48 protein-coding genes (1 of these 48 running past the window's edge) are annotated in these 57,671 nt (G+C 63.9%); 19 read left to right on the plus strand and 29 right to left on the minus strand.

The window, feature by feature from the left end:
- Positions 1 to 1,030 (plus strand): DUF2793 domain-containing protein (locus ACT6VE_RS09540; protein WP_444798376.1); only part of this gene is annotated, 1,030 nt, incomplete at its 5' end.
- A 30-nt stretch (positions 1,031 to 1,060) separates the two neighbouring features.
- On the opposite strand, the gene ACT6VE_RS09545 is transcribed toward ACT6VE_RS09540, so the two are convergent.
- On the minus strand, positions 1,061 to 1,465 hold the full coding sequence (locus ACT6VE_RS09545; RefSeq protein ID WP_444798377.1) for a MerR family transcriptional regulator: 405 nt from the start codon (positions 1,463 to 1,465) through the stop codon (positions 1,061 to 1,063).
- Between the two features lie 51 nt (positions 1,466 to 1,516).
- On the opposite strand from ACT6VE_RS09545, the gene ACT6VE_RS09550 reads away from it, so the two are divergent.
- The 6 genes from ACT6VE_RS09550 to nadE all read left to right on the plus strand — a co-directional run bounded on the left by ACT6VE_RS09550 (position 1,517) and on the right by nadE (position 8,343).
- A complete protein-coding gene (locus ACT6VE_RS09550) occupies positions 1,517 to 2,302 on the plus strand; it encodes a MauE/DoxX family redox-associated membrane protein (RefSeq protein WP_444798378.1) in 786 nt (261 codons plus the stop codon).
- Between the two features lie 193 nt (positions 2,303 to 2,495).
- On the plus strand, positions 2,496 to 3,602 hold the full coding sequence (locus ACT6VE_RS09555) for a hypothetical protein (RefSeq protein ID WP_444798379.1): 1,107 nt from the start codon (positions 2,496 to 2,498) through the stop codon (positions 3,600 to 3,602).
- Between the two features lie 7 nt (positions 3,603 to 3,609).
- Complete coding sequence (gene asnB, locus ACT6VE_RS09560; RefSeq protein ID WP_444798380.1) at positions 3,610 to 5,571, plus strand: asparagine synthase (glutamine-hydrolyzing); 1,962 nt, start codon at positions 3,610 to 3,612, stop codon at positions 5,569 to 5,571.
- Positions 5,568 to 5,822: an acyl carrier protein gene (locus ACT6VE_RS09565; RefSeq protein WP_069062915.1), complete on the plus strand. Its 255-nt coding sequence runs from the start codon at positions 5,568 to 5,570 to the stop codon at positions 5,820 to 5,822. The genes asnB and ACT6VE_RS09565 overlap by 4 nt, the downstream gene beginning before the upstream one ends.
- A 14-nt stretch (positions 5,823 to 5,836) precedes the next feature.
- Entirely contained in the window at positions 5,837 to 7,357 is a 1,521-nt protein-coding gene (locus tag ACT6VE_RS09570; protein WP_444798381.1) for a class I adenylate-forming enzyme family protein, read from the plus strand.
- Positions 7,354 to 8,343 carry an NAD(+) synthase gene (gene nadE / locus ACT6VE_RS09575; RefSeq protein WP_444798382.1) on the plus strand — a complete coding sequence of 330 codons (990 nt, stop codon included), beginning with the start codon at positions 7,354 to 7,356 and terminating at the stop codon, positions 8,341 to 8,343. The genes ACT6VE_RS09570 and nadE overlap by 4 nt, the downstream gene beginning before the upstream one ends.
- Positions 8,344 to 8,365: 22 nt before the next feature.
- Here the strand turns inward: nadE and ACT6VE_RS09580 are convergent, their stop codons facing one another.
- Positions 8,366 to 9,061: a GntR family transcriptional regulator gene (locus tag ACT6VE_RS09580; protein ID WP_444798383.1), complete on the minus strand. Its 696-nt coding sequence runs from the start codon at positions 9,059 to 9,061 to the stop codon at positions 8,366 to 8,368.
- Positions 9,062 to 9,292: 231 nt separating this feature from the next.
- Here ACT6VE_RS09580 and ACT6VE_RS09585 point away from each other — a divergent pair, with 231 nt between their 5' ends.
- From ACT6VE_RS09585 to ACT6VE_RS09615, 7 genes are all read left to right on the plus strand, one after another.
- Entirely contained in the window at positions 9,293 to 10,480 is a 1,188-nt protein-coding gene (locus tag ACT6VE_RS09585) for an ABC transporter substrate-binding protein (protein WP_069062910.1), read from the plus strand.
- 94 nt (positions 10,481 to 10,574) lie between these two features.
- Positions 10,575 to 11,444, plus strand: coding sequence for a branched-chain amino acid ABC transporter permease (locus ACT6VE_RS09590; protein WP_444798384.1), 870 nt, complete (start codon positions 10,575 to 10,577; stop codon positions 11,442 to 11,444).
- Positions 11,445 to 11,448: 4 nt separating this feature from the next.
- Positions 11,449 to 12,420 (plus strand): branched-chain amino acid ABC transporter permease, encoded by a 972-nt coding sequence (locus ACT6VE_RS09595; protein WP_444798385.1) that lies wholly within the window; start codon positions 11,449 to 11,451, stop codon positions 12,418 to 12,420.
- Positions 12,417 to 13,199, plus strand: a complete 783-nt coding sequence (locus ACT6VE_RS09600; protein ID WP_444798386.1) for an ABC transporter ATP-binding protein — start codon at positions 12,417 to 12,419, stop codon at positions 13,197 to 13,199. Before ACT6VE_RS09595 ends, ACT6VE_RS09600 begins: the two co-directional genes overlap by 4 nt.
- A 3-nt stretch (positions 13,200 to 13,202) precedes the next feature.
- Positions 13,203 to 13,925, plus strand: a complete 723-nt coding sequence (locus tag ACT6VE_RS09605) for an ABC transporter ATP-binding protein (RefSeq protein WP_444798387.1) — start codon at positions 13,203 to 13,205, stop codon at positions 13,923 to 13,925.
- Between the two features lies 1 nt (position 13,926).
- Positions 13,927 to 14,649: an aspartate/glutamate racemase family protein gene (locus tag ACT6VE_RS09610; protein ID WP_444798388.1), complete on the plus strand. Its 723-nt coding sequence runs from the start codon at positions 13,927 to 13,929 to the stop codon at positions 14,647 to 14,649.
- Between the two features lie 466 nt (positions 14,650 to 15,115).
- Positions 15,116 to 21,832, plus strand: coding sequence for a beta strand repeat-containing protein (locus ACT6VE_RS09615; RefSeq protein ID WP_444798389.1), 6,717 nt, complete (start codon positions 15,116 to 15,118; stop codon positions 21,830 to 21,832).
- 59 nt (positions 21,833 to 21,891) lie between these two features.
- On the opposite strand, the gene ACT6VE_RS09620 is transcribed toward ACT6VE_RS09615, so the two are convergent.
- The 8 genes from ACT6VE_RS09620 to ACT6VE_RS09655 all read right to left on the minus strand — a co-directional run bounded on the left by ACT6VE_RS09620 (position 21,892) and on the right by ACT6VE_RS09655 (position 29,944).
- Positions 21,892 to 22,929 (minus strand): ABC transporter permease, encoded by a 1,038-nt coding sequence (locus ACT6VE_RS09620; RefSeq protein WP_444798390.1) that lies wholly within the window; start codon positions 22,927 to 22,929, stop codon positions 21,892 to 21,894.
- Positions 22,926 to 24,443 carry a sugar ABC transporter ATP-binding protein gene (locus ACT6VE_RS09625; protein ID WP_444798391.1) on the minus strand — a complete coding sequence of 506 codons (1,518 nt, stop codon included), beginning with the start codon at positions 24,441 to 24,443 and terminating at the stop codon, positions 22,926 to 22,928. The genes ACT6VE_RS09620 and ACT6VE_RS09625 overlap by 4 nt, the downstream gene beginning before the upstream one ends.
- A 65-nt stretch (positions 24,444 to 24,508) precedes the next feature.
- Positions 24,509 to 25,582: a TMAO reductase system periplasmic protein TorT gene (gene torT, locus ACT6VE_RS09630; protein ID WP_444798392.1), complete on the minus strand. Its 1,074-nt coding sequence runs from the start codon at positions 25,580 to 25,582 to the stop codon at positions 24,509 to 24,511.
- 39 nt (positions 25,583 to 25,621) lie between these two features.
- Positions 25,622 to 26,593 (minus strand): biotin-dependent carboxyltransferase family protein, encoded by a 972-nt coding sequence (locus ACT6VE_RS09635; RefSeq protein WP_444798393.1) that lies wholly within the window; start codon positions 26,591 to 26,593, stop codon positions 25,622 to 25,624.
- The gene (locus tag ACT6VE_RS09640; RefSeq protein ID WP_444798394.1) at positions 26,583 to 27,458 is read right to left on the minus strand and encodes a 5-oxoprolinase subunit B family protein; all 876 of its coding nucleotides are present in this window, start codon (positions 27,456 to 27,458) and stop codon (positions 26,583 to 26,585) included. Before ACT6VE_RS09640 ends, ACT6VE_RS09635 begins: the two co-directional genes overlap by 11 nt.
- Complete coding sequence (locus tag ACT6VE_RS09645; protein ID WP_444798395.1) at positions 27,458 to 28,843, minus strand: acetyl-CoA carboxylase biotin carboxylase subunit; 1,386 nt, start codon at positions 28,841 to 28,843, stop codon at positions 27,458 to 27,460. The genes ACT6VE_RS09640 and ACT6VE_RS09645 overlap by 1 nt, the downstream gene beginning before the upstream one ends.
- Positions 28,840 to 29,082 (minus strand): acetyl-CoA carboxylase, encoded by a 243-nt coding sequence (locus ACT6VE_RS09650; RefSeq protein WP_444798396.1) that lies wholly within the window; start codon positions 29,080 to 29,082, stop codon positions 28,840 to 28,842. The genes ACT6VE_RS09645 and ACT6VE_RS09650 overlap by 4 nt, the downstream gene beginning before the upstream one ends.
- An 85-nt stretch (positions 29,083 to 29,167) precedes the next feature.
- The gene (locus tag ACT6VE_RS09655; protein ID WP_444798397.1) at positions 29,168 to 29,944 is read right to left on the minus strand and encodes a 5-oxoprolinase subunit PxpA; all 777 of its coding nucleotides are present in this window, start codon (positions 29,942 to 29,944) and stop codon (positions 29,168 to 29,170) included.
- 255 nt (positions 29,945 to 30,199) lie between these two features.
- Between ACT6VE_RS09655 and ACT6VE_RS09660 the strand changes: the two genes are divergently transcribed.
- The 3 genes from ACT6VE_RS09660 (at position 30,200) to ACT6VE_RS09670 (ending at position 33,073) form a co-directional block, all read left to right on the plus strand.
- Positions 30,200 to 31,102, plus strand: a complete 903-nt coding sequence (locus tag ACT6VE_RS09660) for a LysR family transcriptional regulator (protein ID WP_444798398.1) — start codon at positions 30,200 to 30,202, stop codon at positions 31,100 to 31,102.
- Positions 31,103 to 31,207: 105 nt separating this feature from the next.
- A complete protein-coding gene (locus ACT6VE_RS09665; protein ID WP_444798399.1) occupies positions 31,208 to 31,879 on the plus strand; it encodes a helix-turn-helix domain-containing protein in 672 nt (223 codons plus the stop codon).
- A gap of 90 nt (positions 31,880 to 31,969) precedes the next feature.
- A complete protein-coding gene (locus ACT6VE_RS09670) occupies positions 31,970 to 33,073 on the plus strand; it encodes a M24 family metallopeptidase (RefSeq protein ID WP_444798400.1) in 1,104 nt (367 codons plus the stop codon).
- A gap of 42 nt (positions 33,074 to 33,115) precedes the next feature.
- Here ACT6VE_RS09670 and hisN read toward each other — a convergent pair whose 3' ends face one another.
- From hisN to ACT6VE_RS09720, 10 genes are all read right to left on the minus strand, one after another.
- A complete protein-coding gene (hisN, locus tag ACT6VE_RS09675; protein ID WP_444798401.1) occupies positions 33,116 to 33,892 on the minus strand; it encodes a histidinol-phosphatase in 777 nt (258 codons plus the stop codon).
- Between the two features lie 19 nt (positions 33,893 to 33,911).
- Positions 33,912 to 34,850: a phosphotransferase gene (locus tag ACT6VE_RS09680; RefSeq protein WP_444798402.1), complete on the minus strand. Its 939-nt coding sequence runs from the start codon at positions 34,848 to 34,850 to the stop codon at positions 33,912 to 33,914.
- Between the two features lie 11 nt (positions 34,851 to 34,861).
- Positions 34,862 to 35,791 carry a phosphotransferase gene (locus tag ACT6VE_RS09685; protein ID WP_444798403.1) on the minus strand — a complete coding sequence of 310 codons (930 nt, stop codon included), beginning with the start codon at positions 35,789 to 35,791 and terminating at the stop codon, positions 34,862 to 34,864.
- A complete protein-coding gene (locus ACT6VE_RS09690) occupies positions 35,781 to 37,046 on the minus strand; it encodes a Zn-dependent hydrolase (RefSeq protein ID WP_444798404.1) in 1,266 nt (421 codons plus the stop codon). The genes ACT6VE_RS09685 and ACT6VE_RS09690 overlap by 11 nt, the downstream gene beginning before the upstream one ends.
- Positions 37,039 to 37,797 carry a DeoR/GlpR family DNA-binding transcription regulator gene (locus tag ACT6VE_RS09695; RefSeq protein ID WP_444798405.1) on the minus strand — a complete coding sequence of 253 codons (759 nt, stop codon included), beginning with the start codon at positions 37,795 to 37,797 and terminating at the stop codon, positions 37,039 to 37,041. Before ACT6VE_RS09695 ends, ACT6VE_RS09690 begins: the two co-directional genes overlap by 8 nt.
- Positions 37,787 to 39,610 carry a dipeptide ABC transporter ATP-binding protein gene (locus ACT6VE_RS09700; RefSeq protein ID WP_444798406.1) on the minus strand — a complete coding sequence of 608 codons (1,824 nt, stop codon included), beginning with the start codon at positions 39,608 to 39,610 and terminating at the stop codon, positions 37,787 to 37,789. Before ACT6VE_RS09700 ends, ACT6VE_RS09695 begins: the two co-directional genes overlap by 11 nt.
- A complete protein-coding gene (locus tag ACT6VE_RS09705; protein WP_444798626.1) occupies positions 39,610 to 40,518 on the minus strand; it encodes an ABC transporter permease in 909 nt (302 codons plus the stop codon). The genes ACT6VE_RS09700 and ACT6VE_RS09705 overlap by 1 nt, the downstream gene beginning before the upstream one ends.
- A 10-nt stretch (positions 40,519 to 40,528) precedes the next feature.
- Positions 40,529 to 41,509, minus strand: a complete 981-nt coding sequence (locus ACT6VE_RS09710) for an ABC transporter permease (RefSeq protein WP_444798407.1) — start codon at positions 41,507 to 41,509, stop codon at positions 40,529 to 40,531.
- 64 nt (positions 41,510 to 41,573) lie between these two features.
- Entirely contained in the window at positions 41,574 to 43,139 is a 1,566-nt protein-coding gene (locus ACT6VE_RS09715; RefSeq protein WP_444798408.1) for an ABC transporter substrate-binding protein, read from the minus strand.
- Positions 43,112 to 44,581 carry an amidase gene (locus ACT6VE_RS09720; RefSeq protein WP_444798409.1) on the minus strand — a complete coding sequence of 490 codons (1,470 nt, stop codon included), beginning with the start codon at positions 44,579 to 44,581 and terminating at the stop codon, positions 43,112 to 43,114. The genes ACT6VE_RS09715 and ACT6VE_RS09720 overlap by 28 nt, the downstream gene beginning before the upstream one ends.
- 263 nt (positions 44,582 to 44,844) lie before the next feature.
- On the opposite strand from ACT6VE_RS09720, the gene ACT6VE_RS09725 reads away from it, so the two are divergent.
- Positions 44,845 to 45,606, plus strand: coding sequence for a helix-turn-helix transcriptional regulator (locus tag ACT6VE_RS09725; protein ID WP_444798410.1), 762 nt, complete (start codon positions 44,845 to 44,847; stop codon positions 45,604 to 45,606).
- On the opposite strand, the gene ACT6VE_RS09730 is transcribed toward ACT6VE_RS09725, so the two are convergent.
- The 7 genes from ACT6VE_RS09730 to ACT6VE_RS09760 all read right to left on the minus strand — a co-directional run bounded on the left by ACT6VE_RS09730 (position 45,595) and on the right by ACT6VE_RS09760 (position 54,087).
- Positions 45,595 to 46,689, minus strand: coding sequence for a polyamine ABC transporter substrate-binding protein (locus ACT6VE_RS09730; RefSeq protein ID WP_444798411.1), 1,095 nt, complete (start codon positions 46,687 to 46,689; stop codon positions 45,595 to 45,597). The two genes, ACT6VE_RS09725 and ACT6VE_RS09730, sit on opposite strands and share 12 nt — an antisense overlap.
- An 11-nt stretch (positions 46,690 to 46,700) precedes the next feature.
- The gene (gene aguA / locus ACT6VE_RS09735) at positions 46,701 to 47,813 is read right to left on the minus strand and encodes an agmatine deiminase (protein ID WP_444798412.1); all 1,113 of its coding nucleotides are present in this window, start codon (positions 47,811 to 47,813) and stop codon (positions 46,701 to 46,703) included.
- A gap of 87 nt (positions 47,814 to 47,900) precedes the next feature.
- Positions 47,901 to 49,625, minus strand: coding sequence for an acetyl/propionyl/methylcrotonyl-CoA carboxylase subunit alpha (locus ACT6VE_RS09740; protein WP_444798413.1), 1,725 nt, complete (start codon positions 49,623 to 49,625; stop codon positions 47,901 to 47,903).
- A gap of 10 nt (positions 49,626 to 49,635) precedes the next feature.
- Entirely contained in the window at positions 49,636 to 51,228 is a 1,593-nt protein-coding gene (locus tag ACT6VE_RS09745; protein ID WP_444798414.1) for a 5-oxoprolinase/urea amidolyase family protein, read from the minus strand.
- 7 nt (positions 51,229 to 51,235) lie between these two features.
- The gene (locus ACT6VE_RS09750) at positions 51,236 to 52,042 is read right to left on the minus strand and encodes a putative hydro-lyase (RefSeq protein WP_444798415.1); all 807 of its coding nucleotides are present in this window, start codon (positions 52,040 to 52,042) and stop codon (positions 51,236 to 51,238) included.
- Positions 52,043 to 52,050: 8 nt separating this feature from the next.
- Entirely contained in the window at positions 52,051 to 52,818 is a 768-nt protein-coding gene (locus tag ACT6VE_RS09755) for a LamB/YcsF family protein (RefSeq protein WP_444798416.1), read from the minus strand.
- Positions 52,819 to 52,830: 12 nt separating this feature from the next.
- Positions 52,831 to 54,087, minus strand: coding sequence for an NRAMP family divalent metal transporter (locus ACT6VE_RS09760; RefSeq protein WP_444798417.1), 1,257 nt, complete (start codon positions 54,085 to 54,087; stop codon positions 52,831 to 52,833).
- Positions 54,088 to 54,329: 242 nt separating this feature from the next.
- Between ACT6VE_RS09760 and ACT6VE_RS09765 the strand changes: the two genes are divergently transcribed.
- Positions 54,330 to 54,992 carry a GntR family transcriptional regulator gene (locus ACT6VE_RS09765; protein ID WP_444798418.1) on the plus strand — a complete coding sequence of 221 codons (663 nt, stop codon included), beginning with the start codon at positions 54,330 to 54,332 and terminating at the stop codon, positions 54,990 to 54,992.
- A gap of 34 nt (positions 54,993 to 55,026) precedes the next feature.
- Here ACT6VE_RS09765 and ACT6VE_RS09770 read toward each other — a convergent pair whose 3' ends face one another.
- Together ACT6VE_RS09770 and ACT6VE_RS09775 are read right to left on the minus strand one after the other, a co-directional pair.
- Entirely contained in the window at positions 55,027 to 57,036 is a 2,010-nt protein-coding gene (locus ACT6VE_RS09770) for a putative bifunctional diguanylate cyclase/phosphodiesterase (protein ID WP_444798419.1), read from the minus strand.
- Between the two features lie 259 nt (positions 57,037 to 57,295).
- Positions 57,296 to 57,671: the 3' portion of a polysaccharide deacetylase family protein gene (locus ACT6VE_RS09775; protein ID WP_444798420.1), read on the minus strand. Its footprint extends 362 nt past the window's final position; the window shows 376 of its 738 coding nt (coding positions 363-738); its start codon lies beyond the right edge, outside the window — the gene reads right to left on this strand; the stop codon is at positions 57,296 to 57,298.

Here is a 57,671-nt window from a genome sequence, read left to right on the forward strand (position 1 = left end):
CGTCACCCACAACGAGGCCCTGAGCATCCTCGATGCGGTGCTCCACATTCGCGTGAATGGGGTTGGCAGCAATACGCCACCCGGTGCGCCGGTGGACGGCGAGCGCCATGTGGTCGGCAGCGCGCCGACCGGCGTTTTCGCCTCCAATACCAACAAGATCGCTGCCTTTCGGGATGGCGTCTGGGAGTTTTTTCCACCGCAACCGGGCTGGACGCTGTGGGACGCCACCGGCGAGGCCATCTATGTCTTCCACGACAGCAACTGGATCAAGGCAGCGCCGCCACCGGAGCGACTCACCCTGCTCGGCATCGAAACGGATGCCGACACCGTCAACCGCCTTGCCGTTGCCGCAGCCGCAAGCCTGTTTACCCATGCCGGTGCGGGTCACCAGATCAAGGTCAACAAGGCGGCAGCCGCAAACACGGCCTCCCTGTTGTTCCAGACCAACTGGTCCGGCCGGGCGGAAATGGGCCTCGCCGGCAATGACGATTTCTCGGTAAAGGTCTCCGCCGACGGCAGCGCCTGGAAAACCCCGCTATACCTGAAGGCGTCCGATGGTTTTTTCGGTGTCAACGCGACGGACATCCGCTACCTCCTGACCGTCGGCCAGCCCGGCGCGACCGACAGCCTTCTCAACTACGACAAGACGATCGGCGTGGCCGGTGCGGGTGCCGCCTATTTCCGAGGGCAGGACACGACGAACAACGTCCGCTTCGTGATGGGCACCTTCACGAACAATGTGATGCTGGCGTCGAAGAGCAACCATCCGCTGGTCTTCAAGGTCAATGATACGGTCGAATCCTTCCGCATCGCGACGACTGGCCAGATCGGTATCGGCATCACCGCACCGAACGCATCCGCATTGGTCGACATGACCAGCACGACCCGTGGCTTCCTCCCGCCCCGCATGACGACGACGCAACGCAACGCGATCGCCTCACCTGCGGAAGGACTGGTCGTCTACAACATGACCCTGCACCAGCTGCAATTCTGGAATGGCACGGCCTGGATGAGCATCGCGGGGGTTTGACGTTCCGCCCCGCGCGCGAGCTTCCATCCTCTACGAAGCAAAGGACTTCAAGATCGGACACGGCCCGGTCTTGCCGACCGCACATTCCGAAACAAGCGTTTGGAGCGAAGCCCGGGCCCTCTCAAGCTCTTTCATCCGGGCATCCAGCTCGGCAAGGCGCTTGTTCGCCATGTCGCGCACGGCGGCGCGGTCTTCACCGGAATCGAGCGTCAGCAGCTGCCGGATTTCTTCCAGCGTGAAACCGGCCGTCTGGGCTTGCCGGATGAAGCGGAGACGACTGACATCCGCCTCGCCGTAATGACGGATACCGTCCGGCCGCTTCGGCGTCGAAAGCAGGCCGCGACGCTGGTAAAACCGCACCGTCTCGACGCCGACATTGGCGGCCGCCGCAAGTTTTCCGATCGTGAGGTCTTGAGGGTGTTGACTCCGTACCATGGTACGGAACTTATAGTCCTGCCAATGATTTCACAAGACAGGAGACGTGAGATGTTGGACAGGACCAATCCGGATGCAGACCGCAAGGCCATCCTCTACCGCATGGTGATGCCAGGCCACACCTGCCCCTATGGCCTCAAGGCGAAGGATCTTCTGCACCGCTCGGGCTATGTGGTCGACGACCGTCACCTGACGACGCGCGAAGAGACCGACGCCTTCAAGGCCAAGCATGAGGTGGCGACCACCCCGCAGGTCTTTATCGATGGCGAACGTATTGGCGGCTACGACGATCTTCGCCGTTTCCTCGGCAAACCCGTCGCCGACCCGAAGGCGACCAGCTATCGGCCGGTGATCGTGCTCTTCACGCTGACGGCGTTGATCGCCATGGCGGCGAGTTTTGCAGTGAGCGGCACGCCCTTCACGCTGAAGGCGGCGGAGTGGTTCATCGCCTTCTCGATGGTCGTGCTTGCCATGCTGAAGCTGCAGAATGTCGAGAGCTTCGCGACCATGTTCCTGAACTACGACCTGCTCGCGAAACGCTGGGTGCCCTACAGCTACATCTACCCCTATGCCGAGGGCCTGGCCGGGGTGCTGATGGTGGCCGGCGCCCTCAACTGGCTGTCGATCCCCACCGCCCTCTTTATCGGCACCATCGGGGCCGTCTCGGTGTTCAAGGCGGTCTATATCGACCGGCGCGAGCTGAAATGCGCCTGCGTGGGCGGATCGAGCAATGTTCCCCTCGGCTTCATCTCGCTGACGGAAAACCTGATGATGATCGCCATGGCGGTTTGGATGGCTGCGGCGGCGCTGGGATACACGGCACCCCACGCAATGTAGCGTACCAGGCGGCGCTCGGCACGAAAATGCTACGCGCCGCCTGCAGCGTTGCGGTTTTCCATCAAAACGCGAAACGCGCTCCACCCGGCAAACCCATTTCTTGACCTTTTTTTCATGGTCGTCGCGTAAGCAAGTCTGGGCGGCTGTGGTTCGCCGGAGAACCGCAATGGGGACAGGGTCCGAGTAGGTCGCGATGCCGAGCGTACGTTCATTTGAGGTCGGGGATGTCGATGCGGTCGCGGATCTCTTCCAGCGGCTTCTGCGCAAAAGCGCGCAGCCGGCGGGCGACGACCTGAAAACCTATCTGCGCGCGCTGTTCCTGGATTTCACCGATCGCGACCCCGACATACGCTCGCGCGTCCATATGCGCGATGACGGCAGCGTTTCCGGCTTTCTCGGTGTCCTGCCGGTGCGGATGGAATTTGAAGGCCGCCCCGTTCGGGCGGCAAACTGCGGCACCTTCGCCTGCGACGATCGCGAGAGCGACCCCTTTGCCGGTGCGCGCCTGCTGCGCGACGTGCTCTCCGGGCCGCAGGATTTTTCCTTTACCGAAACGTCGAACGATGTTTCGACCGACATGTGGCGCAGCATGCGCGCCACTGTCCTTGGCCCCTACAGCCTCGAATGGCTGCGTGTCCTGCGACCGGCCGCCTTCGCGCTGGAAGCCGCGGCCGGACGAATGTCCGCTCTCAGGTTGCTCTCGCCAGTGGCGAAAGCGGCTGACGCGCTGGTCAGGCGTCGCGGAAAATCAGCATGGATCTCCTATACGCCACTTGCCGGCAAGGCTGACGCATTCGCAGACGTTCCGGTCGACGACGAGGAGTTTGCGGCCCTCTGCCAGAGCTTCGTGACGCAATTTCCCCTCCATCCTGTCTGGGACCAGCCGACGCTGACGGCGATGCTGCAACACGCCAAGCGCAAGGCCTTGCATGGCGAGCGCGTCCAGCATGCCGTCAAATCCCGGTCCGGCAAGGCGATCGGCCTCTATCTCTACTACGGCAATCCCGGCGGCATCGGCCGCACGGTGCAGATCCTGGCCGCGCCCGGGCAGGAATCGGTTGTCATCGACTGCCTGTTGCGCAATGCCCATGAACGTGGACTCGTCGCCATGCGCGGCCGCACGCAGCCGATCCTGCTGAATGCCATGATCGGCAAGAAATGCACCTTCCTGCACGCGTCCTCGACTGTCGTGCATTCCCGAAACCCTGATCTCCTTGCCGCCATGACGAACGGGCATGCCTTCCTCAACGGCCTTGCCGGCGAAGGTTGGACCCGCCTCATCGGCGACCGGTTCGGATAGGCTCATCATGTGTGGGATAGCGGGCTACCATGGGGGAAACATCGCGCCGGACCGGGCGGCTGAGTACCTTCGTCTTATGGTCGCGGCGCTGCGGCATCGCGGCCCGGATGGTGAAGGCATCCTCATCCACGGCGATACCGGCCTTGCCCATACCCGCCTCTCCATCGTCGGCCTAGCCGACGGCGCCCAGCCGATGGCGACTGAGGACGATGCGCTCGCGGTCTCCTTCAACGGCGAAATCTTCAACTATGTCGAACTGCGCGACGACCTGAAAAGCCGTGGCCACCGGTTCCGCACGACCTCGGATACCGAGGTGCTGCTCGCCGCCTACGAGCGGAAGGGCCTCGACTGCCTTGAGGATTTCAACGGCGATTTCGCCTTTGCCATCCACGATGCGCGACAGCGGACGCTTGTGCTCGCCCGCGACCGTATGGGGGTGCGTCCGCTCTTCTACACCGAGTATGAGGGCGCGCTGTTCTTCGCCTCGGAGATCAAGGCGCTGCTGGCCCTGCCCGGCTTCGCCGCCGAAATCGACCCGCTGGCGCTCGACCAGATCTTTACGCTCTGGTGCCCGATCCCGCCGCGCACGGCCTTCCGCGGCATCCACGAACTTCCGCCCGGCCATATGATGACCCTGCGAGACGGCCAGAAGACAATCCGCCCCTGGTGGCAGCTCTCCTTCCCGGACCGCGGCGACGCAGCACCGTCCGGCCCGCCGGAGGCGCAGGCAGAAGAACTGCGTGCGCTCCTGACGGACGCAACTCGCATCCGTCTGCGCGCCGACGTCCCCGTTGGCGCCTATCTCTCCGGTGGCCTCGACTCTTCGCTGATCTCGGCGCTTGCAGCCCGCACCGTCACCCGGGGGCTCAGGACATTTTCGCTGACGTTCCGAAGCGAAGAACATGATGAAAGCACCTGGCAGCGCCAAATGGCGGCGACACTCGGGACCGCTTCAGACAGCGTCGAATGCTCCACCGAGGCAATCGTGGAGCGTTTGCCGGAGGTGATGCGCCATATCGAACGCCCGATCCTGCGTACCGCGCCGGTCCCGCTGCACCTGCTCGCCGGGCGCGTGCGCGATCAGGGCATGAAGGTCGTGCTGACCGGCGAAGGCGCGGACGAGATTTTCGCTGGCTATGACCTGTTCCGTGAGGCGCGGGTCCGGCGCTTCTGCGGCCGCCAGCCGGACTCCAACCGGCGCCCGCGCCTCTTCCAGCGGCTTTACCCCTATCTGCCCGGCCTCAAGCAGCAGTCACCGGATTATCTCGCGCGTTTCTTTTCCTTCGGGTCCGAGGCGCTGGACGATCCGCTCTATTCGCACCGCCCGCGCTTCCGCTCGACATCGGCCGCCAAACTCTTCTTTTCCGCCGACCTCAAGCAGGCGATCGGCGATTACGATGCAGCGGCAGATCTAGCAGCCCAGCTGCCGGCCGATTTTGACCGCTGGCACCCGCTGCATCAGGCGCAATATCTCGAAACGGCCTTCCTGCTGCCCGGCTACATCCTCTCCAGCCAGGGCGACCGGGTGATGATGGCGAATGCCGTGGAAGGGCGTTTTCCTTTCCTCGATCACCGCGTTGTCGGCTTTGCCGCAAGCCTCTCCCCTGAGACGAAGCTGCTCGGCCTGAAGGAAAAGCACATCCTCAAGCAAGCCGCCCGCGGTCTCGTGCCGGCCGAGATCATCGATCGCCCGAAACAGCCCTATCGCGCGCCCGACAGCGAAATTTTTGCCGCGCCACACGCGCCGGCCTATCTCGACACCGTGCTGTCGCCGGCGCGTCTGGCGCAAAGCGGGCTGTTCAATGTTGCGGCAGTGGGCAAACTCAAGGAAAAAGTCCTCAAGGGACACGTCACCGGATTTCGCGACAACGCGGCCTTTATCGGCGTGCTGTCGACCGAACTGCTGCGCGGTCTGGACGCTGCGCAATCATCACAAACCGCACCGAGGATCGGGATACACCAAGAATGACCGACGAAACCAGAACCGCCATCCGCGCCTTCGTGGTGGAGAATTTTCTTTTCGGAGACGACAGCCATCCGCTGCCGGCAGACCTGTCGCTGATCGACAATGACCTGATCGATTCGACGGGCATTCTCGAACTCGTCGGCTTCCTCGAAGAGCGTTTTGCCATTCGGGTGGCCGACGCCGATATCGTTCCGGCCAACCTCGATACGATCGACCGGATTGCCGGCTTCATCGCCCGCAAGCAGGCAGCCTGACGGCGGAAACGATCATGCGGATCGAGCGGTATCTTCAAGACAGCGCAGCCCGCGATGGCGCCAGGACGGCGGTCGTCGCGGGGGAGACGCGGCTGAGCTACGCACGTTTTCTCGATCTCTCCACCCGCATGGCCGCGACACTCCGCGCGAACGGCATCGGTCCCGGCGACCGCGTCCTCATCCTGCTCGACAATGGCTGGCAGGCGGCTGTCACGATTTTCGCCACATGGATCGCCGGCGCAGCGATCTGCCCCGTCAATCCTGCCAGCAAAGCTGCCCGTCTCGCGCAGATTGCACGGGACTGCCGTCCTGCAGTGCTGATCGTTGAAGGACGGTTGGAGCCCATTATCCAGGGAGTGCCGGAACTCGCAGACATACCGCGCCTCGTCACAGGCGATGGGGGCAGTTTCGATGCCGGGCTTGAAGCGGATCCGCTCGGCCCCGAAACACACCCGGACACGGACCTCGCCGCGCTGATATACACGTCGGGATCGACGGGCGAGCCCAAGGGCGTGATGCTTGCCCATGAGAACATGGACGCGGCCGCCCGGTCGATCACCACCTATCTCGGAAACACCGCCTCCGACGTCATCCTCGTCGTGCTTCCCCTGTCCTTCGGCTACGGGCTCACCCAACTCGTGACCGCGATGCGCGTCGGCGCGACGCTGGTCATCGAAAAGTCGTTCGCCTTCCCGCAATCAATCTTCGAGAAAATCCGCGACGAGCGGGTAACCGGCTTCCCGCTGGTGCCGACCATGGCCGCGATGATGCTGCAGGCCCGGGAACTCGACCCGTCCCATTTTGCCAGCCTGCGCTACATGACGAGCGCGGCCGCGCCGCTGCCGCTCGCCCATGTCGACGGATTGCGCACCCTCCTGCCGCAGGCCCGCCTCTACATCATGTACGGCCAGACCGAATGCACCCGCGTCAGTTGGCTGCCGCCGGAAGAGATCGACACCCGACGCGGTTCCGTCGGCATCGCCATTCCGGGAACCCGTGCCGAAGTCATCGACGAGGCGGGCAACCCGCTGCCCCCCGGGGAGGTTGGCGAGTTGGTGGTCAGCGGACCGCATGTCATGCGCGGCTACTGGCAAAACGACGCTGCGACGCGTCAAACGCTGCGGCCGGATCCGCGCACCGGCGCCTTGCGGCTACACACCGGCGACCTCTTCACATCGGATGCGGATGGCTATCTCACCTTCGTCGCCCGGATGGACGACATCATCAAATCGCGCGGCGAGAAGGTTGCGCCGAAGGCCGTCGAGGACGTGCTCTGCCGCATGCCGGGCATAGCGGAAGCGCTTGTCGTCGGTGTGCCGCATGATGTGCTCGGGCAGGTCGTGAAAGCCGTCGTCGTCGCCACCGACCCCGCGCTGACCGAGCGGGATGTCATGCGCTTCTGTGCCCGAAACCTCGAAGACCACATGGTCCCGAAACTCGTCGAGTTCCGGGACGCTTTGCCCAAGACCGATTCCGGCAAGGCCATCCGTCGCCTCGCCGCCGCACCCGCCAACACCATAGGATCAACCGCATGACCACGCCGAAGACCCACACGCCAGCCTTCGCCCCGCTCGTGCTCGACGCTGCCGCGGAAGTAGAGCGTATTACTCGCTGGATGCGCGAGGAATTGCGCACCGGCCTGCGTAAGCGCGGTCTGGTCCTCGGCATTTCCGGCGGCATCGATTCCAGCCTCTGCGCGGCGCTCGCCGTGCGGGCGCTCGGTGCTAAAAACGTGTTTGCCTTGTTCATGCCGGAGAATGATTCCGACCCGGAAAGCCTGCGTCTCGGGCGAAGCGTCGCCGAAACCTTTGGCATCGAGAGCGTCGTCGAGGATATCGGCCCGTCGCTCGCCGCCATGGGCTGCTATGAGCGCCGCGACGCCTTCATCCGCGAGGCCGTGCCGGAGTTCGGCCCGGGCTGGGGCTCCAAAATCGTCTTCGACAACCCGATGACGACCGGCGGATACAACATCTCCTCGCTCGTCGTGCGCACCCCGGACGGCGAGATGCGCAAGGTGCGGCTGTCCGCGAACGCCTATCTCGGCATCGTCGCGGCAACGAACATGAAGCAGCGCACCCGCAAGCAGCTTGAATATTACCACGCCGACCGGCTGAACTTTGCCGTCATCGGCACGCCGAACCGGCTGGAATACGACCAGGGCTTCTTCGTGAAGAACGGCGATGGTGCCGCCGACATCAAGCCGATCGCCCATCTCTACAAGTCACAGGTTTACCAGCTCGCCGCCCATCTCGGCGTGCCGGCCGAGATCCTCTCCCGCCCGCCGACCACCGACACCTATTCACTGCCGCAGACGCAGGAAGAATTCTACTTCGCCCTGCCCTACGCCAAGATGGACATCTGCCTCTACGGGCTTGAACAAGGGCTGCCGGCGGCAACGATTGCGGCCGCGACCGGGCTCAAGGATGGCGATGTCGAATTGGTCTGGGCCGATATCACGGCCAAGCGCAAGGTCGCCCGTTACCTGCATTGCCCGCCGCTCGTCATGGCTGGGAGGTCATAGTCGACCGGAGAGATAAGCCGTTTCACGGCTTACGGAAAAGCTCCATGAGGTCCACGGAATCCGTGGGCTTCGCGCCGAGTTCGAGGTGATCCTGAATGTGCCGCAGGTGCAGCGTCATCATCCAGGCGGCCTTTTCTGCGTCGCGCGTGTGAAAGGCCCCGACGATCGCCGCATGGTCGTCGTCGCGACAGTTGCTGACGCCGGCGCCGAAAAGGCCGATGATCAGCGAGGTGCGTGTGACAAGTTCCTTCATCGTGCGGATAAGGATGGCGTTGCCGGCGACCTGCGCGAGCAGGGTGTGGAACTGGCCGGAAAGGCGGATCGCGTCGTGTCTGTGGCGCTCCTTGTGCGCCACATATTCCATTTCCAGATGACGGGTCAGCGCCGTTATGTCCTCGTCCGAGGCGCGCTGGACGGCAAGGCGCGCGATGTTCGGCTCGAGCGCCAGGCGCGCCTCGAAGACCTCGCGGGCCTGCTCGGGCGTCGGTGACGCGACGAAGGCGCCACGGTTGGCGTGCAGTTCCACGACTTCGCGGCTGGCGAGCAGCAGCAGACTGCGGCGGATGCGCATGCGTCCAACCCCGAAGGCGTCGCACAGGGCCGACTCGGAAAGTTTCGTGCCCGGCGGCAATCTCTGTTCGATGACGGCATCGAAAATGCGCTCGACGATGTCGCTCTCGTCGACTTCGTCCGCCTCCACCACGTTACCTCTGCTCAAATCAACCACCGCATCTCCTCACATGCGCATTCTATTGCACTGCCACTAAATATGTCTGATTTGGTTGACCAACAAGCGCATATTTCGTCGACGAAAATCACAATGCCTTGTTCACGAGCTATTGACAAGATTGTTAACAATGCATTCAATGCCCTGGCCAAGGCCGAACGTGCCGCCCTCGCGACCCGCTCGCCCATAGAAAATAGATCAATGGCCCAGAGGAAGAACATCATGCACAAGCGCACATTCCTGAAATTTTCCGCCCTCGCCGCAGCCACCGTGCTGTCCATGCCGCTTATGGCGTACGCACAGAACCCGACTCTGAAAGTCGGCTTCGTCGGCGTCACCTCCGGCCCGGCTGCGTCCTGGGGCGTCTCGAACCAGCGTTCGATGGAAGCCCGTGCGGCCTGGCTGAACGAGCTGGGCGGCGTCAAGATCGGCGACAAGACCTACACGATCGAGATCGTACCCTTCGACGACCAAAAGGACCCCAAGCGGGCCATCGCCGGCATGGAGAAGATGTCGCAGGACGGCGTGCACTACGTCGTCGGCCCGAACGTCGATGACGGTGCTGCCGCCGTGCGCCCGGTCGCCGAGCAGAACGGCATCATGTATTTCCCCTATGCCTTCCCCAAGGAACTCTTCACGGCGCCGGCATCGAACGCGATCCTCGGCATGGTTGCGAACTATCAGTCGGGTCCGGCCATCTACAAGTACCTGAAGGAGACCAAGGGCGTGAAGAAGGTGGCCTTCGTCGCCGCCAACGAATCCGACCCGCTGAGCCAGCGTGAATCCGGCATTGCCGCCGCCGAGGCACTTGGGCTGGAAGTCGTCTCCGGCAACGTGACCTACCAGGTGGACACGACCGACTTCACCCCGGTGCTGCTGCCCGTCATCCAGGCTTCGCCCGACCTTCTCGTGCTCTCCGGCGTCTCGCCGGCCAGTGCTCCGCAGCTCATCCGCTCGGCGCGTGAACTCGGCTATACCGGCCTCATCTCGACGGAAACCGGGCAGGATGCGAGCGTTCTGCAGGAAGGTGCCGGCGAACTCGCGGACGGGTTCATCTCCGTCGGTGGCGCGTCCACACCGGAGCTTGCCAGCGACACGATGACGGAATTCGTCACGCGCTACACGAAGATGTTCGGCGAATACAATGACGAGTCGAACACCAAGGTCTATGCACTCGAATACATCCTCGAAACGCTGAAGGCGAACCCCGCCGCCATCGACAATGTCGATGAATTCAAGAAGACGATGGACACGTTTGAGGCCGCCAACCCCTTCATGAAGGGCGACGCCAAGCTGAAATATGTCGGCATGACGTCCTTCGGCCAGAAGCGGCAGATCTCCGTCCCGCTCGTCGTGAACGAGTACAAGGGCGGCAAGTTCGAGACACTGTTCGTCGGCCAGGTCGACTGATCAGAGCCTAACTCTACAAAGAAACGGGATCCGGACCGCGCGTGCAGTTCCGGCCGGGTCCCTCTTTGCCTGAACCTTCCATTGGAGGCTCACGATGGAACAGATAATCGCCAACGGTCTCTACCTCGGCGCGCAATATGCGTTGATCGCCCTCGGGCTGACGCTGATCTTCTCGCTGATGAACGTGCTGAACTTCGCTCACGGGCAGATGTATGTCTTCGGCGGCTTCGTCACCTATACGGTCGTCGTCCAGCTCGGCCTGCCCTTCATCGTCGGTCTCTTCGCCTCGGCGGCGGTCCTGGCGGTCATGGGCGCGGCCATCGAAAAATTCCTCTTCGCGCCGGTCGTGCGCCGCTCGAAACGCGATGAATCGACCATGCTGCTTGCGGCGGGCGTCGCCTTCTTCCTCGATGCCGTCATCCTGCTTGCCTTCGGCGAAAAGCAGCGCGGCGTGCCGAAGATCGTCAACGGCGTGTTCAACTGGGACATGCGGATCATCATGCCCTATGACCGCATCCTGATCGGCGTTCTCGCCATCCTGCTGATCGTCGCCTTCATCGGCTTCATGAACTACTCCAAGACGGGGCGCGCCATGCGCGCACTCGCCCAGGACAAGATGGCCGCCCAGTTGATGGGTGTGAATGTCTCCCGCTACTCGATGATCGGCTTCGCGCTCGGCGCGATGCTCGCCGGCCTCGTCGGGGGCCTGCTTGTCACCATCACCGGCGTCAATCTCGGCATGGGCGGCCCGACCTCGGTCAAGGCCTTCCTGATGATCATGATCGGCGGCGCGGGTGTGATTTCGGGCGCGATTGCCGGGGGCTTCATCCTCGGCATGATGGAGAGCGTGGGTCTCACCGTGCTTTCAGCCTATGGCGACATTACCTACCTCGTCATCTTCGCCTCGTTGATGGTGTTCCTGGCCGTCCGCCCGCAGGGGCTGATGGGCAAGCCGTGGGGTTGAGATCATGAACACGAAAAAACTTCTCGGCTTTGCCGCCTTCCTGATCGCCGTCTTCGTGCTCGTGCCGCTGTTCATCAGCGCGACCGGACGCTGGGACTTCTTCTACACCCTGACCTCGGTCGCGCTGCTCTCCGTGGGTGCTGCCGGCGTCTGGCTCACCTTCTACATCGGCCGCATCAATATCGGCCAGGGTGCCTATGCGCTGGTCGGCGGCTACGTCTCGACCATCCTTGTCACCCAGGCAGGCATCTCCTTCTGGTTGACGCTGCCGCTGGCGGGCCTGTTCTGCGCCTTCGTCTCCGTGCTGATCGGCTTTCCGATCCTTCGTCTCCGCGGCGTCTATTTCGCCATGGTGACGCTGGTATTGACCGAGGTGGCACGCCTCACCGCCCTTGCCTTGCCGATCACCAACGGGGCGAAGGGCATAACCTCCATCCCGCTGCCGGGCGAATTGTCGATCTTCGGCCTGACGATCATCCCGGCCTTCGGGTCGCTCGCCAATCCGCGCTTCGGCTTCTACGTCATGGCCGTTCTGCTGATGGTGATCACGTACCTGGTGCTCTGGCGCATCGTGAACTCGCGGCTCGGGCATCTCTGCCGCAGCCTCCAGCAGAACGAGGAGCTTTCGGCCTCGATCGGCGTCAATACCGCCTATCTCCGGCTGCTCGCCTATGCGATTTCCTCGTTCTTCGGCGGCATCGCGGGCGCCATGTTCGCCGCCATCGCACAGTCGATCTACCCGTCCTCCTTCGTGGTCGCAGACAGCGTGAACTTCATGCTCTACTGCTTCCTCGGCGGCCTCGGTTACGTCTTCGGCCCGATGCTCGGCACATTCCTGCTCTATTTCGGCTGGGACCTGCTGTCGTTCGCTCGGGAATATCAGCTCCTCATCTACTCCGGCGTCATGATCCTGCTCATGCTGGTCCTGCCGAACGGGGTTCTGAGCCTTCTCGACAAGAAGGAGGGCCGCGCATGACCCCCATCCTGCAGATCAAGAACATCACCAAGCGCTACGGCGGCCTGACGGCGGTGAACGACGTCTCCTTCGATGTCAAACAGGGCGAGATCCTCTCGGTGATCGGCCCGAACGGCGCCGGCAAGTCGACGCTGTTCAAGCTGATCTCCTCCTTCGTGCCGGCAACGAGCGGGGAAGTGCTCTTCAACGGTGGGCGCATCTCCAGCCTCGCACCACACAAGGTGGCCCGCATGGGCGTCGTGCGGACCTTCCAGGAAACGACGATCTTCCGCTCCATGACGGTGCGCGAAAACATCATCGTCTCCCATCACCTGCGCTCCAAGGCGAGCCTCTTCGGCTTCTTCCTCGGCAGCAAGCAGGCCAGGGAGGACGAGGCAGCATTTGCGGCCTCGGCCGATGACATCGTCGATTTCCTCGGGCTCCAGGCGATCCGCAACGACCTCGCCTCCAACCTGCCGCAGGGACATCTGCGTGCGCTGGGCATGGCCATCGGCCTTGCCACCGATCCCAAGGTCATCCTGCTCGACGAACCCTTCGCCGGCATGAACCACGACGAGACGATGAAGATGGTGGGCCTTGTCCGCCGGCTTCGCGACGAGCGCGGCGTCACCGTGTTGCTCGTGGAACACGACATGCCCGCGGTGATGAAGATCAGCGACCGCATCGTGTGCATCAACTTCGGCCAGAAGCTCGCCGAGGGCACACCCCAGGAAATCCGCGAGAACGAGAAGGTCATCGAAGCCTATCTCGGCTCCGAAGATGCTGCGATCGGGATGTAAGCCATGACAAAAATATTGAGCGTTGAAAATGTCGAGCTCTACTACGATCACATCTATGCGCTGAAGGGCGTCTCGATCGATGTGGCGGAAGGCGAAACCGTCGCGCTGATCGGCGCGAACGGGGCGGGCAAGTCCTCGATTCTGCGGGCGATCACCGGGCTTCGGCCCATCAAGTCCGGCCAGATCCACTATGAGGGCCAGCGGCTCGACGGCACATCCGCCGACGACGTCGTGCGCAAGGGTATCTCCATGGTGCCGGAGGGGCGCCGCGCCTTCCCGCTGATGTCGGTGAAGGACAATCTCCTGATGGGAGCCTTCACACGCGGCGACAAGGCGGAAATCGAAAAGACGCTGGAAAACGTGCTGACGCGCTTTCCGCGCCTACGCGAGCGCTATCACCAGCAAGCAAACACCATGTCCGGTGGCGAACAGCAGATGATGGTGATCGGCCGTGCCCTCATGGCCCGGCCGAAGCTTCTGCTTCTGGACGAGCCGTCTCTCGGCATCGCGCCAAAACTGGTGCAGGACATTGCCCGCGCCATCGTCGCCATCAGCCGCGACGAGAAGGTTTCAATCCTCCTCGTTGAGCAGAACAGCCGCATGGCGCTCTCCATCTCCAACCGCGCTTACGCGCTTTCCACCGGGTCGATCGCGCTGTCAGGTAACTCAAAAGACCTGATGAACGACGACCGCATTAAAGCTGCCTACCTCGGAGGCGAACTCTGACATGAAAATCCTCGTCATCAACCCCAACACCACCGCATCGATGACGGAACACATCGGCAAGGCGGCGCGCGCCGCCGCCTCTCGCGGAACCGAAATCACGGCCATCAACCCCGTGCACGGGCCGGTCTCCATAGAAGGCTACTTCGACGAGGCGATGAGCCTCGCCGGACTGCTCGACACCATCCGCAGCAACCCGGATTGCGACGCCGTCGTCATCGCCTGTTTCGACGATACCGGCCTCGACGCCGCCCGCTGCCTCACCGACAAGCCGGTGATCGGCATCGGCGAGGCCGCCTATCACTTCGCCTCGATGATCTCGAACAAGTTTTCCGTGGTGACCACGCTTGCTCGCTCGGTTCCGGCGCTGGAGCATAACCTCTCCCGGTACGGCCTCGACACCCGCTGCGCCCGCGTGCGTTCCTCGGAAGTGGCGGTGCTGGAACTGGAACAACCGGGCTCTAACGCCCGCCAGAAGATCAGCGCCGAGATCGGCCTTGCCGTTACGGAGGACCGGGCGGAGGCGATCGTGCTCGGTTGCGCCGGCATGGCGAGCCTCGCCGCCGACCTTTCCGCAGAACACGGCCTGCCCGTGCTCGACGGTGTTTCCTGTGCGGTGAAGCTGGCCGAAGCCATGGCCGGCCTCAGCATCCGCACCTCCCGCCTCGGCGGCTATGCGCCGCCACCGGCCAGCAAAATCGACGGTGCCTTCCGCTCCGCGGATTAAGGATCCGCCCCGAAACGACAAGGCAAGCGACCAGCGCCCGCGGGCGTCTGGTCGCGCCTCTTCGGCGGCCACTGGCCACAACACGCCCCAATTGCCGCGACACCTGGCTTCCATCGACAGCATGACAGGCGGGCCGATCACAATCCGCTGCGCGCGTTTCGCATCTGGATTTGTCGATTCGGCGCGTGTCACCGATTCTGTTTGGAACACGTTTGGGGGCGTGCTGTCCCACTGAGGCAGAGTCTGGGACGACCTATAGCCCGCGACACAGAAAACTCTGAAAAACCGGGGTTTCGAGGTCGCCCGCCAACCTCTTCGCGCGCCAAACTTCAGCTTCAGGCAAGCCCCCTTTCGTATCGATGGATTGCTGGATTGTGCAAATATCCGGCCAGTGCCCCGCGCACGGCTGCCGAACGCAGCCGGATTTTGCGGAAAGCATTGCGATCTTTCATTAGGGATTTTCCATATGACATCTGTCGTTTCCTCCTTGAGCATCAGCCAGATCAAGCAGCTTTCCACGGCGGCGATCGCAGGCTGGACGACGAAAGATGTCGCCGCCCTATCCACGGGCCAGCTCGCTGCCTTCTCCTCCAAGCAGGTCGCCGCACTCGAGGTGGAGGATATAGAGACCCTCAGCACGAAGCAGCTGAGCGCCATTTCGCAGAATGCCATCATCGGCTTGTCGCTCGACCAGCTCGGCGCCCTCGACAAGTTCGCCATCGAAAGCCTGACCCAGAACCAGGTGGGCGCCCTCACGACCGGGCAGATCGGTGCCTTGAATGAAGAGCAGGTGGAGGCATTCACCTCTTCCCAGGTCAAGGTTTTGAGTGCCGCCCAGCTTGCCGCCATTTCTCCGGACGAGCTGGCAACGTTTTCGACCGAGGATATGGCCGCTATCAGCTACAAGGCCGTGCAGGCTCTGAGCACGGCGGCCATCAAGGCGCTGTCACCCGACCAGATCGGTGCACTGAACAGCCTCGCCATTGCCGGCTTCACGCTGCCGCAAGCCACCTCGCTGACGCCCGAGCAGATTGCCGGCATGACGACGGCGCAGGTCGCAATGCTCAAGCCGGCACAGATCGCCGCGCTCAGCACGGACGCCATCGCCGCCTTCACCACGGCGCAAATTCCAGCACTCAGCACCAGCGCGATCACCGGCCTGACGGCGACCCAGATCAGTGCTATGAGCAGCGACCAGATCGAAGCGCTGTCGCCCAACCAGGTCAAGGTTGTCACCGCGCAGCAGCTCGCGGCCATGGGAGCCGACGACATCGCCACCTTCTCGACGGGCGACATCGCTGCGATTAGTGGCAAGGCCCTGCCGGGTCTCGGGACTGCGGCAATCGCGGCCCTTTCGGCCGAACAGATCACCGCCCTCAGCCCAAAGACCATCGCCGCACTGACGACCGCCCAGATCACGGCCTTCGGTCCGGGACAGATCGAGGGGCTGACGACCGCGCAGATCCGCGCGATGACCGCAGCGCAATTCGCCGTCATGGACTCGCGGGACATCGCAGCATTCTCCGAGGAAAATATCGCCGCCATCACCGCCAAGGCACTCAAGGGCTTTGGCACCGGCGCGATGGCGGCACTGTTGCCCGATCAGATCGAGGCGCTGAGCAGCAGCCAGATCAACGCGCTGGAGCCATGGCAGGTCGCTGCCCTTGGTACGGCTGGCATCAGCTCGCTGTCGACCAAGCAGGTCGCGGCCCTCAGCAGCGCCGCTGTTGCAGGCCTGACAACGGCGCAGATCAGCGCCATGAGCATGGATCAGGTAGAGGCGTTCTTGCCTTCGCAGGTCAAGGTTCTGAGTGGTGCGCAACTTGCGGTCCTCGACGGCGACACCATCTCGACATTCTCTACGCTGGATATCGCCGCGCTCAGCGCCAGCGCTGTCGCCGGCCTCAGCACCAGCGCCATTGCCGGGCTCACGCCCGCCCAGATCACGGCACTCAACGCCAGGGCAATTCCCGGCCTGACGGCCAGCCAGGTCAGCGTCCTCAATGCCGACCAGGTCGAGGCCTTCACGATCACGCAGATCAAGGCGTTCAGCGAAACCCAGGTTGCCGCCTTCGATCGCTATGCATTCGAAGCCTTTTCCGGCGACGAGATCGCCGCAATTCCGGTCAACGCCATTTCGGGGCTGAACTCCGCGGCCATCGCCGCTTTCACCACCGAGCAGATCGCGGCCCTGACACCCAACCAGATCGGTGTGCTCAAGCCCTGGCATATCGCCGCCCTCAGCGTCGAACAGGTCGAGGCGCTTACGCCGGCGCAGATCCGCTACATGACCATCTCGCAGCTTTCCGCCATCGAGCCGGACAGTCTTGCCACGTTCTCCACCGCAGACATTGCGGCACTCAGCAACAGAGCGGTTGCAGGCCTCAGCACGAGCGCCATCGCAGCGCTGTCCGCCGATCAGGTCGCCGCATTCAGCACCACCGCCATTGCAAGCCTCACCATTACGCAGATGGCCGTCTTCGATGCCGACCAGATCGAAGCGTTCACGCCGATGCAGATCCGCGTCATGAGCGCGGCCCAGATTTCGTCGCTGGACGAGCAGGGCCTCGCCGCGCTGACGCCGACACAGATCGCCGCGATCGACGGCAAAGCACTAGGGGCTCTCGGCACCGCAGCTATCGCCGCATTGTCCACCGACCAGATCGCGGCACTGAGCACCGGCGCCATTGCGAGCCTCACGACCAAGCAGTTCGCCGCGCTCGACGCAGACCAGATCGAGGCGCTGACGCCTGCGCAGGTGAAGGTCTTGAGTTCCGCTCAGCTCGGCGCGATTGGGGTGGCGGGCCTCGCCACCTTCTCCACCGCGGATATCGCAGCCATCAGTCACAAGGCCATTCCGGGTCTGAGCAGCGATGCCTTCGCATCCCTGACGAGCGGGCAGATCGCTGCACTCTCGGCGTTGCAGATCGGCGCCCTGCAGTCCAGGCAGCTGGCGAGCATGGACCCTGACTTCTTTGCCTCCCTCACCACCGACCAGATCGCGGCCCTCAGCAGCGGTGCGATCGCCGGACTGACCCCCGACCAGATCGATGCGTTGAGCACAGCGCAGATCGAGGCCCTGACGCCGGCTCAGGTCAAGGCGCTCAGCTCGACGCAACTTGCGGCATTCGACGCAAACGACATTGCCACCTTCTCGACCGCGGATATCGCCGCAATCACCAACAAGGCGATTGCCGGCCTCGACGAGGCGGTCGTATCACGGCTCTCCACAGACCAGGCCGCCGCGCTCAGCCGCAATGCGCTCGCCAGCATGACCGCCGTCCAGATCGAGGCCCTGTCGACCGCGCAGATTGCCGCCTTGACGACCGCCCAGGTCGGTGCGCTCACGGCCACGCAGGTTGCAGCACTGGAGCCGGGCGACATTGCTGCGCTCTCTTCCGCCCAGATCGCAGCGCTCACCAACAGGGCAATTGCCGGGCTTGGGCTTGATACCGTAACCTCGCTGTCGTCGGCGCAGCTCGCCGCAATCAGCAGCACCGCGCTTTCCGGCTTCACGACAGCACAGATCGAGGCGCTGAGCTCCGCTCAGGTCAGCCAGCTTTCCACCACCCAGCTGAAGGCGCTGAAGCCGACACAGATCGCGGCGCTGGAGGACGATATCCAGGCGCTCTCCACCGCCCAGATCGCCAGCCTCAGCTCCGCCACCATCGGGGGCCTCAGCACCGGACAGGTTCGGGCACTCTCCGCCGAGCAGATTTCGGCCCTTACGACGGCGCAGCTCGGCGCGCTGGGTTCCGGTCAGGTCGCGGCTCTCAGCGAAAGTGACCTCGCGTCGTTCTCCACGACGCAGATCGCCGCCCTCAGTGCATCCGGCATTTCCGGCTTGACCGACGACCAGATCGAAGCGCTTGGCCTCAACCAGATCGGCGCGCTCACCAGCCGGCAGATGTCGGCCCTCACCTCGGCGCAGATCGAAGCCTTCGGAACGGACAAGATCGCCGCGCTTTCCACCGCGCAGATTGCGGCACTTAATGCAGCCAGCATCGCCGGCCTCACCTCACAGCAGTTGGCGGTGCTCAGCACCAGCCAGGCGGAAGCGCTCACCAGCGCCCAGGTCGGCGCTCTCACCTCCGAACAGCTCCACGAATTGGGTACGGACGACATTGCGACCTTCTCCACGAAGGATATCGCGATGATCAGCTCCAGCGCGATCGCCGGCCTTTCGACGGCGACCATCGCCTCGCTCTCAACCATTCAGATCGCTGCCCTCAGCGGATCCGCGATCGCCGCCATGATAGCCCGGCAATTGCAGGCCTTGAGCACCGCGCAGGCCGAAGCCCTGACCTCCAACCAGGTCGCCGCCCTCAGTTCGACGCAGCTCGCAGCCCTCAGCCCGGAGGACATCGCGACCTTCTCCACAAAGGACCTCGCGGCTATTACTTCCGATGCGATCGGCGGCCTGTCCACCAGCACGATCGCCGCGCTCTCGGCAACGCAGATCACTGCTCTCAGCACCGGCGGCATCAGCGGGCTTACCACCAGGCAAATCGCAGCTCTTGGCACCGCGCAGGCCGAAGCACTGACCAGCGGCCAGATCGCCGCCCTCAATTCCGAGCAGCTGGCGGCCTTCGGCGCAGATGACATCGCGACGTTCTCGACCAGAGAAATCGCATCCATCAACGCCGGCGCGATTGCGGGCCTCTCCACGGCGGCCGTCGCGTCGCTTTCCAGCGCACAGGTGGCCGCGCTGAGCACATCCGCGATCGGCGCGCTCGAAACAAAGCAGATCAAGGCCCTCACCAGTGACCAGCTCGACGCGCTGACGCCGGCGCAGGTCCGTGCGCTCGATGCCCGGCAGATCGCCATTCTTGGGCCGTCCTATATCGCCTCGCTCACGACCGCGCAGATTGCCGCCCTCAGCACGGCCGCTATTTCCGGCCTGACGACGGACCAGATCATCGCGCTCAGCACCGCGCAGGCCGAAGCCCTCACCAGCAGCCAGATCGCCGCCCTCAGCTCCCGGCAGATCTCGGCACTCAATTCGGACCAGATCGACACCTTCTCGGTTTCGGATATGGGCGCCATCAGCGCCAGCGCCATGGCCGGCCTGTCCACGGCCACCCTCGCCTCCCTCACCACGAGCCAGATCGCGGCGATCGGCCCAGCCGGCCTTTCCGGCATGACGAGCAACCAGATCGTGGCACTCACCACCGATCAGGTCTCGGCCCTGACGACGGCGCAGATCGCAGCGCTCGGCTCCCGGCAGATCGCAGCGCTCGGGACGGAGGACATTGCAGCGCTTTCGCCGAACCAGATCGCCGCCATGAGCGCGTCCGGCGTCGCCGGCCTCACCTCCAGTCAGATCACCGTCCTCTCGCTTTCGCAGGCGGAGGCACTGACCAGCACGCAGGTTGCGGCCCTGAATTCGGCGCAGATTTCCGCCTTCAGCGTTGCCAATCTGGAAACCTTCACCGCCCGTGAAATGGGCGCCATCACGTCGGGCTCAGTCGCTGGTCTTTCGACGGCAACCATCGCCTCGCTTACCACGGCGCAGATCGCCGCAATCAATGTCGCCGGCCTGACGAGCGCACAGGTCGATGCTCTCAGCTCCACACAGCTGGAAGCGTTGACGACGGCCCAGCTCGCCGCCTTCGGCTCCACGCAGATTGGCGCGCTCAGCACGGCCGACATCGCCGCCCTCTCGCTCGCCCAGATCGCGGCCCTGAGTTCGGGCGGCATCGCGGCCCTCAGCACGGACCAGATCGCAGCACTCAGCCCTGACCAGGCGGAAGCCCTGACCAGCACGCAGGTCGGCGCCCTGGGTTCGCGGCAGATTGCTGCCTTCGGCGTGGATGATCTTGAGCGGTTCTCGATCGCCGACCTCGCGGCGATCAGTTCCCGCGGCATTGCGGGCCTGTCGGCTGCGACGATCGCCACGTTGACGACAGCCCAGATTGCGGCGCTCAGCGCCGACGGCGTATCGGGGCTTTCGAGCACTCAGATCGCTGCGCTCAATGCAGATCAGGTCGAGGCTCTGACCAGTACGCAGATCGGTTCGATGAGTGCCAAGCAGCTGGCGGCGCTGACGGCGGAAGGTTTCGCGCTCTTCTCGCTGCCCGAACTCTCGGCGATCAGCTCGCTTGCGATCTCCGGCCTTTCCGTCTCGGTCATTGCCGGGCTTTCGGCCGATCAGATCTCGGCGTTCAGCAGCAGCGGCATCGCAGGCCTTACGACAGCACAGGTCGCGGCCCTGAGCTCGCAGCAGGTGGCGGCACTCTCCACCGCCCAGATCAGTGCGCTCAGCTCCCGGCAGGTTTCGGCTCTGGATGCGCAGGACGTCGCCGCTCTCACGCCCCAGCAGATCGCGGCCCTGAGCGCGAGCGCCGTCTCCGGCCTCACCAGCAGCCAGGTCTCGGGCCTCAATCTCGAGCAGGTCGAGGCTCTCTCGGCCGCACAGATCGGCGCCCTGAGTTCCTCCGCGCTTGCCGGTCTCTCGACGCAGGCCCTCGACACGTTCACGTTCGAAAAACTGGCAGCCATCAGCTCCAGCGCCATCCGCGGCCTGCCGGCCAGCTATCTTGCGACCCTGTCGGAAGCCGAAATCGGCGCGCTCGGCACCGGCGGCATCGCAGGCCTGAGCAGCAACCAGGTTGCAGCACTCACCGTCGAGCAGCTGGAAGCTTTCAGCACCGATCAGATCGCGGCGCTCAGCCCGTCCGGCATCTCGGGATTGACGGCAGCACATATGGGGACCATTTCGATCGAGGAACTCGGCGCCATCAGCTCCTCGGCAATCAAGGGGCTTTCATCGACGGCCATCGGCACGCTCTCGTCCGACGCGATCGCCGCGCTGTCGACGGGCCAGGTCGCGTCCCTCACTTACGGCCAGATGTCAGCCCTTGGCTCATCGCAAATCGCAGCGCTCTCGCCAACACAGGTTGGCGCGCTCACGGCAACCCAGGCTGCGGCGCTTGGCCCCGACGATCTCGCGAGCTTCTCGGTGGAAGATCTCATCTCGCTGACATCGGGCGCGATCTCGGGCCTCAGCACGGCAGCCCTTGCAGGCCTCAGCCCCGAGCAGGCCCAGGCCTTCACGCCCGGCCAACTGGCCTCCATGACATCGTCGCAGGTCAATGCATTGCCCGGCGCGGGCGGCGCATCCGCCATGGCCTATATGGGAGATGACGACCTTTCGGATCTCCTCTCCTCGCTGACGGTGTAATCCGAACAGATAACCCCGCCGGAGCAATTCCGGCGGGGTTTTACAGTTAAATTTACGCCTTAGCGATTGCCGACAAGCATCCGATAACGCAGCTGATCTATGACGACCGCGAGCACGAGCAGGCTGCCGAGCAGGACCATCTGCATGTAGGAGCCGATCTGCATGATGTTCATGCCGTTCTGCACCAGCACGATGAAGAAGGCGCCGAGCACGACGCTTTCCACCCGGCCGATGCCACCGCGCAGCGACACGCCGGCGATGACGCAGGCCGCGATCGATTCCAGCGCGATAGTGCCGCCAAGATTGGTTTCGCCGCTTTCGACGCGGGCCGTCAGCAGGATGCCGGCAAGCGAGGCGAGCAGTGCGCAGACGACATAGGCGATTAACAGCGTGCGCCGCGTGTTGATGCCGGAAAGATGCGCAGCCTTGATGTTGCCGCCGACGGCATAGATCTGCGCGCCGGTTCGGGTGCGGTTCATCAGGATCCACATGGCGGCGATCGCCAACAGGGCGACGAGCACCGGCACGGGCACGCCGAAGATGCGGCCGAAGCCGAAGAATTCGCCGAATTCATAGGGTAGGCCCGAGACCGGCACGCCGCCGGTGATGAACAGCGCGATGCCAGCACCGACCGACTGCACGCCGAGCGTCATGATGAAGGGCGAGACGCTGAAGCCGGCAATGCCGATGCTGTTCAGTGTTCCGATCAGGAGTGCCGCCCCGAAGCCGGCAGCAAGCCCCAGCGCAATGACCAGCCAGACGGCATCCGGGAACATGCCGGATGCCGCAACCATCGCTGTCGCCGAAACGACCGAGGTCAGTGCGATCGCCGTGCCGACGGACAGGTCGAAGCCGCCGGTAATCAGCACAAGCATCTGCCCGAGCGACACGAGGATGAGGTAGACCGACTGACGCGCGACATTCGTGAGGTTCTGTACCGACAGGAACTGCGTCGAGGCGAGCGTGAAGATGATGAGGGCGGCGACGAGGAAGAACGGCAGGACGCCGGCGCGCACGAAGACGGTGCGCAGGAAGGCGAGGATCGGAGAGCCGGCCGAAGCCTGTGTCTCCGCCACCGGTTGGGCGCTGGTGTTCATGCGACTGGCCTTTCATGGGAGAAGAAGTAGGCGAGGATGGTCTCCTCGTTGATTGCGTCGCCCTCAAGCTCCGCCGAAATGCGGCCGGCCGAGAAGACGACGAGGCGGTGGGCGAGGTTCATGGCTTCGGGCAGATCGGACGAAATGACCACGACAGCCTTGCCGGCCTCCGCCAATTCCTTGATCAGCCGGTAGAGGGCCGCGCGCGTGCCCATGTCGACGCCGACGGTCGGTTCGTCGAAAATATAGATATCGTAGTCGCGGCCGAAACCCTTGCCGAACAGTGCCTTCTGCTGGTTGCCGCCAGATAGCGTCGAGATGGCGCGGCCCATGTAGTTTTCGGGAATGTCGACGCGTCGGGCGATGCCATCGGTGATGGTGCGTAATTTTGCCGGCGAGAGCGCGCCGAGCAAGCCGGACGCCTCTTGGCGTTCGAGGGCGCCGAGGTCGATGTTGCGGCGCGTCGTTGCAGAAAGCATCAGCCCTTCGGACTTGCGGTCGGGCGGCAGGTAGAAGACACCGTCGCCGACGAAGCGGCGGGTCGGCGCGTGGGTGACGTCCCTGCCCTTCAGCGTCACGGACCCGGCCTTGATCGGCAGCAGCCCGACGGCGGCCCGCCAGGTGCGCGACTTGCCGCTGCCGACCAGGCCGGCAACGCCGAGCACCTCGCCTGCCCGGACATCAATGTCCACGCCACCAACGCCCCAGGCCTTCAGGCCGCGGATCGACAGCAGCACATCGCCATCCGGCTTACGGGCGATCGTGGGATAGATTTCGTCGATGGCGCGGCCCGTCATCATCTCGACGAGCGCCTTGGGCGAAAGCGCATCGACGCCGACCGTGCCGATAAGCTTGCCGTCGCGCAGCACCGTGATGCGGTCGGCAATCTGCGAGAATTCCTGGATGCGGTGGGAGATATAGACGATGCCAACGCCGCGGGCCTTGGCCTCGCGCACGATGCGGAACAGCGTTTCCGTCTCGCGTTCGGTCAAGGAGGCGGTCGGCTCGTCGAGGATGAGGATGCGGGCCTGCGAATGGATCGCCTTGGCGATCTCCGTCATCTGCTGCTCGGCGCGGGACAGGCTGACGACGGAGCGGCGCACGTCGATCGGGAAGCCGAGATCGGCGAAGAGCTTTTCAGCGCCGCGGCGCATGGCGCCCTTGTCGGTGAAGGGGCCGCGCTTCGGCTCGCTGCCGAGATAGATGTTTTCCGCCACGCTCATTGTCGGCACGAGCGAGAATTCCTGGAAGACGGCGGCAACACCCTTCTTCTTGGCGTCCCCCACGGAGGTGAAGGACACCGCCTCTCCGTTGAGCACGAGCGTGCCCGTGGTCTGCGGGTAGACACCGGACAGGATGGAAATCAGCGTTGATTTGCCTGCGCCGTTCTCGCCGAACAGCACATGCACTTCGCCCGGCCTCAGCGTGAAGGACACGCCGTCGAGCGCCTTCACCCCCGGAAATGTCTTGGTAATGCCCGTCATCTCGACGAGCGGCATCGCGGAACCGGTCACCCTCGTCCCTCCTCAATGGCGGCCCCGGCGCGTGCCGGGACCGCATGCGGTCGTCTTGGGTTCGCTTAGTTCACGCCGAAGACCGGCTTGAAGCCATTCGGCGGCAGGATGTTGGTCTGCGGCACGGTCTCGACGTTCGACGGATCAACGACGAAGATTTTCGGGCCGACATGCTTGACCAGTTCCTTGCCTTCCAGCGCACGTACCGCCTGATCGATGGCGATACGGCCCTGGATGACCATGGAGTCGGCCGGGGCTGCGAGGATGAAGCCGCGCTTAATGCCCTCGTAGACACCGGGCGTCATGTAGAAAGCGAGAAGCTCGACCTTACCCTTGAGGCCGCGTTCGCGAATGAGGCCCTGGGCGGCTTCGGCGGTCACGGCCGTGCCGGCAATGTAGCGCACGTCGGGTTCGGCCTGCAGCACGTCCTCGACGAGCTTCAGCTGGGCTTCCTTGCCGGTATCGCCGAACTTCGGATCGAGCACGGTCACAGCGGAGCCGGCAACGGCTTCCATGAAGCCCTTATTTGCTGCTTCCACCCAGCCCGCACCGGCCGGGCCCGGGAACCAGCCGACCTTGACCGGATCGCTGCCCGCCGGATGTTTCTTGGCGAGGTAGGCGCCGGTCTCATGGCCCATCGTGTAGAAGGAGACGAGCGACTTGGCTGTCAGGTCCGGCGAGGAAATGCCGTTGATGACGTCGATGACCGGAATGCCCTTCTTGGTGACTTCCGAGACGAGGTTGTTGAGGCCATCGAAAGAGATGGCGCCGATCACCACGGCCTGCGCGCCACCGGCGACGCAATCCTCGATCTGGCTGATCTGCTTGGCAAGTTCGGTGTAGCCACCGGCATCGACGAGGTTCATCTTGACGCCGAGGTCCTTCGCCTGTTCGGCGACGCCGTAGTCGACGCCAAGCCAATAGGCATCCTTCATGTGCGGGAAGGAAACGCAGATGTTCCAGGGCTTTTCCGCCTTGGCCAGCGGTTCGTATTTCACGTCGACCGGTTTGCCATCCGCGGCAAACGGCGGTTCGATCGCCTGGGCGTCATAGGGGTACCAGGTCTCGGCCATGGCCGCGCCGTTGAGCGCGAAGGCGAGCGCCGTCGTGGCGAGTGCAGTTTTAACGAGCGTGTTCATTATCGTTCCCTCTCTTGTTTTAATGCAATCGTTTGGCTGTCAATTGAAGGTCGCGCGCAGCCTCCCGAGCAGTGCGGCGCGGTCCTTGCGGGCGGCGAGCGCTTCTTCCATCGTCACCTTGACGAAGCGGGTGGGCGTGTGCGGCTGGAGCTGGCCGATCAGGTCCATGTCGGCGGAGATGACCGTGCCGACCATGAAATAGCCGCCGCCTGAGACGGCATCCCGGTGCAGGATGATCGGTTCGGTTCCGCCCGGCACCTGGATCGAGCCGTAGGGGTAGCAGCTGTCGACGATGTTCGACGGGTCGGAGCCGGCGCCGAAGGGCTGTTCGCGCTCGACGAAATCGAGCTTGCGGCCGCCCTTGAAGCGATAGCCCATGCGGTCCGCCTCGTTCGCCACCTTCCATTCGTCTGCGAAGAAGTTTTCCTGCGATTCCTCGGTGACGCGATGCCAGTAGAGGCCAGGCAGCACGCGCAGTTCCGCCGGCATGCCGGGCTTGCGGCGCAGCTCCTCGACAACCGTCTTGCCCTCGTTGGCTAGGCTTCCCTTGCCGACCGGCAGTTCGTCACCGGCCGCGATCGGGCGGCCCTTGAAGCCGCCGAGGGCGCCGATCGGATAGGTCGAGCGGCTGCCGAGCGCTTCCGGCACGTCGATACCGCCGGAGACCGCAATGGAGATGCGGGCGCCGGACTTCAGGAAATCGAAGGTCAGCGTCTGGCCGGCCTTGACCTTGAAGGCGGTCCAGCTAGGCTGTGCCACGCCATCCACCTTCGCGGGCATCTCGGCGCCGGTAATGGCGACGAGGGCGTCCTCGGTGAATTCGAGCTTCGGGCCGATGAAGACGGCTTCGAGGCCGGCAGCGCCCTCGTCATTGCCGACGAGCAGGTTTGCCGCGCGCATCGCGTAGCGGTCCATCGCGCCGCCGACGGGGATGCCGAGGTGGAAATAGCCGGGGCGGCCGAGATCCTGGACGGTGGTCGCGAGACCGTGGTGGAGAACCTTAATGGCCATAGAGCATGCCCTCCAGCTTGGCGTTTGTGCCGTCGATATCCTTCTGGAATTCCCGGAGGTCGAAGCTCACTTCGCGGATCGGCGGGGCGAAGCGGCCCTTGTCGACATCCTCGACCGCCTGGTCATAGGCATCGCGGTCGATCGGCTTGAACTTCACGATGTCGCCGGGGCGGAAGAACACCATGAAATCGCGCAGATAACTGGTCGTCTGCGTCGGGTCGAAGATCGGCATCGGCGTGATGCCGAACATCTGGTAGCCGCCGGCACCGCGCACCGAATAGATGCAGCCGAAGCAGCCGCCGTGGCCGACCGTCAGCTTGGGCGTGTCCGTGCGGGGGCGCAGGTACTTTGGAACCTGGATCTGCCGCTGGCGCTCGACCATCTGGTACATGAAGGGCAGGCCCGCAACGAAGCCGACCATCGAGACGAACCAGGGCGAGCCGGAATGCGCGCCGACGAAATCGTCGACGGAGCCGTAGTCGTTGATGCGGGCGGCATAGTCGAGGTCGGTGCCCGTCGGGTCCTGATGGCGCTCGCGAAAGCGCATCAGCGTCTCGTGCGTCCAGGGGTCGTTGTAGAAAACCGGGATTTCGACGATGCGGGTCTTCAGCACCGGCTCGGCCTTGACGGCCGCCCCCTCGATCGACTTCACTTCCTTCAGGATGTCGTCGGGATGGATGATATCCGGGTTGAATTTGATCTGGAACGAGGCATTGGCCGGGCAGATTTCCGTGACGCCCTTGATGCCGCTTTCGCGCACACCCTTCGCCATGGAGAGGCTCTTGAAGAAGGCTTCGAGTGACATCTCCTCGCTGCATTCGACGAAGAGGTGCTCGTCGCCCCCGAATGTGTATCTGATGCTCATCAGGCAACCTCCGCAGTCGCGCCGGCTTTCGCGGCGAATTCGGTTTCAAGCCATGTTTCGAGGAAGCGCGTGTCGAAGGCACCGCGCCGCACGCTGTCGTCTTGAGCGAGTGCCAGGTGCAGCGGCACCGTCGTCTTGATACCCTCGATCGTCAGGCCTTCCAGCGCACCTCTCAGTCGTTCGAGGCACGCATCGCGGGTCCGACCCCAGACGATCAGCTTGCCGACGAGCGAGTCGTAGAACGGCGGAATCGTGTAGCCTTCGTAGAGCATCGTATCGAAACGGATGCCCTCGCCTTCCGGCACGACGAGCCGGGTGATGGTGCCCGGCGCCGGCAGAAAACCCTTGGCCGGGTCTTCGGCGTTGATGCGGCACTCGATGGCGTGGCCTTCAGCCTGCACATCCTCCTGGCGGATCGACAGCGGTGCGCCGCCGGCGACACGGATCATTTCCTCGACGAGGTCGATGCCGGTGATCATCTCGGTGACGGGATGCTCGACCTGGATGCGGGTGTTGACCTCAATGAAGTAGAACTCCTTCGTCACCTCGTCATAGAGATATTCCACCGTGCCGGCGCCGCGGTAGCCGACCTCGCGGGCAAGCGCCACGGCGCTGTCGCAAAGCCGGGTGCGCACATCTGCGGGCAGCAGGAAGGACGGCGCCTCTTCCCAGACCTTCTGGCGGCGGCGCTGCAACGAGCATTCCCGCTCGAAGCAATGGACGAAGTTCTTTCCGTCGCCGAGGATCTGTACCTCGACATGACGCGCCTTGGTGATGACCTTTTCCAGATAGAGGCCGCCATCGCCGAACGACGCGAGCGCTTCCGCGGAGGCCTGCGGGAAATGACGCTCCAGATCGGCGAGGTCGGCGGCGATGCGGATACCGCGACCGCCGCCGCCTGCTGCCGCCTTGATCATGATCGGGAAGCCGGTCTTCGCCGCCACGGCCCGGGCTTCCTCGATCGTTGCAAGGCGTCCAGCGCTACCCGGCACGGTCGGAACACCGGCCTTGGCGGCAACCTCGCGCGCCGCGACCTTGTCGCCGAGCAGGCGGATCGCGTCACCCTTCGGGCCGATGAAGATCAGGCCGGCCGCTTCCACCGCATCGGCGAAATCAGCGTTTTCCGACAGGAAGCCGTAGCCCGGATGCACGGCATCGACGCCGGCCGCTTTGGCGGCATTCACCACCGCCTCGATGTTGAGGTAGGATTTCTTCGGCGCGGGCGAGCCGATATCGACGGCTTCATCGGCAAGCTTGACCGCCAGCATGTCGGCATCCGCGGCGCTGTGAACCTGCACGGTGCGAATGCCGAGCGCCTTCGCCGCCTTGATGATGCGCACCGCGATCTCGCCGCGGTTGGCAACGAGGAGCGAGCGGATCGTCATGCCTCCACCTCGGCGATGACCTGGCCGGCCATGACCGGCTCTTCATTGTCGACGAGGAAGGTGATGTTCTTGCCTTCGACGCCGGCCGGCACTTCCTGGAAGGTCTTCATGACCTCGATGAGCCCGATCGCATCGCCGCTCGCCACACTGTCGCCATCCGCCTTGAAGGGCGGCACATCCGGCGAGGATGACCGGTAGAAGGTGCCCGGCAGGGGCGATCTGATCTCGATCTTGCTCATGTCTCTCTCCGCTTGAATGGTCGAGCCTTTCCGCTTTCTCCAAGCGGCGGAAGGGCCCTGTCTGTCTATTTTCGTGTCATTCGTCCTAGGGGCCGGCGACGCCCGAAACCGACGTTATGCGAATGCCCTCGGCAATAAGCGCCTCGCGCATCTGGCGCACGATGTCGAGCGCGCCGAGTGTGTCGGAATGGAAGCAGATGGATTCGAAGTCGATTTCGATGTCGTTGCCCTTGACGGTGCGGACCTTGCCTTCCTTGCAGGCGCGCACGACCTTGCGGGCAATGGCGGCAGGGTCCGGCCGGCCAGCGTCGCGGGTAAACACGATGGAGCCGCTGTCGTCGTAATCACGGTCGGCGTAGAATTCACGCACGGTCGGCTGACCGGCTTCGATTGCCGCGCGCCACGTCGCGGAGCCGCCCATGCAGAAGATGTAGGCATTCGGCTCGACGGTGCGCATGTACTGCACGAAGATCTGCGACAATTCCGGATTGACCGCCATTTCCATGTAGAGCGCGCCGTGCGGCTTCACGTGCTGTAGGCGTGCGCTGTGCCTGTGGGCGAATTCGCGGATCGCACCGACCTGGTAGACGATGTCGTTGACGAGTTCCTTCGCGGTGCCGGCGATCTTGCGACGGCCAAAACCCTGAAGATCGTTGTAGCCGGGATGCGCACCGATGCCGACGCCGTGCTGGGCGGCAAGACGCACCGTCTGATCCACCAGGTTCGGATCGCCGGCATGGAAGCCCGCGGCGATATTGGCCGAGCTGATCAGCGGCATGAGGGATGCATCTTCGGTATCGCCGACGTGCCAACGACCGAACGCCTCACCCATATCGCAGTTGATGTCGACTACCTCGCGCAATGTCTCTTCCTCACATGCATTTTCTCGACAAGAGAACGCTAGGATGTTTATCCTCTTTTGAAAAATTCTATTTTCTCATATATGAATTCTGAAAATCAGAACGTCTTGCCCGTTTTTGTTGCGACGCAAAAATCAGGAAAAACAGATGGATAAGTGGAATCTGCACGGAATTGAGCGGCTTGATGCCCAATTCGATATCGACCATTCTGATTTTTTGATACCTCTTCGCGACAAACCAGATAGAGGACGACAGCCATGACGATCAGTCTGCGGCAGATCCGCTACTTTATCGCGACCGCCGAACTCGGGCAGATATCGCAGGCCGCCGTCGATCTTTCCATTTCGCAGTCCGCGGTAACGACCGCGATCAAGGAGCTGGAACGCACGGTGGGCGTCAGCCTCTTCCTGCGCACGCCGCACGGCATGGACCTGACGTCCGCCGGACGGCAGTTCCTGTCGCATGCCTACGAGATCCTGAAGAAGGTCGACGAGGCGACGCATCTCAACGTCGTCAGCAGCGAGATCGAGGGCACGCTGACCGTCGCCGCCACCTATACCGTCATCGGCTACTTTCTGCCGCTCCACATCGAGCGACTGCGCCGGCATTTCCCTAAACTCGAGATCCAGCTTTTCGAACTGAACCGCGAGTCTATCGAGGAAGGGCTCCTGAGCAACCGCTACGACATGTCCGTGCTGCTCACCTCCAACATCCTCAACCCGGCCCTCATCACGGAAAAGGTGCTGAGTTCGACGCGCCGCCTCTGGCTGCCGGCGCAGCATCATCTCCTGCAGGCGGAAACGGTCGGCCTCAAGGAGATCGCCGAGGAACCCTACATCATGCTGACGGTGGACGAAGCGGCGCATTCGGCGCTCAAATACTGGAGCGCCTCGCCCTACCAGCCGCGCGTCATTTTGCGGACCTCGTCGGTCGAGGCGACACGCTCGCTCGTCGCAAACGGCCAGGGCGTGGCGATCCTCTCCGACATGGTGCATCGGCCCTGGTCGCTCGAAGGCCGGCGCATCGAGACCATGAACATCAGCGATCCCGTCCCGGCCATGGATGTCGGCCTCGCCTGGCGACGCAACATGGAATTGACGCCGCCCATGCTCGCTTTCCGCTCCTACTTCCAGCAGGCCTTCCACCTGCCAGGGCGATGAGAGGTGTCGCTATTTTTTTAGCCACACTAAAATTCGTTTGACATCGTCGGCCACCCGCGCACTATTGAAGTAATACTAAAAATTCGGGTGGCGATGGTGACGAGTATGGAAGGGGCTCACGCGGGCTCTGCTGTTGGAGAGCGCCTGCGCGAGCGCCGACGCGAACTCAAGATGACATTGCAGCAGGTCGCGGATGCGGCCGGGTTTTCGGTCGGCTTCATTTCGCAGATCGAGCGCGGCATCACCGTGCCGTCGCTGACCTCGCTGGTTGCGGTTAGCCGCGCGCTCAAGGCCGATGTCGGCTCCTTCTTCCAGTTGCCCAAGGTCGATGCGCCGATCACACGACACGAGGGCCGCACGGTTTATGCACTCGGCGGCACGCCCGATAGCGCCGTCAGTTACGAGCGCCTTTCCGCGTCCTTCCCGGGCAACATCTTGCGTTCGACCCTCATCCACGAGCCACCGGGTTTCCGCAGCGAACCGATGTCGCACGAGGGCGAGGAGATCTACTTCGTGGTGAAAGGCGCGCTGACCATCGAGATCGATGGTGAACGCACCATTCTGGAGGCGGGCGATTCCGCGCATTTTCCCTCGACGCTGACGCATGTCACCTGGAACCATACGAGCGAATTGGCAACGGTCTTCCACACCTGCACGATGGACGTTTTCGGCGACGGCGAACCATCCGCGGAGACCTCGCCAAGCCTCGTCGTCAAGCGCACCGCCGTCGAGCGCGGCGCGTCGAAGCCAAGCAAGACCCGTAAGCCCATAGGCTAGCACACGGTGCCGCCGGTCCGATCGCCCAAGTGCTGTCGGGCCGGCCTGCAGCGACCATCCCCTTTCCGCCATCTCAACGAGGACATGATCATGAACGAACAGACCGCCACGCGCCTCAAGGCGTTACGTCAAAGCATGGCCGACACCGGCACCGGCCTCGTCGCCGTCGCGCCGGGCTCGCACATGGACTGGGTGCTGGGTTTCCACCCGCATCCCGATGAGCGGCCCTGCCTACTGCTGATCGGCCCGGAGAAGGAAGCGTTCCTGATGCCGGGGCTGAATGCCGAGGGCAGCCGCGAATTCACCGACATCGCCTTCCACACCTGGGCGGACGATGCAGGCCCGGTTGAAGCCTTGCATGCAGCACTCGCCGCGATCGGCGCGGAAGCACCCGGCCTTGTCGCCCTCGACGAGACGATGCGTGCCGACTTTGCCCTGCTGCTTCTCGACGCCCTGCCCGCAGACACGCGCCGCGACTTCACGCCCGCCACGCTGGGTGGCCTGCGCATGCGCAAGGACAGTGCGGAATATGCCAAGCTGAAAATGAATGCCGGCATTGCCGACCGGGCCATGCAGGCGGCATTTTCGGCCGTCAAACCGGGCATGACCGAGAAGGACCTCGCTGCCGAGATCCGTGCGCACTTCTCTTCGGAAGGCGCCTCACCGCAGTTCTGGATCGTCGGCGCCGGCGGCAACGGCGCCTTCCCCCACCATTCGGCAAGCGACCGGGTGATCGAGGAGGGCGACGCCGTGGTCATCGACATCGGCGGCCGCAAGCAGGGCTTTCCCTCCGACATTACCCGCATGGCCGTGATCGGCCTACCGCCGGAAGGCTATGGCGAAATCCACACCATCGTCGAGAAGGCCGTGCAGGCGGCGCTGAAGGCCGCGCGGCCCGGTGTTCTGGCGCGTGACGTCGATGCCGCCGCCCGCAAGGTGATCACGGACGCCGGCTACGGCGAATACTTCGTGCACCGCACCGGCCACGGCATGGGCATCGACGGCCATGAGCCGCCCTACATCACCGCGACCTCCGACACCGTGCTCGAGGAAGGCATGGTCTTCTCGATCGAGCCCGGCATCTACCTGCCCGGCCGCTTCGGCATTCGCCTGGAAGACATCGTGATCCTGCGCGAGAGCGGTCCGGAAATTCTCTCCTCGCTGCCGCGCTCGGCGCATGTCGTTCAGGTCTGAACGATTGGATGAAACGGGGCGGCACCATAGGGTGCCGCCCTCTCATTTTCCGTGCAGAACGGCCAATGCCTTTGCATGCAGCTCCGAATTCGCCGCTGCGATAATGCCGCCGCCACCTTCCGCCGCGCCGCCATCCCAATCCGTCACCATGCCTCCCGCCTGCTCGATGATCGGGATGAGGGCGACGATGTCATACGGTTGCAGACCAGCCTCCACCACGAGGTCGATCTGGCCGGCGGCGAGCATGCAATAGGCATAACAATCCGTACCGTAGCGCGAAAGACGGACCTGCCGCTCCAGGTGGTCGAAAGCGGCCCGCCGTTCCGGCTCGAAGATCGCCGGCGTCGTGGTGCAGAGCGTCGCCTCGGACAGGTCTGTGGTCGCGCGCGTTGAAAGCTGCGCTTTGCCGTGCGGACCTTCGTAATGCGTGCCCGCGCCCGTCGCATAAAACAGTTCGCCGATGAAGGGCTGTGCCATCATGCCGGCGATGGCATCGCCATCCTGCATCAAGCCGACAAGCGTGCCCCAGAGCGGAATGCCCGAAATGAAAGAACGCGTGCCGTCGATCGGATCGACGACCCAGATGTGGCGCGCGTCGGCGCCTTCAGCACCGAACTCTTCGCCGAGAATGCCATGATCGGGAAATTCTGCCCGGATCAGCGCCCGGATGGCCTTTTCGGTCTCGCGGTCCGCCTCGGTGACGGGATCGAAGCCGCTGGCGAGCTTGTTGGTGACAACGCCCGGCAAGCGGAAACGCGGAAGCGCTTCACGCGCGGCGACGGTTGCAATCCGGCGCATGAAATCGGGCGAAATCAGCACGGCATCTCCTCCCAATCCCCTAGACCGCCTTCAGCCATTCGGGCCAGCGCGGATCGTTCATCACGAACCGCGCCCGCATGTGCTTCCAGAAGCCATATTTGAAGAAATCGAAATCGAGGCGGGAAACCTCATTCTGTACCATGGCCCAGGTCGACCATTTCAGGTCGACGAGCGCCTTGAACAGCGAAACCCGCGCCAGCACGGCCCGGTCGGCGCGACCGTAATATTCCTCGATCAACTCCGCCTCGACCTCCGGCGAAAAGCACATCTCGCTGAACCAGAGGGCAAGCTCGGCGGCGCGGTCGTTGGTGGACGCATATTCGAAATCGACCAGCATGACCCGGCGGTCGGCATGGAGCAGGAAGTTGCCGGCCAGCGTATCGTTCATGCAAGGCGCTAGGTCGAGGCCGGAGGCTTCCAGAGCAGCCCGCGCCTCCCGATACCGTGCGTTGAGCCAGCCGAAATCCGTCGGGAATTCGCCGCCGAGCGTCAGCACCTGCTGGAAATGCTCGTCGATCATGTCGAAGGTGGTCTTGCGCTGGGAGAGCGGCGCACTGTCGTTGAACGCCTTTAGAGCACGCAAGCCATTGAAGCGGACGACAGGGTCGAGAAAGTCGGCATTGGTGGAGGTTCGCAGCCCGTCGACGAATTCGCTGACCTCGATTCCGGTTTCCGGAAAGAAGTCGACGATGCGCGCGCCGACACCCGCGGCATGCGCCTTGCGACCTGCCTCGTTAGCGGTCCGGCGATCGATGAACATCTCCGTACCCTCGCCGGGGATCTTCACGAAGAAGCTGTGCAGCGCGCCGCTGACATGGACACGCCAGTTCGGATTGCTGATGCCGCCGGGCACGGGTTCGTAGAAAATCTCCCGTCCCTGCCAGTCCGTCACGGCAGCGATGGCCCGCTCGATCGCCTGCTCCCCCAGAGATGCGCCTTCACCCAACCTGCGCCTCATTGCGCCCTCCATCAGACTTTCCTCAGCCACGTCTCGAAGTGCGACCCCTCGACGACGGTCCGCGCCCGCAAGAGCCGCCACTCGGCATATTTGAAGAACTCGACATGCTTGCGCGGTGAGCGGGCGGCGCTGATGAAGCCCCAGAGCGCCCACATCAGATCGTCCGCCGCACCATAGAGGCGCGCCCGTGCAAGCATCTGCGCATCCGGCCTGCCTGTTGCGATCTCGATCGCCAGCAAAGCTTCGCCATCGAAGGGCAGCAGTTCGGCGAGCACCGTACCGAGATCGTGGGCTGGGTCCGCCTGGCGCGCCCACTCGAAATCGACGAGCCGAACCGTATTGCCGGGTCCCACCATAACGTTCGACGAAGCGCCGTCTGCGTGGCAGGCGACTGTATCGACACCCGCGGCAGTAATGGCCGCAGCAATTTGCGCGGCAGCCGCCGTGACGGTGAGAACCGGTGCGGGCAGGATAACGTCCGGTGCATCGGCCAATTGGCGATAGTCTGCGATAAGGCTGAAAACGCTACGCGTTTCAGAAAGCGGCGCCGCTTTATGGAAGGCCCGCTTCGCCAAAAGCAGGTTTTCCAAGACCGACGGGCGACGCAGGACGTCGGCATGTCCCCATGCCCATTCTTCGCCAAGCGCTTCGAATACCAGGATTCCATTGGCAGGATCGGCATGGAGAAGGCGTGGCGCGATGCCGAGTTCGCCCGCCTTGCTGCTTGCCTCCGCCGCATGTTCCGGCGTGATGAACACGGCCATGTCGTCGTGCCGGCGTTTCACGAAGACCGGGTCTGAACCTTCGCCGATGGCAAAGCAGCAATGGTTCTCGACGGCCCGGTGAATGGGCGACACGACGCCGCCGATTGCGGGCGAGAGCGCCGCACCAGGCAAGCCAACTGCCCTAAGTGCAGCGCGTATTGCGTCGTCAACCTGCATGGAAACCTCCCTGCACGAGGCGCCGGAGCACCGCCGCCAGCACCGTGTGACCGGCCTGCACATCCTCCGGATGCGTGAATTCGTCCGGGTGGTGCGCGATGCCGTCGACGCTTGGAATGAAGATCAGGGCCGAGGGAATGCCGCTGTTTTGCAGCGCGACGGCGTCGTGCCCGGCAACGGAGCGCATGGCCAACGGCTCGAAACCGCAGGACCGCGCCGTCTCGTCGACGATGGCCATGAGTTGGCTGTCCATGTTCGCGGGTGGCCTCAGCGCGTCGGCCGCGATCTCCAGCCGCGTGCCTGTACCGGAGGCAGCGGCTCTGAAGGCTACAAGTGCCGCCTCCCCCGCCCTGTCCAGTTCCGCCACGTCAAGGCCGCGCAACTCGAACCAGACGGTCGCCCGCTCCACCACGACATTCGGCGAGTTCGGTTCAACAACGAGGCGCGCGGCGGAGCGATGAAGATGCGGGTGGTTTGCCGCGATGACGGCCTCAAAGGCGGCGATACCCTGCGCGGCGGCCAGAAGCGCATCGCGTCGGTCGGCCATCGGCGTCGGGCCGGTATGGGCGGCACGGCCGATCCAGGTGACCATCATCTTGCGGGCGGCCCAGGTACCCTCGATCACGCCGATCCGGCGGCCAGCTTCCGCAAGCGTGCGCCCCTGCTCGACATGCAGTTCAACATAGGCTTCGGGGCGTGGCGGAATGCGTCCCGTCCCGCCGTCCACGCCGATCGCGGCGAGCGCATCGCCAAGCGAAATCCCAGTGCCGTCCCTGAGTGCGAGCGCATCACCAAATGGCAAGGCGCCGGAGAAGACACTGCTGCCGGTCAGGCTCGGCTGGTAGCGCGCGCCCTCCTCGTTCGTCCAATTGACGACCGCAAGATTGTGGGTCGGTCGGGCGCGGCCATTCTTTATTTCGCTGTCGAGATCCAGTGCCGCGCAGCCGGCGGCGAGCACGCCGAGCGTGCCGTCGAAGCGGCCACCGCGCGGCTGCGTATCGAGATGCGAGCCGGCGAAGATCCAGGGGGAACCTTCACCGGCCGAGTCGAAACAGGCGAACTGATTGCCGACCGCATCCTGCACGATACGCGCGCCGCCTTGCGCCATCCACGCGGCGAAGACAGCGCGCGCCGCGCCATCTTCCGCGCTGGCCGCAAGCCGCGTCACACCCTCGCCGGGTCGCGCGCCGATCAGGGACAGCTGATTGAATATCGTCGTCAGGTCTGATCCCGGCATCGTCACGGCATTATCCATGGATGACCTCCAGCTCTTCCAGGCGAACAGCGCTGGCAACGTCTTCCGGCGGAGGTCGCTCGGTCACGAGCGTGTGTACGCGGCCGAAAGGCGCCGTGATGACATTACCGACCTTGCCGAATTTCGAATGGTCGGCGAGCATCACGCTTCGCGACGTCTGCTTCAGCAGCACCTGGCGGATGCGGGCTTCGTCTTCCTCGAAATCCATGAAACCGTAGTCGGCATTCACCGCCGCTGCCCCCATGAAAACCATGTCGAAGTGAAACTGCTGGATGTAAGCGATCGTGTCATAGCCAACGAGATCCTGTTCCACCGGGCGCAGATGCCCCGGCGTCATCAACACCTGCACGCCAAAATGCTCGCAGGCGGCCTGTGCGACACGCAGCGAATTGGTATAGAGCCGGAGCTTCTTGAAGCCGACGAGCCGGCGGGCGAGCGCCAGCGTCGTCGTGCCGGTATCGAGGAAGATGACGCAGTCGTCGCTGATGATATCGCGCGCGAGCCCGGCGACCGCATCCTTTTCCAGCGCATGCAGCTTGATGCGTTCGGTGATCGGCGTGTCGGCCGTGCGGCCCGCCAGTATGGCGCCGCCATGCACGCGCCGGACGGCGCCTTCGGCTTCGAGGTCCTTCAGGTCGCGCCGGATCGTTTCGCCCGAAACGCCGAACTCCGCCGAAAGCTCGAGCACGCTGACGCGCTGGTCGCGGTCGAGCCGTTCCAGGATGACCTCCTTGCGGACTTCACTCGACATCGGCGGTTTCCTCCTCATGCAGCGCCGTGTGCCGGTGCAGGCAGGCGGCGTAGTTGCCGCCGGCAAGGGCGACCAGCGGCGGATCGGTCTTCTGGCAGTCGTTCTCCGCGCGCGGGCAGCGCGAGCGGAACGAACAGCCGAGCGGCAGGTCGATCGGGCTCGGCGGCTCACCGTCCAGCAGATAGCGGGGACGCGGGAAACGGTTGTCTTCCAGCGTCGGCATGGCACTCAAAAGCGCCCGCGTATAGGGGTGATGCGGGTGTTCGAACAGGGTGGTGTTGTCGGCAAGTTCCACGATGCGTCCGAGATACATGACCGCGATACGGTGGCACATCCGGCGCACGAGCGCGAGATCGTGCGAGATGAACACATAGGAAAATCCGTGCGTCGCCTGAAGCCGCGTGAAGAGGTCCAGCAATTCGGCCTGCTCCACCTGGTCGAGTGCCGACAGGGTCTCGTCGAGGATCAGGAGACGCGGTTTCAGGACCAGTGCCCGGGCAATGTTGATGCGCTGGCGCTGGCCGGCACTGAGGCCGACCGGCAGCCGTTCGGCAAGGTCGGCGTCGAGCCCCACTTCGGCCATCGCCTCCAGCGCCAGCCGTCCCGCCTCCGTCCGGTTGATGCCGTGGATCAACAGCGGTTCCTCGATCATGCGCCGGAGCGGCATGCCGGCCGGCAGCGAGCCGTAGGGATCCTGCAGGAGGAGTTGGAACGACTTGCGCATCTCCGTCAGCGAACGGGTGGAGAGAAGCGACAGGTCCTTGCCGAGGAAGGCGATGCGCCCGCCATCGGGTTGTTCCAGCCAGGCGAGAAGCCGGGTCAGCGTGGACTTGCCGCAGCCGCTTTCGCCGACAATGCCGAAATTCTCGCCGGCCTTCACGGTGAAGGAGACGTCGCGCACCGCCTTCACTTCATTATAGGCGTTGAAGGAGCCACGCCGGCGCACGAGATAGGTGCGCAGGACATTGTCGACCGTCAGCACGGGTTCACCTTCGGTAGCGACCGGCGCCGTCACATTCTTCCAGATCGGCGGGATGCGCGACAAGAGGGTCTGCGTGTAGGATTGCTGCGGGTTCGTGGCAAGCTCCGCCGTCCGGCCCTCTTCGACGATGCGGCCGCGCTGCATGACCAGCGTGCGTTCCGCGATCTGCGCCACCACCGGCAGCGACGAGGAGATGAACAGGAAGGCCGTGTCGAGGCTTTGCCGTAGGCCGTCGATCAGCCGGATGATCTGTGCTGCAACCGTCACGTCGAGCGGCTGCGTGATGTTGTCGGCGATGACCAGCGACGGATCGGAGACGAGCGCGTCGACGATCATCACCCGCTGCATCATGCCGCCGGAGAACTGGAACGGCGCTTCGTGAAAGCGGGCGCTCGGCGAGGGAATGCGGACGCGGCCAAGCAGGTCGAGCACCTTCTCCCGCGCCTCCGCCCGTCCGATTTTCGGCTGCACACAACGCAGCTTTTCGACAATCTGGCTGCCGATCGGCAGGCGGGGATCGAGCGAACCCATCGGGTTTGCACCGATGAAGCCGATCCGGTTGCCGCGCACGGAGGTGAGGCCACGCGGATTGAGGGTGAGGATATCCCTGCCCTCGAAGACGACCTTGCCGCCTGCAATGTCCAGTGGCGAGGCAATCGCCCGGACCAGTGCGCGGGCAAGGACCGACTTGCCGGAGCCCGCCTCGCCGACGAGGCCGAGCACCTCGCCGCGCGCCAGCGAAAAGCTCACATCATCGACGATCCGGCGCTTGCGGTCTTCCCGTTGCAGGTCGACGCTCAGATTGGAGACGGCGAGAATGGGGTCGGTCATCAAGCCTCTCCTCTCAGGACAGCGTTGCGGGCACGCTCCAGCGCCGAGCCCATCAGGTTGAGGCAGGTGAGCGAGACCAGCATGAACACGCCCGGCATGGTGGCGATCCACCAGGCATTGAGCAGGTATTTTCGCGCATCGGCGATCACATTGCCGAAGGTCGGCGTCGGCGGCTGCACGCCAAGGCCGAGGAAGCCGAGAATGGCTTCGAAGATCATCATGCGGGCGATATCCAGCACTGCGACGAAGGCGATCGGCGGCAGCACGACGGGGGCGACGAAGAGCAGCATGATCCGGATATCCGATGCGCCAAGCACCCGTTCGCCGAGCACGTAGCCGCGATTGCGCTCGCCGAGCGCCACGGAGCGCGCGACGCGGGCATAGAGCGGCCAGCCAGAGAGGCCGAGCACGAGGATGATCGCCGGCACCGTCGGGCGGGAGACGCCGAGAATGGTAATGGCGAGGATGATCATCGGGATCGACAGCTGCGCATCGGTGAGCCGCATGATCACGGCATCGACCCAGCCGCCGCGGAAGCCGGCATAGAGGCCGAGGCTGCATCCGACGACAAACATCAGGATCACGGTGGTGATGCCGATGAGCAAGGAATAGCGCAGACCGACGAGACAGCGCAGCAGCACGTCGCGGCCAAGCTGGTCGGTTCCGAGCAGATAGGGCCATTTCCAACCTTCCGCCGGAAAAGGCGGCAGCAGCTTGGAAGTGTAGGCGATCTTGATCGGGTCGATCGAGCTTATGAACGGCAGGAAGATCGCCAGCGTGACGAGCAGGCCGAAGCCGATGAAGCCGATGCGGAAATCCGTACGCGTAGACGCGATCTGAAGCATGCGCCTCGTGGGCGTGACGCCGCGTTTTGCGAGGGCCCGCGGGGCGTCATTCTCTTGGACGATATCGGCCACGTCAGTACTCCAGTCTCGGATCGATGGTCATCGCGATCAGATCGACAAGCACGTTGATCATCACGAACATCACGGAAATGAAGATCGCGATGCCCTGGATCAGCGGGAAGTCGCGTTGCAGCACGGCGTTGATCGTCAGCAGGCCGAGACCCGGATAGTCGAAGATGAACTCGATGACGAGAACCCCGCCCAGCAGCATGCCGAGCTGCACGCCGAGCAGGTTGATCAGCGGGATCGCCGAATTGCCGAGCGCATGGTGGAAGATCGTGCGGCTGCGGCTCAAGCCGCGGATCGGCGCGAGCTGGATGAAATCCTCCCGCATCACCTGTGCCACCGAGACGGTGAGCGTGCGCAGGATGAACGGCACGATCTCCACCGCCAGCACGATCGCCGGCAGGATCGTGTAGCTGAAGCCGCGATAGCCGATCGCAGGCAGCAGTTTCAGTTTCACCGACAGGAACAGCGTCAGAACGATGCCGAGCCAGAAATTCGGCGTCGATACGCAGATGGAGCCGATTGCCAGCGCCAGCTTGTCCGGCCAGCGGCCGGGATAGAGCCCACCCAAAGTGCCGAGCGGTACGGCAACGAGCAAGGCGAGCGCCAGCGCCAGCGCTGCAAGCTGGAGGGTCATCGGCAGCGTGCCGAGGATGAGCTCCAAAACCTTGGCACGCTCCTCGCGTGTTGCATCGTCGAAAGCCGAGCCGCCGAGGCTGGCACCACTCTTCGGCCTCACGAAGGACGTGCCGAGATCGCCGGTCACGATGTCGCCGAGATAGGACACGAACTGCACCGGGATGGGCCGGTCGAGGCCGAGTTCCTTCGCCTTCATCGCCACCACCTCGTCCGGCGCCATGCCGCCGACGATGAGGCGCGCGGGATCGCCCGGCACCACACGCAAGAGCGTGAAGATGATGAAGGTCACAAGCAGAATGATGAGGGCTCCCTGCAGGAGCCGTCTCAACAGGAACGACAGGATGAACATGCGGCTTCCCTTGACACTGATCGGTATGGAGGCGGCCGCCTTCAATGGCGGCCGCCGCTTGCCATCAGGAAAGCGTCGACTTCGCCGCGTCCATCATGCCGTTCGGGTAGAAGTACATGCCGTCCAGCCCGTCGCGCATGGCGTGGATGAACACCGAGGTGAACAGCGACAGCGCCGGCACCTTGTCCGCCAGCATCGGCATGACTTCGTTCTGGATCACCGCCTTGCGCGCCGCCGGGTCGAGCGTGTTGCGCTCCTTGTCAAGCACCGCATCCAGATCCTTGTCGTCGATGCCGCAGATGCGCTTCGAACTCGAATGGAAGTGGGTGCGCAGCACGAGGTCCGGTTCCGGCGAGCCTGTCGACCAGCCGCAGTCGATCATATGGCCCGGTCCGCCGCCCGGCCGGTCATAGAGCCGCTCGTTCCAGGCCGCGACCTCCATGACGTTAAGCTTCACTGGGAAGCCTTGTTCCTGGAGCATCGCCGTGATGACCTCGCCATATTCCTTGGTCTTCGGATAGAAGCCGACCGAGGTAATATATTCGAGTTCCGGCAGGCCCTCGCCCTTCGGGAAGCCCGCCTCGGCCAGAAGCCGCTGGCTTTCCTCCGGATTGTATTCCGGGTAGTTCGGCGTATCGATGTAGCCGAATTTCACCGGCGAAATCCACGCCTTGGAGGCATGACCCGAGACGCCGAGGATGTCGAGCAACACGGCCCGGTCGATGGCATGGGCTGCCGCCTTGCGCACGCGCGGATCGTTGAAGGGTGGCTTGGAGCAGCGGAACCACAGATACTTGTTCTCGACGGACACCGCCTTGTTCAACTTGAACCCGCCGGTCTCCTCAATGGTCTGGACCTGCTCGGCCTCGAGGCGTTCGATGAGGTCCGCCTCGCCGTTCAGCAGGGCCAGCGTGCGGGTGGTCGCGTCACCCACGAAGCTGAAATTGATGCCCGGAAGGGTCGGTTTGCCGAGATAGAAGCCGTCGAAGGCCTCGAGCACGGTCGTGTTGCCCTCCTGGCGGGCGAATTTGAAGGCGCCGGTGCCGTTCGGGCGCGACGAGAGCGTCTTCGGGTCGGCGACATCCTTCGCCGACATGATCGGCAGGAAGGCCGAGAGGAACCAGAAGAGGCTCGCCGGATAACCACCCTTCTCGGTCTTGATGCGGGCGACATGATCGTTCACCACCTCGACCTCGCAGATGCCGGGATACCAGGCCGCCGGCCGGTCGGGCTGGCTCGCATATTCGTAGGTCGCCTTGACGTCTTCGGCCGTGAACGGCTTGCCGTCATGGAAGGTCACACCTTCACGCAGCGTGAATTCCAGCGTGTGCTCGTCGATGAGCTTCATCTCCGTCGCCAGTTCCATCACCAGCTCGTCCGGCTTGTCCGGCCGCATCGGCGCGCGGGTGAGGTAGCCGAACACAAAACTTTCCAGATTGATCTGGGCGAGCGTCGTGTGGGAGGACGGGTCCCAGTTACCGGTCAGGTTTTCCGCCGACATGAAGTTGAGGACCTTGCCCTCCGCAGCATGCGCCGGATTGACGAAAAACGCGGTGTTGAGCACGGGCAGGCCGACGGCAACGCCCGCGAGCGCCGAGCTCTTTAGAAATGCTCTCCTGTTGAATTCCATGTCGATATCTCCGCAGTTGGGTTGCTGGGTGTTCCCCGCCCCGCTTTGTCGCCAGCACTGACAAGCGGAGGTATTTTATTTTGGAAAAGATGGTCTTCGGCCTGCTGGCAGAACGCCATGACAAGCGCATCGGCATGACGGCGGCCAACGACTTGCAGGCCGACCGGAAGGCCGTTCACCGTCAGGCCGCAGGGCAGCGAAGCTGCCGGGTTGCCGGACAGGTTGAAGGGATAGGTAAAGGGCGTCCAGCCGGTCCAGGCGAGCACCTCGGATGGTGACACGAACCCTTCGGGCGCTTCGCGATCGGCCGCAAACGGCTCGACAGGAAGGGTTGGAAGCAGCAGGAGGTCGATCTCCTCGAACAGCGCATGAACGCTGCCGGCAAACTCCGCCCGCGCCTTCATGGCCGAAAGATAGTCGGCAAGATCATACTGCGCGGACGCCTCGATGAGGCCGCGGAAGCCGCTGCCGAAATTGGCCCTGTCGGACTGCGCGCCATAGGCGACACCGCGACCGGCGACCCAGAGTGTTTCGAAAATCCGGATCGGATCGTCCCAATCCGGGGTGACGGGCCGGATGTCGAGCCGCAGTTCCTGCCCGATCGTCTCCACCGCCTCGCGCACGATCCGGTCGATTTCGGGCGCAACATCAAAACCGAACAGGCTCGGCGCAAAGCCGATGCGCAGCCGCCCGGGCAATTCGGCATCCACGTAACGGACGCCATCGTCGGGCAGCGCCAGATGGTCGCGCGGGTCCGGCCCCTTGGCAATGTCGAACAGCAGCGCGCTGTCCCTGGCCGAAAGGCTCATCGGACCGGCATGGGACAGCATTTCCGTCGCGCTCCACGGCCAGGCCGGCACGCGCCCCAGCGAGCCCTTCATGGCGAAAACACCACAGAAGGCCGCCGGGATGCGCACGGAGCCGCCGCCATCAGACCCCAAGGTGAAGGGGACCATGCGGGCGGCGAGCGCCGCGCCGGAGCCCGAACTTGAGCCGCCACTCGTCAGTTCGGGGTTCCAGGGATTGCGGGTCGGGCCGTAGAACTCGGAGTGACCGGAACCGGACCAGCCCATCTCCGTGGTGGTCGTCTTGCCGATCATGATCGATCCGGCGTCGATCATCCGCTGGACGATCGGCGCCGTCGCCTTGGGAGCGAAATTTTCATACGCAGCCGAACCGCGCTGGCAGACATGGTCCGCGACGAAGAAGAGATCCTTCACGCCCATCGGAATGCCGTGCAGCGGACCGCGGAAACGGCCCTCTGCGGCCTCCCGGTCGCAGGCCCGCGCCTCTTCCAATGCCTCTTCCGCAAAAACCTGGCTGAAGGCGTTGACGATCGGGTTCAGGCGCTCGATGCGCGACAGACATTCCCGGACCAGAGCCTCGGACGAGAGGCTGCCTGATGCGATTGCCGACCTGAGTGCAAGAACCGAAAAATCCACGACCTTCATCTCCACTTATGTGGATTTATGTTGGTTTTGTGGAAATTGTCAATATGCCCAAATCAGCATAATTTTCGGCATCAAACTCGCGCAAAAGCTGCGGTCGCGGGGCACGAAGAGCGTGCAGCGCCGCCCGTTCCGTGACGAAAACGTCGGATATCCCATGGATGTTCTGTTGGTTTTGTGGAAATCGCCCAAATCGGGGGCCCGGCCGTCAGTGGCGTCCGGCTTGAATTCCCCGGCGCCCCGTCTATCCTGTCGTCATGCAATTGAATCTCACCTTCGAGCAACTCCAGCGCTGGAGCAGCGGCATCACCGCTGCGGTGAGTGCCACATTGCCCGAAGAGATTTCGGCCCATTTCACGGCCGGCGCGCGCGATCTCACCGCGTCCGACCAGGTCTATATCGGCCTCTACCTGCGCGACAGCGCCTCGATCACCATCTATGAGCGCGACCCCGACGACTGGAACCGCAACTACGACACGCGCAAATACCGGCAGGACCCTTTTTTCCGCCTCTTTGCCGGCTCGCGGCAGGATTTCCTGTTGCCGCTTTCCGCGCTCGACAAGGGCGACTTCCACACCAGCGCCTATTACCGTGACTTCTACGAGCCTTCCGGCAGCTTCGACGAAATCACCGGCGTCTTCAATTTCGATCGCAACGCCGCCGGTTTCGTGACCTATCTGCGCCGCCGCGGCGCCCGCCCCTTCGGCGTGGAGGAACTGGCCATGGCGGAGGCGACCGCCGATGCGACGCGACGCGTGCTGGAACGGCTCTGGCGGCAATGGCGGCCGCCGGGCGAGACGCCGCTGTCGCTTGCTGACCTCAGCGGGCGCGAGCGCCAGATCGCCCTCCTGCTGATCGATGGCGGCTGCGCAAAGGCCATTTCGCGCACCCTGTCCATCTCGCCTGGGACCGTGCGCAACCATATCAAGAGCGTCTACCGCAAGCTCGGCATCCACTCCCAGGTCGAACTGATGGCCGCCGCCCGCGGCGGCGACCTGTCTTTGCCCTCACTGACCTGAGACGATACGCGTCCACATGCGGTTCTGCAGGCGCAGGAGCTTCGCGTCACTCGACTCGACCACGAAGAGCTTGTCCTTGACCTCATCCGGCGGGAACACACCGGGATCTTTCGCGACGGACTGGTCCATCAGTGGCAGCGATTCCGGGATCGGGTTGGCATAAGACACATAGCTGGAGTTGGCAGCCGCGATGTCCGGCCGCATGTTGAAGTCGATCCAGGCCAGCGCGTTTTCCGGATGCGGCGCATCTTTCGGCACGGCCATCGTGTCGAAATTGATCAACGTGCCTTCCTTCGGAATGGCATAGGCGACCGCGAGCTTCTTCTCGCTTTCGGCCGCGCGAGCCTTGGCCTGCAGAATATCGCCCGACCAACCGAGCACGACGCAGATGTCGCCATTGGCGAGGTCGTTGATATAGCGCGAGGAGTGGAAGTAGCGAATGTGCGGGCGCACCTTCAGCAGCAGCTCCTCCACCTTGGCGATGTCATCCGGGCTGGTGGAATGCGGATCGATGCCGAGATAGTTCATCGCCATCGGGATGATTTCCGCCGGCGCATCGATCATCGCCACGCCGCAATCGGCGAATTTTTCGACAATGGCCGGGTCGAAGACCATGGCGAAGCTATCGACCGGGGCGTCCGCCATGCGCTGCTTCACCGCCGCAATATTGTAGCCGATACCATCGGTGACGGCCATGTAGGGCACGGCATGAAGATTGTCCGGATCGGCGCCGGAAATCAGCGACAACGCCTGCGGGTCGAGCTTGCCGGCATTGCCGAGCTTCGTCTTGTCGAGCGGCAGAAAGACGCCGGCCTTCACCTGGTTCTTCAGGAACGGATAGGCCGAGGGATAGACAACGTCGTACCCCGAACCGCCGGTCAGCATCTTGGTTTCCAGCACCTCGTTGCCATCATAGACGTCGTAGACGACGCGAATGCCGGTTTCCTTCTCGAATTTTTCGGCCGTATCCGGCGCGATGTAATCCGACCAGTTGTAGACGTTGACGACCTTTTCTTCCTGCGCCTGGGCACCGCCCATGGTGGCGAGCAGGGCGAGGACCGAGACGAGTGTGGTTTTGCGCATGGTCCTCTCCCTCAGGCTTTCGTCTGGCCGGCATAGACCGGCAGGGTGATGCAGGCAACATTGCCGCCGCCGAGCAGGATTTCGCGGGAATTCTCGATGCCGGTGATGCGGTGCTGCGGGAAGAGTTCGGCAAGCTTGGCTTTGGCGGCGAGATCCAATGCCTCATCATCGAACTGCGGCACAACGACGGCGGAATTCCCGGGATAGTAGTTGATATAGGTGGCAGCGATGCGGTTGCCGGCCGGGCGCGCCCAGGTGGAATCGACCTGATCGACGCTTTCCGCCTCCTCCGCCGTCATCTCGATCGGGCGGGGATGGGTGATGCGGTGCACTTCAAGCGACCGACCACGCGCATCGCGCGCCGAGCGCAAGGCATCCTCCACCTCGCGGACGATCTCGTATTGCGGGTCGTCGCGGTCCTCCGTCCAGCTCATCGCCACCACGCCCGGTCGCACGAAGCAGCAGACGTCATCGACATGGCCGTCCGTCTCGTCGAAGCAGAAGCCGCGTGGCAGCCAGATGACATGCTCCAGCCCGAGATAATCGCAAAGCTGCTGCTCCACCGCCGCCTTGCCGAGATGGCCGTTGCGGTTGCGGTTCAAGAGGCACTGTTCCGTGGTGATCAGCGTGCCTTCGCCATCGCATTGCAAGCCGCCGCCCTCGGCGATCAGCGGCGAGCGGTAGCGGTCCATGCGCTCGGTTTCCAGCACCTTGCGGGCAGCGAGATCATCGAGATTCCAGGGCGAATAAAGGCCGCCGTCATGGCCGCCATAGGCGTTGAAGGTCCAGTCCACGCCACGCACGTCACCGCGGTCATTGATAACGAAGTTCGGGCCACTATCACGCAGCCAGGAATCGTCGGTCGACATTTCGACGAGGCGTACGCTCTCCGGCAGCATGGCGCGTGCATTCAGCCATTGGCGGCGCGAGACGGCGATGGTCACCGGCTCGCTCTCGGCAATCGCCGCCGCCACGCGCGCAAAAAGTTTTTGCGCGGGCTTGGCGCCGAGCCGCCAGGTATCCGGCCGCTCCGGCCAGATCAGCCAGCAACCGGCCTTCGGCTCGAATTCCCCCGGCGCACGAAAACCGTCCGCCTTGGGGGTGCTTGAAAGGGTGCGTACCATGTTTTCTCCAATCAAAAATCTGATTGGATTAGGCAAGCGCACCCCGTCCGGGTCAATGTCCCTGTTGGGATAGGCAGCGGGAGCCGGTCAGCCCTCGAACACCATCAGCGTGTCACCGGCCTGGAGATAGTCACCTTCTTTCACGCGCAGGCGAAGCCGACCGGCCTTTGGCGCAAGAACCTGCGTTTCCATCTTCATCGCCTCCATCACCGCGACCAGCTCGCCTTCGGCAACCGTCGCGCCATCGATGATCTTGAAGGCCTGCAACGTGCCGGAAACGGGGGCGGCGATGCCATCCTCGGCCGGTTTGCCGCCGACGGCAGGTGCCACGCCCTGCCCGGCCGCACCGAGGCCGGCAAGCAGCAGGCTCGGCAGCGCCAGCGACACACGCTTGCCGTCGATCTCCAGATGGGTGCGGATCAGCGTGGGATCGGCCGCCGGCTCGGGTCGAGCCATGGCATCCGGCATGGCGGCGAAATCGGTCTCGATCCAGCGGGTGTGCACCTTGAAGCCGTCGGTGCCGATAAAGTCTTCGGTGTCGATGGCCGCGCGGTGGAACGGCAGGACCGTCGCCACGCCCTCGATGCGGAACTCCTTCAGCGCCCGGCGGGCGCGGCGAAGCGCTTCCTCGCGCGTCGCGCCGGTGACGATCAGCTTGGCCATCAGCGAATCGAAGACGCCCGGGATGCTGGAGCCGCTGACGACGCCACTGTCGACGCGCACGCCCGGGCCGGACGGCGGGTCGAAGACGGTGATCGTACCCGGCGTCGGCAGGAAGCCGCGGCCGGGATCCTCCGCGTTGATGCGGAATTCGATGGAATGGCCGCGCGGTGCTGGCGTTTCAAGCAAATGCAGCCGCTGGCCTTCGGCGATGCGGAACTGTTCGATGACGAGGTCGATGCCGGTGGTCTCTTCCGTGACGGGGTGCTCGACCTGAAGGCGCGTGTTCACTTCAAGGAAGGAAATCGTGCCGTCGACGCCGAGCAGGAACTCCACCGTACCAGCACCGGAATAGCCGGCGGCGGCGCAGATCGCCTTTGCGGCGGCATGGATTCTTTCGCGCTGCTCCGGCGAAAGAAAGGGGGCCGGGGCCTCCTCGATGAGCTTCTGGTTGCGGCGCTGCGCCGAGCAGTCACGGGTGCCGAGCACCAGCACATTGCCGTGTTTGTCGGCGATGACCTGCGCCTCGATATGGCGCGGGCGATCGAGAAAACGCTCTAGGAAACATTCGCCACGACCGAAGGCGACGGTCGCCTCGCGCACCGCGGATTCGTAGAGATCGGCGATCCCTTCCATCTTCCAGGCGACCTTGATGCCGCGCCCGCCGCCACCATGGGCGGCCTTGATGGCAACGGGCGGGCCGTGCTGTTCCGCAAACGCAATCACCTCGGCGGCGGACGACACCGGGCCGTCGCTGCCGGCGACGAGCGGCGCCCCGACACTCTGCGCGATGCGCCGGGCCTCGACCTTGTCGCCGAGCGCCTCGATCACTTTCGGATCGGGGCCGATCCAGATCAGGCCGGCATCCTGCACCGCCTTGGCGAATTTAGCGTTTTCCGACAGGAAGCCGTAGCCGGGGTGCACGGCATCGGCGCCGGAGCGTTTTGCGATCGCAATCAGCTTTTCGATATCGAGATAAGTTTCCGCCGGACGCACGCCATCGAGGCCATAGGCCTCGTCGGCGAGGCGCACGAAGAGTGCGTCCGCATCCGGATCGGCATAGACAGCGACCGACTGGAGGCCGTGATCACGGCAGGCCCGCACGATGCGCACGGCGATTTCGCCACGATTGGCAATCAGCACTTTCTTCATGGCATTCCTCCTATCGGGTCGCGGCGATGTCGGCGAAGGGGCCGATCGGGCGGAAACGAATCTTTGCGTTGATGGGAACCTGTCCGGCAAGATCGAGGTGGTACTCGGCGACCGCGCCGATGACGGGATATCCCCCGGTCAGTGGATGGTCGGCGAGGAAGAGGACGGGCTGACCGCTGTGCGGCACCTGAATTGCACCCGTCGCCGTGCCTTCGCTCGGCAGTTCCGCACTGTCCTTGCGCTCCAGTGGAACGTCGCCGGCAAGGCGGATGCCGACGCGGCTCGATTGCGGCGTGACCTGCCAGAGCTGGCTGGTCAGTGTCTCGATACCCTTTTGCGTGAACCAATCGGTGCGCGGGCCGAGTACGACGTCCAGCGTCACCACGTCTGCCGCTGACGGCGGATCGAAGGCGGGGATTTCATCGGTTGAGACGCTCGTCAGTCCAACCTTGTCGTTCTTCAGGACGAGCACGGCCCCGGTTGTTACGGGTTCGGGGCCGACGACCGCCAGCGTATCGGTCGCCGCGCTGCCGAGAACCGGCGCGACAGCGAAACCGCCACGAACGGAAAGGTAGGCGCGCATGCCCTTTTTCGGATGACCGACGGTCACGACGTCGCCGGGCTCGAGGGGAATCGGCTGATAGGCCTGGAAATCCTGACTGCGGCCAGCGGCATCGCGCACCGTCACGGGACAGGGCGCACCGGCAAGGCCGATCACGGCACGAACATTGCTCTCGAAGGAGAAGCCGCCAAGGGTGAGTTCGAGCCCCGGCGTGTTGGCCGGATTGCCGACGATGCGATTTGCGGCGAGGAAGGCGCCGCGATCCAGCGCACCGGAGGCGGAAACCCCCTGCCCGGTCTGGCCGAAGCGGCCGAGATCCTGGAAGACGGCCGGCATTGGTGCTGCAAGCACTTTGAACTGCGGAGCATCTGCCGCAACGCTTCGTTCTGCGCGTGGGGCCGGCTCGGGGATGCTGACGGTCTTGCCGGATGTCGCCATGTCGAAGAAGCGCACGCGATAGCCGGGCTGGAATAGCGCGCCGGGATCACGGTCGATATCCCACATCTTGACCGGCGTGGTGCCGATGATCTGCCAGCCGCCCGGGCTTGCCTGCGGATAGACGCCGCTGAAGGCACCGGCGATCGCCACGGAGCCCGCCGGAATGCGGGTGCGCGGGCTCTTGCGGCGCGGCACCGTGAGCGCCGGATCACCGCCGACGAGGTAGCCGAAGCCGGGTGCGAAACCGCAGAAGGCCACCGTGAACTCACTTTCGGTGTGGCGGCGGATGACCTCTTCAACGCTGAGGCCGGTCAATTCCGCGACGTCGCCGAGGTCCTCACCATCATAGCGCACCGGGATTTCGACCAGATTCTCCGACGGCGCGATTTTCGCCGAAAGGTCGCGGGTGCTGATGCGGGCCGCGAGCTCGGCGGATGAAACCGTTTCCGGACGGAAGCGAATCATCAGCGTGCGCGCCGCGGGCACCATCTCTTCGACGCCGTCGATGGGGTCTGCCTGCAACGAGGCGAACAGGGCGAGCGTCTCGTCGAGATCGGCAAGCTCGACAAGGATGGTGGTCAGGCTGACGGGAAGAAAGCGCATCGAACCCTCACACGTGGTAGGCGGAATCGGGGATATCCGTGATGAACATGTAGCCGGGGGCATGGGTGATGGCGAAGGGCACGCCGGAGGCCATCACGGCCGCCTGCGGGGTAACGCCACATGCCCAGAAGACCGGCACTTCGCCGGGCTCGATACGCACAGCATCGCCGAAATCCGGCTTTGCGAGATCCGCAATACCAATTTCCTCCGGCGCGCCGACATGCACCGGCGAACCATGCACGGCCGGGAAGCGGCCGGAAATGGTCGCGGCGTCGGCGACGCGCGAAGCCGGGATCGGCCGCATGGAGACCACCATGTTGCCCTTCAGCCTCCCGGCCGGGCGGCAGGCCTTGTTGGTCAGGTACATCGGCACATTGCTCTTGTCCGTCATGTGCCGGATCTCGATGCCGGCATCCACCATCGGCGTCTCGAAGGTGAAGGAACAGCCGATCAGGAAGGCGACGAGGTCGTCTCGCTCCGCCCAGGCCGCGGTCGCGTCCGGCGTTTCCTCGGCGAGCTTGCCATCCCGCCAGATCCGGTAGAGCGGCAGATCGGTTCGCAGGTCCGCGCCAGGGGCGAGCAATGTCGTCGGCGAGCCCGGATCGGAGACGTCCAGCACCGGGCACGGTTTCGGATTGCGCTGCGCGTAGAGCAGGAAATCGAAGGCCCAGTCGCGCGGCAGCACGATCATGTTGGCCTGCGTGAAGCCCGGCGCGATGCCGGAAGTCGGCCTGACAAGCCCGCCGCGATAGGTCGCCCGCGCATCGCGGGCGGCTGTGGCGTCGGTGTGGTCGAGGAACGCGGTCGGGATCATCTTGGCCCTCAATCCTTGTCGGCGAAGGAGCGGATGGCGATGCCTTCCGCCTCGAAGCGACGCCGGATTTCCTGCGCGATCGAAACCGCGCCGGGGCTGTCGCCATGCACGCAGATCGATTGTGCCTCGACCCGGATGGTGCTGCCGTCGATGGCTTCCAGCGTGCCCTCGCGGGCAAGCTGTACCATACGGTCGGCGATCTTCGCCTCATCGTGCAGCACGGCACCGGCTTCCCGGCGAGAAACGAGTTCCCCCTTCGGCGTATAGGCGCGGTCGGCAAAGGCTTCGGCGACGACGGCAAGGCCTGATTTCCGCGCGAGATCGAGGATCGGCGCATTGGCGAGGCCCATCAGGATCAGCGACGGATCGACGGCCTTGATGCCGTCGATCACTGCCTGGCCCTGCTTGGCGTCATGGGCGATGCGGTTGTAGAGCGCGCCATGGGGCTTGACGTAACGCACTGTCGTGCCCGCCGCGGCGGCAACGCCCTTGATGGCGCCGATCTGGTAGATCACGTCGGCGATCAGCTCTTCGGCGGTGGCATCCAGGTCGCGCCGGCCGAAGCCGACACGGTCCGGATAGGAGACATGGGCGCCGATGACGACGCCGTTTGCCACGGCCGCCTTCACCGTGCGGTAGATGCCGGCCGGGTCGCCGGCGTGGAAACCGCAGGCAATGTTGGCGGAGGAGACCACGGCGAGCATCGCCGCGTCATCGCCCATACGCCAGGCACCGTAGCTTTCGCCGAGATCGCTGTTGAGATCGATCGCTACCATGGTTCCCTCCCCTTATGCGCCGAGCAGGCTGAAGATCGCGCCGGCAGACCTGTAGCCCATATACCATGTCAGCACGCAGGTCAGGACGCCGAGGATCAGCAGCCAGCGCGGATACTGGTAGCCGTTCATCAGGTCGGGACGCGCCCATGCGGCATACATGAAGATCGAGAAGCCGATCGGCAGCACCAGGCCGTTCAAGCCGCCGACGAAGACCAGCATGGCGGCCGGCGGCGTGGTGATGAGCAGGTAGCAGACCAGCGAGAATGCGATGAAAGCGACCGTGGAAAGGTTGCGCTGGCGCTCCGTCATGTCCGGCTTGAAGGCCGTGAGGAAGGAGACGGACGTATAGGCGGCACCGATGATGCTGGTCATCGCCGAGGCGAGAAAGACCGCGCCGAACAGGCGGAAGCCGATATTGCCGGAGGCCGCGTGGAAAGCCTGGCCTGCCGGATTGGCGGCCTGGCCGGAAAGGTCGATCACCACGCCGCTTGCAACGACGCCGAGGATCGCGAGGAAGAGGATGTAACGCAGCACGCCGGTGATCGCGATGCCGCTGAAGGCCGCGCGGTTGACCGCACTGATGTTCTCGACACCGACCGTGCCCTTGTCGAGCAGGCGATGCGCACCGGCATAGGTGATGTAGCCGCCGACCGTGCCGCCGACGATGGTGGTGATGGTGACGAAATCGATGGTGTCGGGCAGGAAGCTCTGGCGGAAGGCCTCGGCGACCGGCGGGCCGGAAACCATCGCCACGTAGACGATCAGGGCCAGCTTGATGAAGGCAGCGACGAAGACGACGCGGTCCATGGCAATGCCGGCGCGGCGCGACAGGAAGATTCCGATGGCCGCGAGCGCGCCGATGGCGCCGCCGATCTTCGGATCAAGATCGATCATGGCGTTGAAGCCGAGGCCGGCACCGCCAATATTGCCGATGTTGAAGAACAGGCCGCCGATGATGACCAGCACGGCGAGGACATAGCCGGAGCCCGGGATGGCCGCATTGGCAATGGCCGGTGCGCGCATGCGCGTCACCGTCACGATGCGCCAGATATTGGCCTGCACGACGAAGTCGATCAGGATCGAAATGAGGATGGCGAAGGCGAAAGCCGCGCCAAGTTTGACGGTGAACGTCGCTGTCTGCGTGATGAAGCCCGGTCCGACAGCGGACATCGACATCAGGAACATGGCCGAAAGCAGGGCGCGACGCTGTGTAATCTTGCTCTGCGCCGCGGTGCCGGTCTGGCCGGCCGCAAGCTCGTTCTGCTGCATGGGTATCTCCCAGGTCTGCCGCCGCCCCTCGCGATGGCTCGATGGGATAATCATGCGCCGTTACACAAAAATGTCAATATTGTTCAACAATTTTGTCATATCGTTCCTTATTTTCGCCGTTTTACCAATCACATAGCCCGGGATTGGCGACAATTTTCGGCCCCACAGCCCCCGCATTCGTGCTAAGAGCAAGCGCATTGTGAGGGCAAATTCGGTGTGAAACCGGGTTCGGGGAGAACGGAATGACGGACGACGGAGAGGGCCTGCCCCTTGCGGACCGGTTGGCGCGGCGCATTCGCACGCTGTTGATTTCGGGCGAGCTTGCGCCCGGCCAGCGACTGTCCGAGGCAGCGTTCAGCGAGCGTTTCGACGTCTCGCGCAACTCGCTACGCGAAGCCTTCCGCTTGCTCACCAAGGACGGGCTGCTGCGCCATGAGGCCAATCGCGGCGTCTTCGTCGCCGTGCCCAGCATGGCCTCGATCATCGACATCTATCGCGTGCGGCGCATGCTGGAATGCGGTGCGCTCCGCCAGGCCTGGCAGCAGCACCCGGCGATCAAGGTGATGCGGGACGCCGTCAACCGGGCGCAACGCCAGCGCGAACTGGGCGACTGGGTCGGCGTCGGCAGTGCCAATATGGCATTCCACACCGCTATCATCGACCTGTCCGACAGCGTGCGGCTCAATGAATTCTATGAGCGGGTCTCCGCGGAGCTGCGCCTCTGCTTCGGACTGCTCAACGATCCGGAACACCTGCACGCGCCTTTCGTCGACATGAACGGTGCTATCGTGACGCTGCTCGAACAGGACAAGCCGCACGAGGCGGCCGCGCAGATGGAGACCTATCTGAACCTTGCCGAACGCACGATGCTGAAGGCGCTGGAGCGGGCGTCCGACCAGACGTAACGCCTGTTATCCCGTTGAAAAGCCCGGGTTTCCGCTAGGCCACATCGGCCCGGCGGAGCGGAACGACGACCGCCTCATCCGCCAGGAAGGGCATGGGGCGGCCAATGAAATAGCCCTGCGCATAGTCGACGCCGATAATGCACAGCGCCTTGCGAATCTCCGCATTCTCGACGAATTCGGCAATCGTCTTGCGGCCGGCGAGATGCGAGATCTGGTGGATCATCTCGACCGTCATCCAGTCCGCCTTGTCCGTCAGCATGTCGCGTACGAAGCTGCCGTCGATCTTCACATAGTCCACCGGCAGGCGCTTCAGATAGGTGAGCGAAGACATGCCCACGCCGAAATCATCGAGTGCGAAGCGGCAGCCCATGGCGCGCATCGCGTTCATGAAGGCGATCGCCTCGTCAAGATTTTCGATGGCGCTGGTTTCGGTGATCTCGAAGCAGAGCACGTCGGCCGGGACGTGGCTGCGGCGCAGAGCCTCACGCAGGAACGGCAGGAACGTCTCGTCCTTCAGCGTCAGGCCGCTGAGATTGATGGAATAGGTGCCGGAAACCGCGCCCTTGCGCCGTCCGATAATGTCGAGCGCATGGCTGACGACCCAGCGGTCGATGGCCGGCATGAGACCGAAACGTTCAGCCGCGGGAATGAAGGCGCCGGGCGCCAGCAGCTTGCCGTCTTCCTCAAGCCGGAGCAGGATTTCGCAATGGTCTTGTCGCTCCTTGCCAGCATCAAGGGAAGCAATCGGCTGGGAGAAGAGCAGGAAGCGGTCTTCCTCCAGCGCGCGGTGCAGGCGCTGCACCCAGTTGAGATTGGCGGCGAACTGGGTCTGCGCTGCGTCGGTCGTCTCATAGACGTGGACGCGATTGCGGCCCTTCTCCTTGGCCATGTAGCAGGCGATGTCGGCGGCGCGGAGCGCTTCCTGCAAGGTATAGCTGTGCTCGCCGAGATGGACCACGCCGACGCTGGCGCTGATCGCATAGCGGTGCCCGTTCCAGACGAAATCGATCGCCTCGGTGATTTCGCGCAGGCGCATGGCAATGCGCAAGGCGTCCTCCGGCGCACAGTGCGGCAGCACGATGCCGAATTCGTCGCCCCCGAGCCTAGCAAGCAGGTCCGTACCACGGATTGCCTTGCCCAGGTCGCGCGACACCCGCCGCAGCAGCTCGTCGCCCGCCGCGTGCCCGCCATGGTCGTTCACCGCCTTGAACTGGTCGAGGTCGATGAACATCAGCGCGTGGCGTTTGCTCGATCCCTCCAGCGCGCGGCCGAGGCTTTCCTCGAAGAGCCGGCGGTTCGGCAAGCCGGTGAGATCGTCATGATGGGCGCTGTGGGACAGCCGCGCCTCGATGTCGCGCCGGTGGATGAGAAAGCTGTTCAGCCGCCAGACCGTGAGCAGGATGAACACCAGCGCCATCGCCAGATTGCTGGCAAGCAGCGCGGTCTGTACCTGGCGCGCGCCTTCGCCGAGACGATCCGAAAAACGCTTGGTAAGCGGGGTGACGAGGACGTTGATCTCATCGAGTTGCCGCACGATGTCGCGCCGGTCGGCTTCGTTGATATGGCGGGACGTGTCGATCGCCTCGCCGATCGGCAGAAGCTGCATCAACACACCTTCCGCCGTGCGCCAGTCATCGATGCTATCCGCCATCACCGGCAGCCAGCGAAAATAGCGGAACAGCCAGATCACATTCGGAATATCGTCCGGATGGTTGCCTCCCTTAAGGAAACCCTCGAAAGCCGCCGCGGTATCCGGGGGATCGGCCTCCAACGCCAGGCGCGCCTCGCGATCGCCGATCGGGATCGCAATCGCCTGGTGGAAGCGGGTGACAAATGTGCGGTTACCGGATTCGGCATAGCGGTTGAGGTAGTAGAGCGCGTCATGCTGGCCCTTCGACCAGAGGCTTTCCCCGGTCACGAAAGCGCGCAGCGAAGAGGTGACCTGAAGGCTGAAGGTGGTAAGCGCCGTCTGGAGTAGGACGATCAGGACGAAGGGCCAGGCGACGGCGATCAGGCGAAGCCGCGTCTTTGGTATCTGCTTCATCAGAGATACCGCATCCGGCCGACCAGCGATCGAAGCAGTCTGGCCTGTATTGGGTGCCCCTCACCGAAGGTAGTCGCTCGCGTCCTGTCCAAGGGCCGTACCTGCTTTGCAATTCATTCCCCGCGATGGCAGCCGCGGCGTCGGCAGCAGTCCCATCACTTGCAAAGCAGATTGGAGCACAAGAGAGTGATCAAAATGCTAATACAACCAAGAGATTGCACTCTATCGGCCGTTTTCCGTTGGTCGCGTTGGGGAAACCTCACCCGTTTCGGAGCAGGTCTCCGGCGGAGTGCCATGGGAAATCCGATTGCTTTGCTGTCGCTTCGAAGATCATGGCCATCAGATCCCAGGCCGCGCTGTCATGCACGAGGTGATGCGTCAGCAGTCCGATCGGCCCCTCATGCGACTGCGAGACGCGAATGAGATCGGCGATCACCGCCTCGCCCGCCCGCCCGCCACGCGTGCCGCGCCAATCGATGATATCGACATGCGTATTCAGCACTTTCAGCGGGGCAGGCTTTTCCGGGCCAAACACCGACAGGGCTTCGAAGCCGAGGCCAGGCAGGCCCGCGACAACGGCAGGGGCAATGCGATTCCACGGCGGCACTAGCATCGGCACGAAACGCCCGGCATGG

This window comes from Shinella sp. (assembly GCF_052438155.1).
Classification (GTDB): domain Bacteria; phylum Pseudomonadota; class Alphaproteobacteria; order Rhizobiales; family Rhizobiaceae; genus Shinella.

Coding starts and splice junctions, on each gene's coding strand:
- ACT6VE_RS09750 (WP_444798415.1), bottom strand. CDS start 52,042: ATGATCCCGACCGCGTTCCTCGACCACACCGACGCCACAGCCGCCCGC.
- ACT6VE_RS09660 (WP_444798398.1), top strand. CDS start 30,200: ATGACGATCAGTCTGCGGCAGATCCGCTACTTTATCGCGACCGCCGAA.
- ACT6VE_RS09565 (WP_069062915.1), top strand. CDS start 5,568: ATGACCGACGAAACCAGAACCGCCATCCGCGCCTTCGTGGTGGAGAAT.
- ACT6VE_RS09670 (WP_444798400.1), top strand. CDS start 31,970: ATGAACGAACAGACCGCCACGCGCCTCAAGGCGTTACGTCAAAGCATG.
- ACT6VE_RS09755 (WP_444798416.1), bottom strand. CDS start 52,818: ATGGTAGCGATCGATCTCAACAGCGATCTCGGCGAAAGCTACGGTGCC.
- ACT6VE_RS09640 (WP_444798394.1), bottom strand. CDS start 27,458: ATGAGCATCAGATACACATTCGGGGGCGACGAGCACCTCTTCGTCGAA.
- nadE (WP_444798382.1), top strand. CDS start 7,354: ATGACCACGCCGAAGACCCACACGCCAGCCTTCGCCCCGCTCGTGCTC.
- ACT6VE_RS09595 (WP_444798385.1), top strand. CDS start 11,449: ATGAACACGAAAAAACTTCTCGGCTTTGCCGCCTTCCTGATCGCCGTC.
- ACT6VE_RS09715 (WP_444798408.1), bottom strand. CDS start 43,139: ATGGAATTCAACAGGAGAGCATTTCTAAAGAGCTCGGCGCTCGCGGGC.
- ACT6VE_RS09590 (WP_444798384.1), top strand. CDS start 10,575: ATGGAACAGATAATCGCCAACGGTCTCTACCTCGGCGCGCAATATGCG.
- ACT6VE_RS09725 (WP_444798410.1), top strand. CDS start 44,845: ATGCAATTGAATCTCACCTTCGAGCAACTCCAGCGCTGGAGCAGCGGC.
- ACT6VE_RS09695 (WP_444798405.1), bottom strand. CDS start 37,797: ATGTCGAGTGAAGTCCGCAAGGAGGTCATCCTGGAACGGCTCGACCGC.
- ACT6VE_RS09615 (WP_444798389.1), top strand. CDS start 15,116: ATGACATCTGTCGTTTCCTCCTTGAGCATCAGCCAGATCAAGCAGCTT.
- ACT6VE_RS09700 (WP_444798406.1), bottom strand. CDS start 39,610: ATGACCGACCCCATTCTCGCCGTCTCCAATCTGAGCGTCGACCTGCAA.
- ACT6VE_RS09730 (WP_444798411.1), bottom strand. CDS start 46,689: ATGCGCAAAACCACACTCGTCTCGGTCCTCGCCCTGCTCGCCACCATG.
- ACT6VE_RS09665 (WP_444798399.1), top strand. CDS start 31,208: ATGGAAGGGGCTCACGCGGGCTCTGCTGTTGGAGAGCGCCTGCGCGAG.
- ACT6VE_RS09545 (WP_444798377.1), bottom strand. CDS start 1,465: ATGGTACGGAGTCAACACCCTCAAGACCTCACGATCGGAAAACTTGCG.
- ACT6VE_RS09555 (WP_444798379.1), top strand. CDS start 2,496: ATGCCGAGCGTACGTTCATTTGAGGTCGGGGATGTCGATGCGGTCGCG.
- ACT6VE_RS09770 (WP_444798419.1), bottom strand. CDS start 57,036: ATGAAGCAGATACCAAAGACGCGGCTTCGCCTGATCGCCGTCGCCTGG.
- torT (WP_444798392.1), bottom strand. CDS start 25,582: ATGAACACGCTCGTTAAAACTGCACTCGCCACGACGGCGCTCGCCTTC.
- ACT6VE_RS09765 (WP_444798418.1), top strand. CDS start 54,330: ATGACGGACGACGGAGAGGGCCTGCCCCTTGCGGACCGGTTGGCGCGG.
- ACT6VE_RS09550 (WP_444798378.1), top strand. CDS start 1,517: ATGTTGGACAGGACCAATCCGGATGCAGACCGCAAGGCCATCCTCTAC.
- ACT6VE_RS09605 (WP_444798387.1), top strand. CDS start 13,203: ATGACAAAAATATTGAGCGTTGAAAATGTCGAGCTCTACTACGATCAC.
- ACT6VE_RS09685 (WP_444798403.1), bottom strand. CDS start 35,791: ATGCAGGTTGACGACGCAATACGCGCTGCACTTAGGGCAGTTGGCTTG.
- ACT6VE_RS09680 (WP_444798402.1), bottom strand. CDS start 34,850: ATGAGGCGCAGGTTGGGTGAAGGCGCATCTCTGGGGGAGCAGGCGATC.
- ACT6VE_RS09585 (WP_069062910.1), top strand. CDS start 9,293: ATGCACAAGCGCACATTCCTGAAATTTTCCGCCCTCGCCGCAGCCACC.
- ACT6VE_RS09610 (WP_444798388.1), top strand. CDS start 13,927: ATGAAAATCCTCGTCATCAACCCCAACACCACCGCATCGATGACGGAA.
- ACT6VE_RS09650 (WP_444798396.1), bottom strand. CDS start 29,082: ATGAGCAAGATCGAGATCAGATCGCCCCTGCCGGGCACCTTCTACCGG.
- ACT6VE_RS09690 (WP_444798404.1), bottom strand. CDS start 37,046: ATGGATAATGCCGTGACGATGCCGGGATCAGACCTGACGACGATATTC.
- ACT6VE_RS09635 (WP_444798393.1), bottom strand. CDS start 26,593: ATGGCCATTAAGGTTCTCCACCACGGTCTCGCGACCACCGTCCAGGAT.
- asnB (WP_444798380.1), top strand. CDS start 3,610: ATGTGTGGGATAGCGGGCTACCATGGGGGAAACATCGCGCCGGACCGG.
- ACT6VE_RS09710 (WP_444798407.1), bottom strand. CDS start 41,509: ATGTTCATCCTGTCGTTCCTGTTGAGACGGCTCCTGCAGGGAGCCCTC.
- ACT6VE_RS09600 (WP_444798386.1), top strand. CDS start 12,417: ATGACCCCCATCCTGCAGATCAAGAACATCACCAAGCGCTACGGCGGC.
- aguA (WP_444798412.1), bottom strand. CDS start 47,813: ATGGTACGCACCCTTTCAAGCACCCCCAAGGCGGACGGTTTTCGTGCG.
- ACT6VE_RS09760 (WP_444798417.1), bottom strand. CDS start 54,087: ATGCAGCAGAACGAGCTTGCGGCCGGCCAGACCGGCACCGCGGCGCAG.
- ACT6VE_RS09645 (WP_444798395.1), bottom strand. CDS start 28,843: ATGACGATCCGCTCGCTCCTCGTTGCCAACCGCGGCGAGATCGCGGTG.
- ACT6VE_RS09620 (WP_444798390.1), bottom strand. CDS start 22,929: ATGAACACCAGCGCCCAACCGGTGGCGGAGACACAGGCTTCGGCCGGC.
- ACT6VE_RS09745 (WP_444798414.1), bottom strand. CDS start 51,228: ATGCGCTTTCTTCCCGTCAGCCTGACCACCATCCTTGTCGAGCTTGCC.
- ACT6VE_RS09740 (WP_444798413.1), bottom strand. CDS start 49,625: ATGAAGAAAGTGCTGATTGCCAATCGTGGCGAAATCGCCGTGCGCATC.
- ACT6VE_RS09570 (WP_444798381.1), top strand. CDS start 5,837: ATGCGGATCGAGCGGTATCTTCAAGACAGCGCAGCCCGCGATGGCGCC.